General features: G+C 70.8%; 52 protein-coding genes (1 of these 52 only partly in view). 28 read left to right on the top strand and 24 right to left on the bottom strand.

Annotated elements, in window-relative coordinates:
- The 3 genes in view from ACIBK5_RS40100 to ACIBK5_RS40090 are tightly spaced (at most 24 nt apart) and all read right to left on the bottom strand, a layout consistent with a single transcriptional unit that may run on beyond the window.
- Positions 1–414, bottom strand: partial view of an enoyl-CoA hydratase gene (locus ACIBK5_RS40100; protein WP_399027853.1) — the 5' portion only. Its footprint begins 378 nt before the window's first position; the window shows 414 of its 792 coding nt (coding positions 1–414); it begins with the start codon at positions 412–414; the stop codon falls past the left edge of the window.
- A gap of 24 nt (positions 415–438) precedes the next feature.
- On the bottom strand, positions 439–1596 hold the full coding sequence (locus ACIBK5_RS40095) for an acyl-CoA dehydrogenase family protein (protein WP_399027966.1): 1158 nt from the start codon (positions 1594–1596) through the stop codon (positions 439–441).
- Positions 1596–2447: an acyl-CoA dehydrogenase family protein gene (locus ACIBK5_RS40090; protein ID WP_399027851.1), complete on the bottom strand. Its 852-nt coding sequence runs from the start codon at positions 2445–2447 to the stop codon at positions 1596–1598. The genes ACIBK5_RS40095 and ACIBK5_RS40090 overlap by 1 nt, the downstream gene beginning before the upstream one ends.
- Before the next feature lie 167 nt (positions 2448–2614).
- On the opposite strand from ACIBK5_RS40090, the gene ACIBK5_RS40085 reads away from it, so the two are divergent.
- From ACIBK5_RS40085 to ACIBK5_RS40025, 13 genes are all read left to right on the top strand, one after another.
- Entirely contained in the window at positions 2615–3448 is an 834-nt protein-coding gene (locus ACIBK5_RS40085; RefSeq protein WP_399027850.1) for a TetR/AcrR family transcriptional regulator, read from the top strand.
- A gap of 155 nt (positions 3449–3603) precedes the next feature.
- Positions 3604–4770, top strand: a complete 1167-nt coding sequence (locus ACIBK5_RS40080; protein WP_399027848.1) for an acyl-CoA dehydrogenase family protein — start codon at positions 3604–3606, stop codon at positions 4768–4770.
- Positions 4771–4779: 9 nt separating this feature from the next.
- The gene (locus ACIBK5_RS40075; RefSeq protein ID WP_399027846.1) at positions 4780–5547 is read left to right on the top strand and encodes an SDR family NAD(P)-dependent oxidoreductase; all 768 of its coding nucleotides are present in this window, start codon (positions 4780–4782) and stop codon (positions 5545–5547) included.
- Between the two features lie 62 nt (positions 5548–5609).
- Positions 5610–6377, top strand: coding sequence for a FadR/GntR family transcriptional regulator (locus tag ACIBK5_RS40070; RefSeq protein WP_399027844.1), 768 nt, complete (start codon positions 5610–5612; stop codon positions 6375–6377).
- Between the two features lie 89 nt (positions 6378–6466).
- Entirely contained in the window at positions 6467–7270 is an 804-nt protein-coding gene (locus ACIBK5_RS40065) for an enoyl-CoA hydratase/isomerase family protein (RefSeq protein WP_399027842.1), read from the top strand.
- Positions 7271–7272: 2 nt separating this feature from the next.
- Complete coding sequence (locus tag ACIBK5_RS40060) at positions 7273–8253, top strand: acyl-CoA dehydrogenase family protein (protein WP_399027841.1); 981 nt, start codon at positions 7273–7275, stop codon at positions 8251–8253.
- Complete coding sequence (locus tag ACIBK5_RS40055) at positions 8250–9407, top strand: acyl-CoA dehydrogenase family protein (RefSeq protein WP_399027839.1); 1158 nt, start codon at positions 8250–8252, stop codon at positions 9405–9407. Before ACIBK5_RS40060 ends, ACIBK5_RS40055 begins: the two co-directional genes overlap by 4 nt.
- A gap of 15 nt (positions 9408–9422) precedes the next feature.
- Positions 9423–10997, top strand: a complete 1575-nt coding sequence (locus tag ACIBK5_RS40050) for a FadD3 family acyl-CoA ligase (RefSeq protein ID WP_399027837.1) — start codon at positions 9423–9425, stop codon at positions 10995–10997.
- Between the two features lie 4 nt (positions 10998–11001).
- A complete protein-coding gene (locus ACIBK5_RS40045) occupies positions 11002–12180 on the top strand; it encodes a CaiB/BaiF CoA transferase family protein (RefSeq protein WP_399027836.1) in 1179 nt (392 codons plus the stop codon).
- On the top strand, positions 12177–12980 hold the full coding sequence (locus tag ACIBK5_RS40040; RefSeq protein WP_399027834.1) for an enoyl-CoA hydratase/isomerase family protein: 804 nt from the start codon (positions 12177–12179) through the stop codon (positions 12978–12980). The genes ACIBK5_RS40045 and ACIBK5_RS40040 overlap by 4 nt, the downstream gene beginning before the upstream one ends.
- On the top strand, positions 12980–14116 hold the full coding sequence (locus ACIBK5_RS40035; RefSeq protein ID WP_399027964.1) for a thiolase family protein: 1137 nt from the start codon (positions 12980–12982) through the stop codon (positions 14114–14116). Before ACIBK5_RS40040 ends, ACIBK5_RS40035 begins: the two co-directional genes overlap by 1 nt.
- 14 nt (positions 14117–14130) lie before the next feature.
- Positions 14131–15279 (top strand): acyl-CoA dehydrogenase family protein, encoded by a 1149-nt coding sequence (locus tag ACIBK5_RS40030; protein ID WP_399027832.1) that lies wholly within the window; start codon positions 14131–14133, stop codon positions 15277–15279.
- Between the two features lie 3 nt (positions 15280–15282).
- Complete coding sequence (locus tag ACIBK5_RS40025; protein ID WP_399027829.1) at positions 15283–16041, top strand: SDR family NAD(P)-dependent oxidoreductase; 759 nt, start codon at positions 15283–15285, stop codon at positions 16039–16041.
- A 3-nt stretch (positions 16042–16044) separates the two neighbouring features.
- Here ACIBK5_RS40025 and ACIBK5_RS40020 read toward each other — a convergent pair whose 3' ends face one another.
- Genes ACIBK5_RS40020 through ACIBK5_RS40010 form a run of 3 tightly spaced genes read right to left on the bottom strand, consistent with a single transcriptional unit; the run spans position 16045 to position 20518 of the window.
- A complete protein-coding gene (locus tag ACIBK5_RS40020; RefSeq protein ID WP_399027828.1) occupies positions 16045–18033 on the bottom strand; it encodes a PKD domain-containing protein in 1989 nt (662 codons plus the stop codon).
- The gene (locus ACIBK5_RS40015; RefSeq protein WP_399027826.1) at positions 18030–19265 is read right to left on the bottom strand and encodes an amidohydrolase family protein; all 1236 of its coding nucleotides are present in this window, start codon (positions 19263–19265) and stop codon (positions 18030–18032) included. Before ACIBK5_RS40015 ends, ACIBK5_RS40020 begins: the two co-directional genes overlap by 4 nt.
- A gap of 32 nt (positions 19266–19297) precedes the next feature.
- A complete protein-coding gene (locus tag ACIBK5_RS40010) occupies positions 19298–20518 on the bottom strand; it encodes a CoA transferase (protein WP_399027822.1) in 1221 nt (406 codons plus the stop codon).
- A 49-nt stretch (positions 20519–20567) separates the two neighbouring features.
- Between ACIBK5_RS40010 and ACIBK5_RS40005 the strand changes: the two genes are divergently transcribed.
- The 3 genes from ACIBK5_RS40005 to ACIBK5_RS39995 all read left to right on the top strand — a co-directional run bounded on the left by ACIBK5_RS40005 (position 20568) and on the right by ACIBK5_RS39995 (position 23081).
- Positions 20568–21509, top strand: a complete 942-nt coding sequence (locus ACIBK5_RS40005; protein ID WP_399027820.1) for an enoyl-CoA hydratase/isomerase family protein — start codon at positions 20568–20570, stop codon at positions 21507–21509.
- A gap of 76 nt (positions 21510–21585) precedes the next feature.
- The gene (locus tag ACIBK5_RS40000) at positions 21586–22896 is read left to right on the top strand and encodes a cytochrome P450 (protein WP_399027819.1); all 1311 of its coding nucleotides are present in this window, start codon (positions 21586–21588) and stop codon (positions 22894–22896) included.
- The gene (locus ACIBK5_RS39995) at positions 22893–23081 is read left to right on the top strand and encodes a ferredoxin (RefSeq protein ID WP_399027816.1); all 189 of its coding nucleotides are present in this window, start codon (positions 22893–22895) and stop codon (positions 23079–23081) included. The genes ACIBK5_RS40000 and ACIBK5_RS39995 overlap by 4 nt, the downstream gene beginning before the upstream one ends.
- Before the next feature lie 6 nt (positions 23082–23087).
- Here the strand turns inward: ACIBK5_RS39995 and ACIBK5_RS39990 are convergent, their stop codons facing one another.
- Entirely contained in the window at positions 23088–23399 is a 312-nt protein-coding gene (locus ACIBK5_RS39990) for a DUF1330 domain-containing protein (RefSeq protein WP_399027814.1), read from the bottom strand.
- 152 nt (positions 23400–23551) lie between these two features.
- Between ACIBK5_RS39990 and ACIBK5_RS39985 the strand changes: the two genes are divergently transcribed.
- On the top strand, positions 23552–24514 hold the full coding sequence (locus tag ACIBK5_RS39985) for an LLM class flavin-dependent oxidoreductase (RefSeq protein WP_399027813.1): 963 nt from the start codon (positions 23552–23554) through the stop codon (positions 24512–24514).
- 191 nt (positions 24515–24705) lie between these two features.
- Complete coding sequence (locus ACIBK5_RS39980) at positions 24706–25545, top strand: FadR/GntR family transcriptional regulator (protein WP_399027811.1); 840 nt, start codon at positions 24706–24708, stop codon at positions 25543–25545.
- Between the two features lie 97 nt (positions 25546–25642).
- Here ACIBK5_RS39980 and ACIBK5_RS39975 read toward each other — a convergent pair whose 3' ends face one another.
- The 6 genes from ACIBK5_RS39975 to ACIBK5_RS39950 form a co-directional block, all read right to left on the bottom strand.
- Positions 25643–27196, bottom strand: coding sequence for a hypothetical protein (locus ACIBK5_RS39975; RefSeq protein ID WP_399027809.1), 1554 nt, complete (start codon positions 27194–27196; stop codon positions 25643–25645).
- 134 nt (positions 27197–27330) lie between these two features.
- Entirely contained in the window at positions 27331–28347 is a 1017-nt protein-coding gene (locus ACIBK5_RS39970) for an ABC transporter ATP-binding protein (protein ID WP_399027807.1), read from the bottom strand.
- Positions 28334–29335, bottom strand: coding sequence for an ABC transporter ATP-binding protein (locus ACIBK5_RS39965; RefSeq protein ID WP_399027962.1), 1002 nt, complete (start codon positions 29333–29335; stop codon positions 28334–28336). Before ACIBK5_RS39965 ends, ACIBK5_RS39970 begins: the two co-directional genes overlap by 14 nt.
- Positions 29336–29382: 47 nt before the next feature.
- Positions 29383–30345: an ABC transporter permease gene (locus tag ACIBK5_RS39960; RefSeq protein WP_399027805.1), complete on the bottom strand. Its 963-nt coding sequence runs from the start codon at positions 30343–30345 to the stop codon at positions 29383–29385.
- A gap of 12 nt (positions 30346–30357) precedes the next feature.
- On the bottom strand, positions 30358–31275 hold the full coding sequence (locus tag ACIBK5_RS39955; protein WP_399027803.1) for an ABC transporter permease: 918 nt from the start codon (positions 31273–31275) through the stop codon (positions 30358–30360).
- Positions 31276–31317: 42 nt separating this feature from the next.
- Complete coding sequence (locus ACIBK5_RS39950) at positions 31318–32868, bottom strand: ABC transporter substrate-binding protein (protein WP_399027801.1); 1551 nt, start codon at positions 32866–32868, stop codon at positions 31318–31320.
- A 474-nt stretch (positions 32869–33342) separates the two neighbouring features.
- Between ACIBK5_RS39950 and ACIBK5_RS39945 the strand changes: the two genes are divergently transcribed.
- The 6 genes from ACIBK5_RS39945 (at position 33343) to ACIBK5_RS39920 (ending at position 41093) form a co-directional block, all read left to right on the top strand.
- Positions 33343–34281, top strand: coding sequence for a 2-hydroxy-3-oxopropionate reductase (locus ACIBK5_RS39945; RefSeq protein ID WP_399027799.1), 939 nt, complete (start codon positions 33343–33345; stop codon positions 34279–34281).
- Positions 34282–34319: 38 nt separating this feature from the next.
- The gene (locus ACIBK5_RS39940) at positions 34320–35318 is read left to right on the top strand and encodes a D-2-hydroxyacid dehydrogenase (protein WP_399027797.1); all 999 of its coding nucleotides are present in this window, start codon (positions 34320–34322) and stop codon (positions 35316–35318) included.
- A gap of 87 nt (positions 35319–35405) precedes the next feature.
- A complete protein-coding gene (locus ACIBK5_RS39935) occupies positions 35406–37256 on the top strand; it encodes a hypothetical protein (protein WP_399027795.1) in 1851 nt (616 codons plus the stop codon).
- A gap of 17 nt (positions 37257–37273) precedes the next feature.
- Positions 37274–38710 carry an FAD-linked oxidase C-terminal domain-containing protein gene (locus tag ACIBK5_RS39930; protein ID WP_399027793.1) on the top strand — a complete coding sequence of 479 codons (1437 nt, stop codon included), beginning with the start codon at positions 37274–37276 and terminating at the stop codon, positions 38708–38710.
- Between the two features lie 5 nt (positions 38711–38715).
- On the top strand, positions 38716–39795 hold the full coding sequence (locus ACIBK5_RS39925) for an FAD-binding oxidoreductase (RefSeq protein ID WP_399027791.1): 1080 nt from the start codon (positions 38716–38718) through the stop codon (positions 39793–39795).
- The gene (locus ACIBK5_RS39920) at positions 39786–41093 is read left to right on the top strand and encodes a (Fe-S)-binding protein (RefSeq protein ID WP_399027789.1); all 1308 of its coding nucleotides are present in this window, start codon (positions 39786–39788) and stop codon (positions 41091–41093) included. The genes ACIBK5_RS39925 and ACIBK5_RS39920 overlap by 10 nt, the downstream gene beginning before the upstream one ends.
- Before the next feature lie 489 nt (positions 41094–41582).
- Here ACIBK5_RS39920 and ACIBK5_RS39915 read toward each other — a convergent pair whose 3' ends face one another.
- Positions 41583–41786, bottom strand: a complete 204-nt coding sequence (locus ACIBK5_RS39915; protein WP_399027787.1) for an SDR family NAD(P)-dependent oxidoreductase — start codon at positions 41784–41786, stop codon at positions 41583–41585.
- A 34-nt stretch (positions 41787–41820) separates the two neighbouring features.
- On the opposite strand from ACIBK5_RS39915, the gene ACIBK5_RS39910 reads away from it, so the two are divergent.
- Positions 41821–42126 (top strand): hypothetical protein, encoded by a 306-nt coding sequence (locus tag ACIBK5_RS39910; RefSeq protein WP_399027786.1) that lies wholly within the window; start codon positions 41821–41823, stop codon positions 42124–42126.
- Between the two features lie 116 nt (positions 42127–42242).
- Here ACIBK5_RS39910 and ACIBK5_RS39905 read toward each other — a convergent pair whose 3' ends face one another.
- From ACIBK5_RS39905 to ACIBK5_RS39880, 6 genes are all read right to left on the bottom strand, one after another.
- A complete protein-coding gene (locus ACIBK5_RS39905; protein WP_399027784.1) occupies positions 42243–42800 on the bottom strand; it encodes a TetR/AcrR family transcriptional regulator in 558 nt (185 codons plus the stop codon).
- Between the two features lie 483 nt (positions 42801–43283).
- The gene (locus ACIBK5_RS39900; RefSeq protein WP_399027782.1) at positions 43284–43877 is read right to left on the bottom strand and encodes a hypothetical protein; all 594 of its coding nucleotides are present in this window, start codon (positions 43875–43877) and stop codon (positions 43284–43286) included.
- Between the two features lie 120 nt (positions 43878–43997).
- On the bottom strand, positions 43998–44357 hold the full coding sequence (locus ACIBK5_RS39895) for a hypothetical protein (RefSeq protein ID WP_399027960.1): 360 nt from the start codon (positions 44355–44357) through the stop codon (positions 43998–44000).
- A 41-nt stretch (positions 44358–44398) separates the two neighbouring features.
- A complete protein-coding gene (locus ACIBK5_RS39890; RefSeq protein ID WP_399027781.1) occupies positions 44399–45535 on the bottom strand; it encodes a molybdopterin-dependent oxidoreductase in 1137 nt (378 codons plus the stop codon).
- A 1150-nt stretch (positions 45536–46685) separates the two neighbouring features.
- A complete protein-coding gene (locus ACIBK5_RS39885) occupies positions 46686–48296 on the bottom strand; it encodes an alpha/beta hydrolase (protein ID WP_399027779.1) in 1611 nt (536 codons plus the stop codon).
- Between the two features lie 114 nt (positions 48297–48410).
- A complete protein-coding gene (locus ACIBK5_RS39880; RefSeq protein ID WP_399027777.1) occupies positions 48411–48629 on the bottom strand; it encodes a hypothetical protein in 219 nt (72 codons plus the stop codon).
- Positions 48630–48920: 291 nt separating this feature from the next.
- Between ACIBK5_RS39880 and ACIBK5_RS39875 the strand changes: the two genes are divergently transcribed.
- Positions 48921–49532: a TetR/AcrR family transcriptional regulator gene (locus ACIBK5_RS39875; RefSeq protein WP_399027776.1), complete on the top strand. Its 612-nt coding sequence runs from the start codon at positions 48921–48923 to the stop codon at positions 49530–49532.
- A 326-nt stretch (positions 49533–49858) separates the two neighbouring features.
- On the opposite strand, the gene ACIBK5_RS39870 is transcribed toward ACIBK5_RS39875, so the two are convergent.
- Both ACIBK5_RS39870 and ACIBK5_RS39865 read right to left on the bottom strand, forming a co-directional pair.
- Positions 49859–50554, bottom strand: coding sequence for an LppX_LprAFG lipoprotein (locus tag ACIBK5_RS39870; protein WP_399027774.1), 696 nt, complete (start codon positions 50552–50554; stop codon positions 49859–49861).
- Positions 50555–50819: 265 nt separating this feature from the next.
- Positions 50820–52196 carry a molybdopterin dinucleotide binding domain-containing protein gene (locus tag ACIBK5_RS39865; protein WP_399027772.1) on the bottom strand — a complete coding sequence of 459 codons (1377 nt, stop codon included), beginning with the start codon at positions 52194–52196 and terminating at the stop codon, positions 50820–50822.
- A gap of 131 nt (positions 52197–52327) precedes the next feature.
- Here ACIBK5_RS39865 and ACIBK5_RS39860 point away from each other — a divergent pair, with 131 nt between their 5' ends.
- On the top strand, positions 52328–53590 hold the full coding sequence (locus tag ACIBK5_RS39860) for an MFS transporter (protein ID WP_399027958.1): 1263 nt from the start codon (positions 52328–52330) through the stop codon (positions 53588–53590).
- A 158-nt stretch (positions 53591–53748) separates the two neighbouring features.
- Here the strand turns inward: ACIBK5_RS39860 and ACIBK5_RS39855 are convergent, their stop codons facing one another.
- Positions 53749–54867: a fatty acid desaturase family protein gene (locus ACIBK5_RS39855; protein WP_399027770.1), complete on the bottom strand. Its 1119-nt coding sequence runs from the start codon at positions 54865–54867 to the stop codon at positions 53749–53751.
- A gap of 7 nt (positions 54868–54874) precedes the next feature.
- Positions 54875–55930, bottom strand: a complete 1056-nt coding sequence (locus ACIBK5_RS39850) for a ferredoxin reductase (protein WP_399027768.1) — start codon at positions 55928–55930, stop codon at positions 54875–54877.
- A gap of 86 nt (positions 55931–56016) precedes the next feature.
- Here ACIBK5_RS39850 and ACIBK5_RS39845 point away from each other — a divergent pair, with 86 nt between their 5' ends.
- Entirely contained in the window at positions 56017–57156 is a 1140-nt protein-coding gene (locus ACIBK5_RS39845) for a PucR family transcriptional regulator (RefSeq protein ID WP_399027766.1), read from the top strand.
- Positions 57157–57474: the final 318 nt, after the last annotated feature.

The following is a 57474-nucleotide window of genomic DNA, read 5'->3' as shown; positions in this document are numbered from 1 at the left end:
GTGCACCACCGGGTCGGAGAACTCCGCGTTCTCCGCCGCCACGATCAGGTCGCACGGCCAGCACAGCATCAGCCCGGCGGCGATGCACTTGCCCTGGACGGCCGCGATGGTCGGCTTGGGGATGTTGCGCCACTTCAGCGCGTACTCCAGATAGCGGCGGGTCTCGGTGTCGTAGATCCACTCCAGGGTGATCTCGCCGGGGCCGGGCCAGCGGTCCTTGAGGTCGTGCCCGGCGGAGAAGTGCCGCCCGTTCGCCCTGAGGACGACGACCCGGACGTCCGGGTCCCGCGCGGCCCGGGTGTAGGCCGCGTCCAGGTCGTCGAGGAGCGCCATGGTCTGCGCATTGGCCGCCTCGGGCCGGTTGAGGGTGATCGTGGCGATGCCGTCCTCGGCCTCGTACAGGATCTGGTCCATGTCGAGTGTCCTCCTGTCCCTCGTCTAGCGCGGCAGGCCGAGGATGCGCTCGGCGATGATGTTGCGCTGGATCTCGCTGGTGCCGCCCGCGATGGTGCCGGCGAAGCTGCGCGCGTACCGCTCGAACCAGCTGGAGATGAAGTGCTCGTGGTGCATGTGGTGGTACGGGCCCGTGCGCGCCGGATGCTCCAGCCCCTCGGCGCCGTGCGCCTCCAGCGCGTGCAGAGAGGCCGACTGGACGGCCTCGGAGCCGAGCAGTTTGAGCACCGAGATCTCCGCCGGGTCCCGGTCCGGACCGAGTTGGCGGTAGCCGAGGAGCCGCAGCGCGGTCAGGTCCATGCGGAGGGTGGCGTACCACTCCTGGCCGGCTCCCGCGTCGGCGGCGTCGCGCAGCAGGTCCTCCAGGCGTTCGGCGTACGACAGCCACAACAGCGTGCGCTCGTGGCCGAGGGAGCCGTTCGCCACCCGCCAGCCCTCGCCCAGGGGCCCGACTAGGTTCTCGCGTGGCACCCGCACGTCGGTGAGGAACACCTCGTTGAAGTCGAGGTCGTCCTCGGCTGCGATCGAGGCGAAGGGACGGCGGACGACGCCCTCGGTGTCGGTCGGGATCAGCAGGGCGCTGATGCCCTTGTGCTTGGGCGCGTCCGGGTCGGTGCGGACGAAGGTGAGCAGGACGTCGGCGTCGTGGGCGCCGGAGGTCCAGATCTTCTGCCCGTTGACCACGAAGCCGTCCCGGTCCGGCACGGCCCGGGTGCGCAGGGAGGCCAGGTCGGAGCCTGCCTCTGGTTCGCTCATGCCGAGCCCGGCGGTGATCTCGGCCCGCAGGATCGGCACGGCCCAGCGGAGCTTCTGCTCCTCGGTGCCGAAGGCGAGCAGGGAGGCGGCGATGATACCGAGGCCCTGGGGGTTGAAGCTGTGGTAGATCTGGCGGCGTGCCAGCTCCTCCAGATGGGCGAGCTGCTGGGGCAGGGTGGCGTCCCGGCCGCCGTATTCGGGCGGCCGGCCCGGCAGCAGCCAGCCCGCGTCGAACAGGGTGCGCTGCCAGAGGCGTGCCCAGCCGGGCACGTGGGCGCTGGAGCCGGCGCGTTCGCGGGCCTCGGCCTCGTCGGGCAGGTGAGCGTCGAGGAAGGCGGTGAACTCCGCGCGGAACGCCTCCACCTCGGGGTCGTCGGCCAGCTTCATCACGCGAGCAATGCCTTCCTGTGGACGGACGCGACACCGAGGAGCAGGTCGCAGGCCTGGGCGCGCTTGAGGTGGTACTGCACCTCGTTCTCCCAGGTGAAGCCCATGGCGCCGAACAGCTGCAAGCCGTGCCGGAACACCAGGCGCTGGCACTCGCCCGCCGCGGCCTTGGCCATGTGCGCGGCGTCGGTGCGGCGTGGGTCGTCCTCCACGAGGGTCAGGGCGCCGAAGTGGGTCAGGGCACGGGCCCGTTCGATCGCGACGTGCATGTCGGCCGCCTTGTGTTTGACGGCCTGGAAGGAGCCGAGAGGACGGCCGAACTGCACCCGCTGCTTCACATGGTCCAGGACGAGGTCGAGGACGCGCCGGCAGGCGCCGACACCGGTGGCGGCGAGTCCCACCAGGGCGAGGTCCGGCACTCCGGCGGCTAGATCGTCGGCGCCGACGTGCGCGGCGTGCAGGTGCGGATCGAGCACCGGCACCCGTTCCGCGGCCAGCTCCGCCCCCGGGACGACGGTGACACCCCGATGGGTGAGCAGTGCGACCTCGTCGGCCCGGTCGGCATCCAGGACGTAGCGCCCGGCGCCGTCGAACACGGCGGTCCCGCTGCCCTCGGGGAGACGGCCGGTGAGCGGTGCGAACCAGGTGGCGGTGGCCAGGAACGGGGTCGGGTCGGCGGCGTACCCCAGCTCCTCGAGGATGAGGGCGAGCTCGAGCGGGGGCGCCTCCAGCCAGCCGAGGCGGAGGTACGTGTCCCACTGCTGGTCTTCGGGACGGCTGCGCACCTTGGCGACCGTCTCGCGCACCGTGCGTCGCAGCAGCCGCTGCTCCTCGTCGAGTTCGAACTCCACGCCCGGCCCCCTCCGCCTTGTTACCGGCTGCACACCGGGCGCGGGCCCGGACCAAGGGCGAGAATAACATTCTCATTCGAAGCGAGTAAGACTCTTGCTCTTGGCAGAGCGCAATTCGGTAGGTCCCCGGCCCCCTCTTTCCGTCTGCGTGGAGTACCGTTCTTCCCATGAGTGCCGTCCCCGCAGAATCCGTCGAGCCCCCCGAGCCCGCCTGGCGGCAGCGCGCCGTCGAGCGCTCCACCCGGGCGGCGAAGCTGCGCGCCGAGCAGCGCGTGCAGCGCTTCCTGGACGCCGCCCAGGAACTCATCGCCGGCAAGGGCACCACCGACTTCACGGTGCAGGAGGTCGTGGAGCGCTCCCGCCAGTCACTGCGCAGCTTCTACCAGCACTTCGACGGCAAGCACGAGCTACTGCTCGCACTGTTCGAGGACGCGCTGTCGAAATCGGCCGCCGACATCCGCGAGAAGACCGCCACGGGACAGGACCCGCTGGCGCGACTGAAGATCGCGGTCGAGTTGCTCTACGACTCCTCCAAGCCGCGCCCGGGCCGGCAGTCACCCCTCTTCACCGACTTCGCGGTCCAGCTCCTGGTGACCCACCCGGACCAGGTGGCCACCGCGCACCTGCCCCTGCTCGGCTTGTTCACCGAGCTGGTGGAGGAGGCCGTGGAGGCGGGCCAGGCCACCTCCCCGAAGGCCCGGCGCACCGCGTCCCTGATCATGCAGACGGCCATGTTCACGGCCCAGGCCCCCGCCGCCCCGGTCGGAGCCCACCCGTCCCCGATCACCGTCGAAGAGGTGTGGGCGTTCTGCCTCGGCGGGATCACCGGTGGAACGGCGGCGGACACCCAGGCGCCGGCGACGAGGCCGGCGGCGAAGAAGACGGCTCCCGCGAAGAAGGCGGCTCCCCCGAAGAAGGCGACCTCGGGCACCACCGCGAAGAAGTCCACCACCCCGGCCAAGTCCGGCACCCGCAAGGCGGCTTCCCGACCCCGGACATGACCTGACCGCCCACCCACCCGGGCTCCCGCGGCGCACCCGCGGGGGCCCTTTCCTGTAGGAACTCCTTCCCCCGGGCTCTTGACCGATCACTTTGGTCTGACCTTTGATATGTTTCGCACTTTGACTTCAGCCGCCCGGCAGAGGGGTTGCCCACTGTGGACTTCGAGCTGACCGAGGATCAGGAGACGATCCGCAAGGCCGTGGCCGGTCTCCTGCGCGACTTCGACGACCGTTACTGGATGGAGAAGGACCGGGACCACGCGTTCCCCGAGGAGTTCTACGCCGTCGTCGCGGACGGCGGCTGGCTCGGGATCACGATCCCGGAGGAGCACGGCGGCCACGGACTCGGCATCACGGAGGCCACGCTGCTGCTGGAGGAGGTCGCGCGCTCCGGTGGGGGCATGAACGCCGCCAGCGCGATCCACATGTCGATCTTCGGCATGCATCCGGTGGTGGTGCACGGCTCCGACGAGCTGAAGCGACGCACCCTGCCCCGGATCGCGCGCGGCGACCTGCACGTGTGCTTCGGGGTGACCGAGCCGGGCGCGGGGCTGGACACGACGAGCATCACGACGTACGCCCGCCGGGAGGGTGACCACTACATCGTCAGTGGACGCAAGGTGTGGATCTCCAAGGCCCTGGAGTCGGAGAAGATCCTGCTGCTGACCCGCACGACCAGGCGCGACGAGGCCGACAGGCCGACGGACGGCATGACGCTGTTCCTGACCGACCTGGACCGCGACCGGGTGGACATCCGCCCGATCCCGAAGATGGGCCGTAACGCCGTCTCCTCGAACGAGCTGTTCATCGACGAGCTCAGAGTGCCCGTCGAGGACCGGGTCGGTGAAGAGGGCCAGGGATTCCGCTATCTGCTCGACGGTCTCAACCCTGAGCGGATGCTGATCGCCGCCGAGGCGCTCGGCATCGGCCGGGTCGCCCTGGACCGTGCCGTGCGGTACGGCCGTGAGCGGGAGGTGTTCGGCAGACCCATCGGCATGAACCAGGGTGTCCAGTTCCCGCTTGCCGACGCGCTCACCCGCCTCGACGCGGCGGGGCTCGTGCTGCGCAAGGCGACCTGGCTGTACGACCAGGGCCGGCCGTGCGGACGGGAGGCCAACACCGCCAAGTACCTGTGCGCGGACGCCGGGTTCACCGCCGCCGACCGGGCCCTGCAGACGCACGGCGGCATGGGCTACTCCGAGGAGTATCCCGTGGCGCGCTTCTTCCGTGAGGCCCGTCTGATGCGGATCGCGCCGGTCAGCCAGGAGATGGTCCTGAACTATCTGGGGTCCCACACGCTGGGGCTTCCGAGGAGCTACTGAGGAGCTGTGATGGCCGAAGGTACGGGACTGTTCGATCTGACAGGGCGTTCGGCGCTGGTGACCGGCGCCGGCGGCGGCATCGGCTCGGCGGTGGCCGAGGCGCTGGCACGGGCCGGGGCCTCGGTACTCGTCACCGACGTCGACGAGGCGGCGGCCGCGGCCGTGGCCGGGAAGCTGACCGCGGAGGGACTGCGTGCCGAGGACGCCGCCCTGGACGTGGTGGACCGGGCGGCGGCCGACGCCGCGGTGTCCCGGGCCGCCGCGCTCACCGGCGGGACGCTGCACATCCTCGTCAACAACGCCGGGGTCACCGCTCCCGCCATGTTCGAGAAGCTGGAGAAGGAGTCGGTGCGGCGACTGATCGAGATCCATGTGCTGGGAGCGTTCCAGTGCGCCCAGGCCGCGCTGCCCTTCCTGCCGACGGACGGCACCGGGCGGATCATCAACGTCACGTCGTCGGCCGGCCTGACCGGCACCCTGGGCCAGGTGAACTACTCGGCGGCCAAGGCGGCCGTCATCGGGTTCACCAAGTCGCTGGCCCGCGAGCTGGCCAGGAAGAACATCCTGGTCAACGCGCTGGCACCGCTGGCCGCGACCTCGATGACCGAGACCATCCGCACCGACCCGAAGTTCGCGGACCGGATGCTCGCCCGGATCCCGCTGGGCCGGTGGGCGGAGCCGGCGGAGGTCGCGGGCGCGTTCGTCTTCCTCGCCTCCGACGCGGCCTCCTTCGTCACCGGGCAGGTGCTGCCGGTGGACGGCGGGCTGGTCATCTGACGGACGGCACGCGGTGTTGAATGGTTCGTCCGAAACGGATGCCCGACGAGAGGCCTGAACCCGTGCCCAGCGCCCATTCCACCCCCCGCACCCCGCGCTTCGACACGCTCACCGTCCCCAAGGCCTCGGACGTCCTGGCCGCCGAGGTGCGTGAGCGCATCCTGACCGGGGAGTTCGCGGAGGGCACGGCCCTGCCTCCGGAGCGGCAACTGGTGGAGCAGACGGGGCTGAGCCGGGCGACCGTGCGAGAGGCTCTGCGCATCCTGGAGGTCGAGCGGCTGGTGGAGATCCGGCCGGGGCGCGGGGGCGGGGCCTTCGTGCACCGGCCGGGCCGGGAGTCCCTGGCGAACACGGTCCAGTTGGTGATCCGGGGCCAGCAGATCCGGCTGGAGGCCCTGCACGAGACCCGCGAGGCGATCGAACCGGCGTGCGCGGCGCTCGCGGCCGCCCGGCGCACCGAGCAGGACCTGGCCGACCTGGACGCCGCCCACGCCGAGCTGGCCGGGGCCGATGAGGACATCCGGCGTTTCCTGCGGGCCAATGTCCGCTGGCACAACGGGGTGGCGAGGGCCGGCGGCAACGAGCTGCTCATCGGGTTCCTCAGCGCGCTCTCGGAGTCGATCTACGCCGCCACGAACCTGGAACGGTTCATGGACGCCCGTATCCGCGAGGTCACCGCCCAGGCGCACGCGAAGATCACCGAGGCCATCAGGTCGGGTGACGCGGCGGCCGCCCGACGGCGGATGAGCCGCCATGTGTGCGGGTTCGCGCGGGCCGCCGCGGAGGTGGACCGCCGGGAACGGGTGGAACTGACCGAGCCCGAAGGCTGATCCGCCCCCACCGGCAGGCGAGAATCAGATTCTCCATTTTACGCAACACCATTGACACATTCGGTCTGACCTTTAATAACATCGGCGTCATGACCGACGTGAGCCCCGTCCTGACCGTGGCCGACGACGGAGACGTCCGCATCGTCACACTGAACCGCCCCGACCGCCTCAACGGTGTCTCGGCGGAACTCCACCTCCGGCTGTCCCAGGTGTGGCGGGAACTGGCCGAGGACCCCGGAGCGCGGGCTGTCGTCCTCACCGGGGCAGGCCGGGCGTTCAGCGCGGGCGGCGACTTCGACCATCTGCTCCGCCACCACGACGACCCGGAGCTGCGGGAGCGGTCCATCCGGCTCGACCGGACCATCCAGACGGACATGATCCGCTTTCCGCTGCCGGTCGTCGCCGCCGTCAACGGCCCTGCGGTAGGCCTCGGCTGCTCCCTCGCGCTGGGGTGCGACCTCGTCCTCATGGCCGAGGACGCCTACCTCGCCGACCCACACGTCTCCGTGGGCCTGGTGGCGGGCGACGGCGGGGTGACTCTGTGGCCACTGCTGACCAGCCTGCTGCGCGTGAAGGAGTACCTGTTCACCGGGGACCGCATCTCGGCCGCAACCGCCGTCGAACTCGGCCTGGCCAACCGGGCCGTCCCAGGTGCCGACCTGATGGACGAGGCCCTGGCCCTGGCCCACCGGCTCGCGGCCCAGCCCCCGGAGGCGCTGCGGGCAACGAAAGCGGCACTCGCGGCGGTGGTCGAACAGGTCTCGCGCGGCGGCATGGAGGCGGCGCTGCTGGCCGAGCGCTCCACCATGACCAGCCCCGACCACGTCCGCATCGTGGGCGACCTCGCCGCCCGCGCGAGCCGCCGCGCCGCCACCGCCGCTGAGGGGGACTGAGCGTGGAACGCGAGGAGTTCACGCTGGTCCGGGACATGCTGCGGGCGTTCGCGACCCGCTTCCGCACGCGTTCGGCCGACGACACCAAGCCCCGGACCCGCGTGGCCGCGCAGCGGGCCCTCGACGAACTCGGCCTGACGGACCTGCGCCGCGCCTCCCCTCCCGCCGCCACCGTGCAGGAGTGCGCCCTGCTCGCCGAGGAGCACGGTCGGCAGCCGCTGACCACGTCCCTGCTCGGCACCGCGCTGCTCGCCCCCGAGGTGCGGCGTCTCCTCGACGACGGCGAGCGGTCCGGGGCCGTCCGCGGCGCCCGGCCGACCGTCGTCCTCGCCCATGACCTGCGCTTCCCCGGCCCTGGAGGGACCGGACTCCTCGCCTGGGACTGTGAGGGAGCCGACACCGGGCTGTTCATCGACGCCGAAGGCCGCGTCACCGAACACGAGTTGGGGGCACCGGCACCGACCGCGGACCTCCTGCGAAGCGTGCGGCACGCCTCCACCGACGGGCGGCCCGTCGGCCGGCTCACACCCGAGGCGCACCAGCGCTGGCAGGCGTACGCCCTGGTCGTCGTGGCGAGCGAACTCGTGGGCGCGGCATGTTCGTTCGCCGAGCAGAGCGTGGACTACGCCCGCGAGCGCCACCAGTACGGACAGCCGATCGGCTCCTTCCAGGCCGTGCGGCACCTGCTCGCCGACGCCACCGTCCTGGTGGAGGCCGGCACGAGCGCCACTCGCTACGCCGCCTGGTGCCTGGACCATGAACCGCCGGGACCGGCTCTGGCCGCGTCCCGCGTGGCCAAGGCGGAGGTCGACGTCTCGGCCGTCGAGGCGGTGTACGCCGGGATGCAGGTGTTCGGCGGGATCGCCCAGACCTGGGAGCACGTGGCCCACCTGTACCTGCGCCGGGTCCTCGTCGGAAGCACACTGCTGGCGACCACGGCCGATGTGCTGCCCGCGCTGGCCGCACCGGAGGCGACACGATGACCGGCACGACCGGCATGCCCCTGGACTTCGGCGACCCGGCGGACCTGGAACGCCTGCGCCGGGACTTCCGCGCCTGGCTGGCCGACCATCCGCTGCCCGAGCGGCCCGTGGACGAGCCACTCCCCGTCTTCCTGCACCGCTGGCACCGTCGGCTGCACTCCGGCGGCTGGGTGGGCCTCGACGTCCCGGAGGAGTACGGCGGCCGGGGTCTGACCGCGCTGCACCAGGTCGCCGTCAGCGACGAACTGGGAGCACGTGGCGCGCCCGGTGTCCCTCGCATCGGCTATCTCGCCCACGCCCTGCTGGAGTTCGGCTCCGAGGAGCAGCGCCGCCGTCTGCTGCCGCGCATGCTCTCCGGCGACGACGTGTGGTGCCAGGGCTTCAGCGAGCCCGGCGCCGGCTCGGACCTGGCCGGCATGAGCACCTGCGCCGAGCGTCGGCCCGAGGGCCACTACCTGGTCAACGGCCAGAAGCTCTGGACGAGTTACGCCCAGTACTCCGGCCTCTGCCTGCTTCTGGCCCGCACCGACCGCACCGCGCCCGCCCATGCCTCCATCTCGGCCTTCGTCCTGCCTCTGGAACGCGCCGGCGTGACCGTCCGTCCGCTGCGGGCGGCCAACGGCGACGACGAGTTCTGCGAGCTGTTCCTCGACGACGTACGCCTGGAGGAGGCCGAGCGGATCGGCGCCGAGGGCGACGGCTGGCCGCTGGCGATGACGACGGTGGCCTACGAGCGCAACGCCCTGGACACCGGCCACCTGTCGAAGTACGGGCTGGTGATCGAACGGCTGCGCCGCACCGCGCACGAGCGCCGCGACACGCTCCCGGACGGGCTGCTGTCGGACATCGGACGCTGTGTCGTCGACTACCGGGTCCTCGTCGCCCACGCCCGGCGCCGCACCGCCGAACGACTCGCCGGGCAGCCGGCGGGGCCCGAGTCGTCCGTGGACAAGCTGCTCATGACCCGCGCCGAACAGCGCCTGTACGAGACGGCGCTGAAGGTCTTCCCCGAGGAGCTGTACGGGGAGGGCGGCGAGGTCCTGGGCGACTACCTCTACTCGCGGGCCGCGTCGGTGTACGGCGGCACGTCCCAGATCCAGCGGAACATCATCGCCAAGCGGCTGCTGCGCCTGCCCGACGACCGCCGTGCCTGAACGGAGCCCCCGGCCATGCGACACGACCTGGAATTCCTCAGTATCCCGAACGTGGTGAGAGTCGCCGCCCAGCGGTTCGGTGACGCCCCGGCCCTCGTCGACGGCGAACTGCGCCTCACCTTCAGGGAGCTGGAGGCCCGCATGATGTACGCGGTGCGCTCGGCGCTCGCGCTCGGCATCGGGCCGGGCGACCGCGTCGGCCTGTGCGCGCCGAACACGGCGGAGTGGATCGTGACGGCTCTCGGAATCCAGGGCGCGGGAGGTGTCGTAGTTCCGCTCAACACCCGTTTCAAGACGGCCGAGATGTCCTACATCCTGCGCAAGTCCGGCGCGAAGGCACTGTTCGCCGCCGCCTCGTTCCTCGGCACCGACTACATCGCGGAGCTGAGACGCACCGATCCCGAACTGCCCGCGCTGCGCACCACGGTGTCGATGCCGGGCGGAGCGGAAGGCCTCTACTGGAGTCAGTTCCTCGCACATGGCGAGGAGTGTCCCGAGGCGGCCGCCCGGGAGTCCGTCGACCGGCTCACCCCGGATCACGTCTCCGACGTGATGTTCACCTCCGGCACCACCGGCCACCCCAAGGGGGTGATCCTCACCCACGGGCAGACGCTGCGGGCGTACGGCTGGATGTCCACGGAGTACACCTTCGACGCCTCCGACAGCTTCCTGGTCATCCCGCCGTTCTTCCACTGCTTCGGCTACAAGGCGGGCTGGCTCGCCTCCCTGATGCACGGCGTGACCGTGATCCCCATGGCCGTCTTCGACGCCGGGCGGGCGCTGGAAGTCATCCACACGGAGCGGGTGAGCATCATCCTCGGCCCGCCGACCATCTTCCACGATCTGCTGAACCACCCGCGGCGGTCCGCGTACGACCTGTCGTCGCTGCGGGTGTCCATGACGGGCGGCACGACCGTCCCGGAGTCACTGATCCGGGCGATGAAGAAGGACCTGTCATTCGACATCGTGCTGAGCGCCTACGGCCTCACGGAGTCCACGGCGCTGGTCACCACGACCCGGGTCGGAGACACCGAGGAGACGGTGGCCCGCACCACCGGGCGTCCGATCCCGGACGTCGAGGTCCGGATCGCCGACGACACCGGGCAGGAGGTGCCGACGGGCGAGGAGGGTGAGGTCCTGGTCCGCGGCTACAACGTCACGCGCGGCTACTGGGACGACCCCGCGGCCACCGCCGAGACGATCGACTGCGACGGCTGGCTGCACACCGGCGACATCGGCCGCCTCGACCCGGACGGCAACCTGGCGATCGTCGACCGCAAGAAGGAGATGTTCATAGTCGGCGGCTTCAACGCCTACCCGGCCGAGATCGAGAAGCTGCTCCTCGGCTACGAGCCGATAGCGCAGGCGGCGGTGATCGGGGTTCCGGACGAGCGCCTCGGAGAGGTCGGCTGCGCCTTCGTCGTGCCGAGGCCCGGAGCGGAAGTCACGGAGCAGGACGTCATCAGCTGGGCCAGAGCGCACATGGCCAACTTCAAGGTGCCCCGCCAGGTCCGCTTCGTGGACCATCTGCCACGCAACGCCGGCCAGAAGGTGCTCAAGCACGAGCTGCGCGCCCGGCTGGGGAGCTGAGCCGGTGACGCCCGGCGGCCCTCTGGCGGGGATCACGGTGGTGGCGCTGGAGCAGGCCGTTTCGGCCCCCATGTGCACGCGTACGCTCGGCGACTTCGGCGCGCGGGTGATCAAGGTGGAGAACCCGGCGGGCGGCGACTTCGCCCGGCACTACGACGACGTGGTCGGCGGTCTCGCGGCGCACTTCGTATGGGCCAACCGGGGCAAGGAGTCGATGGCCCTGGACCTGAAGTCGGACGCCGGGCAGGCGGTGCTGCACCGGCTGCTGGAACGCGCCGAGGTGCTGGTCTCCAACCTCACCCCCGGCACCACGGCCAAACTGGGCCTCTCCCCCGCCGACCTGGAGGTACGCCACCCGGACCTGATCGCCGTGGAGATCGACGGGTACGGCCCCGGCGGTCCCCTCTCCCACAAACGCGCCTACGACCTGCTGGTCCAGGCGGAGTCCGGGGCCTGCTCGGTGACCGGCCGCCAGGGTGCTCCCGCCAAGCCGGGCCCGCCGGTCGCGGACGTGTGCAGCGGGCTGTACGCGGCGCTGTCGGTCATGGCGCTGCTGTACGCGAGGCGGCCGGGGCAGGTGGCGGTGAGCCTGTTCGACACCATGGCGGAGCTGATGGGCTATCCGCTGACGTACACCCGGCACTCGGGGGTCGAGCAGCAGCCGCTCGGCATGAGTTCGCCCGCGGTGTCCCCGTACGGCGCCTTTGGCACGGCCGACGGGCAGACCGTCGTCCTCGGCACCACGAACGACCGTGAATGGCATCGGCTGGCCACGGAGCTGATCGGCCGACCGGACCTGGCGGACGACGCGCGGTTCCGCACGAACGCCGGCCGGGTGGAGCACCGCGAGGTCCTCGACGCGGCGATCGGCGACTGGTGCGCGCGGCACGACCTGGGGCACGTCCAGGAGCGGGCCGACGCGGCCGGGATCGGGAACTCCCGCTACAACACGGTCACCGACGTCCTCGCGCACCCGCACCTGGCCGCCCGCGACCGCTGGCGGCAGGTCGGCACGCCGTCGGGGCCGGTGCCCGCGCTGCTGCCGCCGCCCGTGGTCGCAGGCTACGAGCCGCCGATGGGCGCGGTCCCCGGGCTGGGTGAGCACACGGACGCCGTCCTGGCCGAACTGGGCTACACCGAAGGGGAGATCACCGCCCTGCGGGCACGGGGAGCGGTCGGGTGAGCGTGCTGCTGACGAGCGACGCCGACGGGGTGCGGACGCTGACCCTGAACCGTCCGCACCGCAGGAACGCCATCGACGCCGAGCTGTGGGAGGCGCTGCGGGAGGCCCTCGCGGCGGCGGGCGGCGACCGGTCCGTCCGGGCACTCGTCCTGACCGGCGCGGGAGGTGCCTTCTGCTCCGGCGCGGACCTCCCCAAGCAGGTCAGCAGCGCCCATCCCCTGTACCGGATGCGGCCCCTGACCGAGGTGACGCTGCTGCTGCACGAACTGCCCGTGCCCACGGTCGCCAAGGTGACCGGGGCGGCGGTGGGGGCCGGCTGGAACCTGGCGCTCGGCTGCGATCTGGTCATCGCCACGCCCGGGGCCCGGTTCTCCCAGATCTTCGCGCGGCGCGGACTGTCCCCGGACTGCGGCGGCACCTGGCTGCTGCCGAGACTGGTCGGGCTGCAGCAGGCCAAGCGGCTCGCGCTGCTCGCGGAGACGATCGACGCGGCGGAGGCCCTGGCCCTGGGCCTGGTGACCTGGGTGGCGGACGCCGACAAGGTGGACGCCTTCGTCGACGATGTATCCGCCCGGCTGGCGGCAGGTCCCCCGGTGGCCCTCGCCCAGACCAAGGCGCTGCTCAACGAGGGCGCCGACCGTACCCTGCGGGACGCGCTGGCGAACGAGGCACGGGCGCAGGCGGTGAACTTCGCGGGCGCGGACGTCCGGGAGGCCTACGCCGCGTTCGCCGCGCGACGCGAACCGCTCTTCACGGGCCGCTGGGCCGTGCCGAGCCGATCGGAGGACGACGACACGTGATACGGGAAGCGGTGATCGCGGCAGCGGTCCGGACCGCCGTGGGCAGACGGAACGGCGGGCTGGCGGGTGTCCATCCGGCCGACCTGTCCGGCGCGGTGCTGAGCGCGCTCGTCGAACGGGCCGGGGTGGACCCGGAGACCGTCGACGACGTGATCTGGGGCTGTGTCTCCCAGATCGGCGACCAGTCGAGCAACATCGGCCGGTACGCGGAGCTGGCGGCGGGCTGGCCCGAGAGCATCCCCGGGACCACGGTCAACCGGGCCTGCGGGTCGAGCCAGCAGGCGCTGGAGTTCGCCGTGCAGGCGGTGCTGTCCGGGCAGCAGGACGTGGTCGTGGCGGGCGGCGTCGAGGTGATGAGCCGGGTGCCGCTGGGCTCGGCCAGGGCGAGCGGAATGCCGTACGGTCCTCAAGTCCTGGGCCGTTACCAGGACTTCTCCTTCAACCAGGGCGTCTCCGCGGAGAAGATCGCCCAGAAGTGGGGCCTCACGCGGGCGCGGCTGGACGCGTACGCGGCGCTGTCGCACGAGCGGGCGGCCGCCGCGCAGGACGGCGGCGCCTTCGAGGAGCAGATCGTGCCGGTGGCGGGGGTGAGGGCCGACGAGGGCATCCGCAGGGGGACCACGGTGGCGACGCTCGCCGGGCTCAAGCCCTCCTTCCTGGAGGAGGACGGTGTGATCCACGCGGGCAACGCCTCCCAGATCTCCGACGGCGCCGCGGCTCTCCTGGTCACCACCCCGGAGCGGGCGGGGGAGCTGGGGCTGGCGCCGATCGTGCGCTTCCGGGCGGGCACGGTGGTCGGTTCGGATCCGGTGCTGATGCTCACCGGGCCGATCCCGGCCACCGCGAAGGTGCTGCGCAAGGCCGGGGTGGCGCTGTCGGAGGTCGGTGTCTTCGAGGTGAACGAGGCCTTCGCGCCGGTGCCGCTCGCCTGGCTGGCCGAGACGGGTGCAGACCCGGAGCTGGTCAACCCGCTCGGCGGGGCCATAGCGCTCGGTCATCCGCTCGGCGCCTCGGGGGCCGTCCTGATGACCCGCATGATCCACCACATGCGGGACCGCGGCATCCGCTACGGACTTCAGACCATGTGCGAGGGCGGCGGCACCGCCAACGCCACACTCGTCGAACTCGCCGGCTGACGAGGAGGCTTGTCGTGCGCCGCGATGTCTTCACCGCCGACCACGAGGCGTTCCGGGAACTGGTCCGGGACGTCGTGGCCAAGGAGGTGGTGCCGCACTACGCCGAGTGGGAGAAGGCCGGGCGGCTGCCCCGGTCGTTCTTCGAACGGCTCGGCTCGCTCGGGCTGCTGGGCATGGCCGTCCCGGAGGAGTACGGCGGGGGCGGGCAGCCCGACTACCGCTACAACGTCGTCCTCCAGGAGGAGGCGGCCCGCGCCCTGGTCACCCTCGGCACGGTCCGCACCCAACTCGACGTCGTCCTGCCGTACTTCCTCACATACGCCGATGAGGAGCAGCGCCGGCGCTGGTTCCCCGGACTGGCCTCCGGCAGCCTGCTCACCGCCATCGCGATGACCGAGCCCGGCACCGGCTCCGACCTCGCCGGGATCCGTACGACCGCCGTGCGCGACGGCGACCACTACGTGGTGAGCGGGGCCAAGACCTTCATCACCGGGGGGCTCCTCGCCGACCTGGTGGTCGTGGTGGCGCGCACGTCGACCGACCCGGGCGACCGCCGGGTGGGGCTCACCCTGCTGGTCGTGGAGGACGGCATGCCGGGCTTCACGCGCGGCCGGGTGCTGGACAAGATGGGCATCAAGGCGCAGGACACCGTCGAGCTGGCCTTCGACGAGGTCCGGGTGCCCGTCGCCAACCGGCTCGGCGAGGAGGGCAGGGCCTTCGCCTACCTCGGGCACAACCTCCCCCAGGAACGGATGACCGTCGCGGTCGGTTCGGTGGCGCAGGCGCGGGCCGCGCTCTACACGACGCTCGCGTATGTCAAGGAGCGCAAGGTGTTCGGGACACCGGTGGCCTCCTTCCAGAACACGAAGTTCGAACTCGCCACCGTCGACGCGGAGATCGAGGCCGCGCAGGCCGTGCTCGACCGGGCCGTGCTGGAACTGGTCGACGGGCGGCTGTCCGGGGCCGACGCCGCGAAGGTCAAACTGTTCTGCACCGAGATGCAGGCCCGCGCCGTCGACCGGTGTCTTCAACTCTTCGGCGGTTACGGCTACATGCTGGAGTACCCGATCGCCCGGCTGTACGCGGACGCCCGCATCACCCGTATCTACGCCGGGACGAGCGAGGTCATGAAGGTCATCATCGCCAAGTCCCTGGGGTTGTGAGACATGGACGACTTCACCCACCGGCCCGGCGCGGCCTTCGTCGCGGGCGGTACCGGTGGCATCGGTGCCGCGATCGTGCGGACGCTGGCCGAGCGCGGCAGCGACATCGTGTTCACCTACCGCGCCAACCAGGAGGCGGCGGAGAGTCTGGTCCGGGAGGTGAAGGGTCTCGGTCGCCAGGTCACCGCGGTGCGGCTGGATCTGACCGACGAGGCGGAGACGGCTCGGGCCGTGCGCGGATACGGTGGCGTGCACACGCTGGTGTACGCGGCCGGTCCGCATGTGCCCATGACCCACCTGAGCAAGGTCACGCCCAGCCAGTACCGCGCCCAACTGGAGGCCGACGCGGTGGCGTTCTTCAACCTCGTCCATCCCGCGCTGCCGGTGCTGCGGGAGAGCCGGGGCAGCATCGTCGCCGTGACGACCGTCGCCACCCGCCGCTTCCCGGTCCGCGACGGCCTGTCCTCGGGCGCCAAGGGAGCGGTCGAGGCGGTCGCCCGCGCGCTGGCCGCCGAGGAAGGCCGCTACGGGGTCCGCGTCAACTGCGTGGCCCCGGGCATGCTCACGGACGGCATCGCGGGCCGGCTGATCGACACGGGCGAACTCGACGACGACGCCCTTGCCACTACTCGCCGCAACACTCCCCTGCGCCGGTTCGGACAGGCCCAGGACATCGCGGAGGCGGTCGCCTTCCTCGCCTCGGACCGGGCCGGGTTCGTCACAGGGCAGGCTCTGGGGGTGGACGGCGGGTACAGCGTCTGAGCGTCAATCGTCGGCCACGACCACCCGTACCCGGGCGATGTTGTCCACCCCCGTGAACAGGGCCGAGGCGTCTCCGTCGCGCTCGGAGCGGACGCGCACGGTCACGAAGTGGGTGCCGGGTGCGGAGAAGGCGTGGCGCCGCTCCACACGGACCCGTCCGGCCGGTGCGGCGTCCTCGGTCACCGGGAACGTACCGTCGCCGTCGAGGTCCCACTGGACCGCGACGACCTGTCCGGCGCCGGGCGGGACCTCGGCGAGGGCGCTCAGGGTGACCTGCTCCCCGGGCCGCACGTCGGCGCGGTCGGCGCCGTCCACGGTCAGCCGGACGACCGGCTGAAGCCCCCGTCGGGCGGCGGCGGACGACGGCACCACGACCTGCCCGTCGTCGATCACGCAGTCGGTCGAGGCGGCCGGTGGCGTGCCCTGTTCCACCCAGGCGCTCAGGTCACGCAGCGCCTGGTGCAGGACGCCCAGATAGCTCACGGACCGGGTGGGGTCCTCCTGGGGCGCGTTGTCGCCGTGGAGGGCGTTGTCCACGTACCAGAGGCGGAAGTGCTCGTCGGTGGCGTCGCCGAGGTGCTGCCGGACCGCCGACCGGTACCAGTCCGCCTGCCAGGGGAACGCCTCCCGGTCCAGGAGACAGGCGACCACGATCATCTTTCCGGCGAACCTCCCCGTCTGCACGGATCCGCCGGCGCCGAGGGAGAAGAGCGGGCCCAGCAATTGCGGGCGCTGCGGCGGCACCGGCTTCCCCGCCTCGTCACGGAACCGGTCCCAGACCGGGAACCCCTCGGGCGGCACCTGGTGGCGGTGGTAGGTCTGGGCGGCGAGGAAGGTGCCGTTGTCGACGTCCACGACGTCCCCGGCGCACAGGGCGGCGATCGTGGCGGGGTCGTTCCGCTCGTCCAGCACCGCCAGGTCGCCGCGCACCTCCCGCAGGACGAGGGACCGTCCCTCGGCCTGCCCGGTCCGGACCGTCAGTTCCGCGCCCTGCGCGTCGCGGGGTGCGGGCACCGCGAGCCGCAGGGCGACAACGGAGTCCTCGTCGGCTCCCGGCCCCCGGAAGGCATGGTCCACGCCGCCCGGAACGTCCGCCGCCTGCGGGGCGCCGAGGCCGAGCCGCGCCGCCTCCCGCGCCGTGATCAGGGCGGAGATCCCGGAGCCGTGCCGAAGGCGATCGCGGTGGACCGAGGCCCCGGGGTCGGCCCCGAGATAGCCGGGCAGCGTCCAGAAGTCGTCGAAGTAGCCGGGGTCGACCAGGCGCATGCCCCCGTAGAGGGCGGTGAAGGCGTGCATGCCCATCGTGCGGTGGCCGAACCAGGCGCGCGGCGGGAAGCCCATGGCCGTGACCTCGGCGAGCGCCGCCCCTTCCTCGGCGTCGAGCCCCTCGTACGGGTCGCCGGTGCCGCCGGGTTCCAGTGCGTCGACGATCCGGTCGAGGCGGTGCCGGAGCACCCGCTGGGCGTGCATGCGCACAGTGAAGACGTTCGGCATCGCCATGGGGCTGCCGATGACGTACGGCACCACCCCGTCCCAGACGTCGTCGGTGTTCTCGGCGCCGGCGATGGTCCGGTACCCGCCGCCGCTGCCGCCGTAGGCGTATCCGTGAACTCGGTGGGGCCCGTGGAACCGCTGGGCGATGACGCGGGAGTGGCGGGCCGCCGCCGCGTTGGCGCGGAAACCGGCGATGGTCAGGTCGCCCGGGTCGGGCCCGCCGCCGTTGGTCTCCAGGAGGTACGCGCCGCTCGCTACGGCGAAGGAGATTCTGTCCTCCTGCCCTCGGGCGCTCTGGGCCTGGTTCTCACTGCCGGGGACGGGGGTGATGTGCTGGAAGAAGCGTCCCTGGTAGGCGTCGTCCGGCGGGAAGTAGACCGAGAACCGTGTGCCGTTGTCGGCGAAGCCACCGTGGACGTAACGGTGCCGCACCGGGGTGTCGCGCCACTCGTCCACGTCCACGTAGGGCTCGCGGAAGTCCTCGTCCGTGTCGTTCACTGCGCTCCCTCGGTGTTCGGCTCGGTCTCGGTGATCGGCCGGCCCTGTACGTACGCGGCCCGCACGGTGTCGGCGGTCAGCGCGTCGAGCGCCTCCCGCAGGGGGACATGGAGCAGACAGAGGTCGGCCGGAGCGCCGGCCGTCACCCGCCGTGGGCGCTCCGGCCGGCGCGGGTCGCCCAGGAACAGACCCAGCGCCGCACGCGGGGTGAGGCTCTCCCTCTCGCCGCGTGCGAAGGCGGCCCGCATGACGGCCCAGGGGTCGTGGGTGCCGTACGGCGCGTCGGTTCCGGCGGCGACGGGGATGCCGGCCTCGGTGAGGCTGCGGCAGCGGTAGAGATGGGGCCGGTCGTCGGGGTGCACCTCGGTGGCGTACGCCTCGGCCCGTTCGACCGGGAAGTGCGGCTGCGTCACCACGGTCACGCCGAGCGCCCGCAGCCGGGGAAGGGTCTCCACCGGGATCACGGACCCGTGCTCGATCCGGTCGCCGTCGGCCGGGCCCGCGTCCTCCAGGGCGAGGAGCGTCACGAGCAACTGGACGCGGGTGACGCAGTGCACGGCGACCGGCCGGGGCCGTATCGCCCGCACCGTGGCGGCCAGGGCGGCGGGGGTGGGCAGGGTCGGGTCGTCGAGGACGAGCTTCACCGGCGGGTCGACGCCCATGACGACGAGCCGCTGGGGCAGGACGGAGAGCGTGCGCGTGAGGCCGTCGGCGGGGTGCGGGTCTGCGTTGGTGAAGCCGGTGACGCCGAGCCGTGCGGCCCGCCGGCCGACGCCGGCCAAGTCGAGCCGTACGGGCGGGAGTAGGGCGCGCAGGCGTTCGTCCTCTCGCCACAGACGCCCGTCGGGTCTCTCCAGACCGGCCGCGCTCAGTGCGGCGCTGTTCAGGATCCACAGGGCGCCGCTGCGGTGCTGCACCCGGACCGGCCGGTCCGGGGTGAGGGCGTCCAGAGCCGGCCGGTCCAGATCCCCGGCGACGCTCTCGTGGTAGCCGACGGCCCGCACCCACTCTCCCGGGGCCCCGGCACGCAGGGCCGCCGCGAGCCCGGTGCGTCCGCGCACCTCGCCGGGGCCGACCCGCACCGACGCCGTCTCGGCCGCCAGCGCGGTGAGGTGGATGTGGTGGTCGTGGAGCCCGGGGAGCAGCGCGCCGCCGCGTCCGTCGACATCGGCGGCTCCGGGCAGCCGGCGCCCGATCGCGGCGATCCTGCCGCCCTCTACCCGCACGTCCACCCGACCCCGGCCTTCGACCTCCACGTCCCGGATCAGCACGTCGTCGCCGGGGCCCTGCGCTGTACGGCTCCGGTGGGTGCTGGAGCCGCTGCCCCGGTGACCGCCGGATCTGCTTCCCTGCGGGCCGGAGGCTCTGGTGTCCGGGTGGTCTCCGGAACCGCAGTTCCGGAGACCACCGAGTCCGCTGCCCGGACGGCCTCCGGAACTGCGGCTCCGGTAACCGCCGAATTTGCAGCCCCTATGACCGCCGAGGCGTGTGCCTGTGCGGCCGTGCATGCCGCCATGGACACGCCCAGCAGCTCGCCGCCGCCGCGTGCCAGGGAACAGGCCGCGGCGTGGGCCGCGTACACACCCGTGACGGGGTCGCCTAGCGCGTCGCCGAGGAACACCGGGTCGCCGTGCCGGTCGAGCCCCGTCAGGCCGCCGGAGACCGCCGCGTCGTCGCCGAAGGCGATCCGGTCGACGTCACGGCCGTACCCGGTGATGCTCACCCACACCCGGCCCGGGCGCGCGGCGAGGAACTCCTCCGCGCGCACCCCGAGCCGCCTGAGCGCGCGCGGCCGGGAGGCCTCGATGACGAGGTCGGCCTCCGCGACCACCTCGGCGAGCGCGCCGGAGTCGAAGTCGAGCACCAGGCTCTCGTGCCCTTGGTGCAGGCGGCGGTAGAAGTCCGGAGAGCCGAAGCGGGCCCCGTCCGGCCGGGAGACGCTCTCCACCTTCACGACGCGGGCCCCGGCCCGCCCCAGCAGTCGTGCGCACAAGGGCCCCGCCCAGAGCGCGGACAGGTCGACGACGCGCAGGCCGGCGAGGTCGCGCGGGCGGGCCGGCCCGTGCCGTTCGACGCGTACCGGAGGCCGTTCGCCGCGCTGTGAACCGAGTTCCGCTGCGGCCATGCCCAACATCTGTGCGGATACCGCCAGTTCGGCCGCGCCGACCCCGCGCGCGGCGGTCCGCAGGTCGGCCCGGGGTGCGCCGAGGAGGGCGAGAAGGGCCGGGAGGGCAGCATGGTCGTCGGGGCGGGCCAGGTTGACCGTGGCCCAGCCGTCAGAGGTGGCCAGGAGATGACAGGAGCCACCCGCCGAGACCCTGCCGGGGAGGCGGGACCCGGCCAGTACGGCTCGCTCGAAGAGGGTCGGGCCGACGTCGACCGGGACGCCGGTCAGAGCCGTGAAGTCGTCCGCGACAGCGGTCAGGGGCCCGAGTCTGCCCTCCACCGTGGCCATCCAACGGGCGAGAGTGGCATTCCTTCTCATGCGAACACCCTTCTCGTACGAGGTGAGGCAAGATTACACTGCCGTCGCCATGGAGCCACCCTTCCAACTGATCGACCTCGACCGCGCGACCCCGCCTCCTCCGCCGGGGACGCCGGGTGTGCGCGTGGCCGTCGCAGCCCGCCCCGGGGAGGCGGGCGGGGAGTTCGACGTCCTGCTGACCGCGTCGCCCGACCCGCCCCGGCCGTGGGTCGGATGCGCCGACCCCTACGCCACCGCGCTGCGGCTTCGGGACATCGTCGCGGCCCGGCCCGACGCCTGCCTCGCTCTCGTGCAGGTGCTGCGCGTGGGTCCGGCACTGGCGCCGGCCGACCGGCTGGTCGTGGAGTCCCTGGCCTACTCCACCCTTCAGGCCGGCGCGGACTTCCGGGCGTGGCTCGCCGCGAAGCGCCCGCACGCCGCCCGCCCGGCCGCCGAGCCCGTCCGGCTCGACCGGCACGGGGACCGTCTGACCATCACCCTGAACCGTCCCTCGGTGCGCAACGCCTTCGACGCCGCCACCCGGGACGCCCTGTGCGAGGCTCTGGAGGTAGCCGTGGCGGACCCGACGGTCACCCGCGTCGATCTCCGCGGCGACGGCCCCGCCTTCTGCAGCGGCGGCGACCTCGCCGAGTTCGGCACCTCGCGTGACCCTGCGCGGGCCCATCGGGTGCGGGTACACCGCAGCCCGGCCGCGCTGCTCCAACGGTGCGCGGCCAAGGTGACCGCCCGGCTGCACGGCGCCTGCGTCGGCGCGGGCATCGAACTGGCCGCGTTCGCGGGCCGCGTGGTCGCGGCACCGGACACGGTGGTCCGACTGCCCGAGATCGGCATGGGGCTCATCCCGGGGGCGGGCGGCACGGCGAGCCTGCCGGCGCGGATCGGCAGGGAGCGCACCGCCTATCTGGCGTTGACCGGTGACGCGATGAGCTTGCCGGAGGTCCGGCACTGGGGCCTTGTCGACGAAGCCGGAACCGCCGTCCGCGACTGGTAATCCGCAGATCTGAGAATTAGATTCTCCCATACGAGAATCCCCCTCACGTACCTCCGCACCAGAAGGAGACAGGCCAGTGGCGCACGATGAGCCGTCCGAGGACATCGACACGATCGACTTCTTCCGGGACGACACCACGGTGGCGGATCCGTACCCCTACTTCGACGCCCTGCGCGCCCGCTGCCCCGTCACCCGGGAACCCCACCACGGCGTGATGATGGTGACCGGGTACGACGAGGCGGTCCAGGTGGCCCAGGACTCGCAGACCTTCTCGTCATGCCTGTCGGTGACGGGCCCCTTCCCGGGTTTCCCGGTCCCGCTGGAAGGCGACGACGTCAGCGAGCTCATCCAGCGGCACCGCGACGAACTGCCGATGAGCGACCAGCTGCCGACCCTCGATCCGCCCGTGCACACCGCTCATCGCGGGCTGCTGATGCGGCTGATCACGCCGAAGCGGCTCAAGGAGAACGAGGCGGCCGTGCGGGAGATCGCCGACCGCATGCTGGACACCTTCCTGACGCGCCCGGAAGGCGAGTTCATCAGCGAGTTCGCCGGTCCCTTCACCCTGCTCGTCATCGCGGACCTGCTCGGTGTGCCCGAGGAGGACCGGGAGCAGTTCCTCGACGTACTCCAGCGCCGCCCGCGGGCGGGAGGCGGCATCGGCAGCACGGACGAGGACACGCTCGCCCACTCACCGCTGGAATTCCTCTACGGGCGGTTCTCGGACTACATCAAGGACCGGCGCCGGGAACCGCGCGAGGACGTCCTGACCGGCCTCGCCACCGCCACGTTCCCCGACGGTTCCCTGCCCGAGGTCGCCGACGCGGTCCGGGTCGCCGCCAACCTGTTCTCGGCCGGGCAGGAGACCACCGTCCACCTGCTCAGCTCCGCGTTCAAGGTGATCGCCGAACGCCCCGACATCCAGGCGATGTTGCGCTCGGAACCGGACCGCATCCCGAACTTCGTCGAGGAGTCGCTGCGCATGGAGAGCCCCGTGAAGGGGGACTTCCGGCTCTCCAAGGTCCCAGCCACGGTCGGAGGCGTCGACATCCCGGCGGGCACCACGCTGATGGTGGTCAACGGAGCGGCCAACCGCGACCCCCGCCACTTCGAGGCCCCCTCGACGTTCGACCCCGCCCGTCCGAACGCCCGCCACCACATCTCCTTCGGCCGTGGCGTCCACACCTGCCCCGGCGCACCGCTCGCGCGGGCCGAGGCACGGGTCGGCATCGAGCGCCTGCTGGCACGCACCCGCGACATCCGGATCTCCGAGCGCGTGCACGGACGGGCGGGCGCGCGCCGCTACCAGTACCTGCCGACGTACATCCTGCGCGGGCTGACCCACCTCAACCTGGAGTTCACGCCCACCGAGGAGACCACCCGATGAGGATCACCATCGACGAGGACCGCTGCCGCGGGCACGGCGTCTGCTGCACCGTCAGCCCCGAGGTGTTCGACATCGGCGACGACGGTTACGCCGTGACCGAACAGCCCGATGTGCCACGGGAGTTCCAGCAGGCGGCGCGCACCGCCGCGATGAGCTGCCCGGAGCGCGCCATCTCCTGTCACTGACGGGGCTCAGGCCCGCCGCGGCGGCATCTCGAACCCGGCGACCAGCACGGCGTTCGTCTCCGCCGCGGCCTGCCGCAGCGGCTTGGCCTTCGCGTACTCGGCCGACTCGTACCATTCCCGCGCCGCCTCGACGGACTCAAACTCGAGGACGACCGTCCGGTCGCCGTGCCACCGGCCCTCCAGCACCTCGGGCCCCGTGTCGACGGCCAGCACCGAGGCATCGGCCTCGATCATCGACGGGGTGGCAGCCCGGCTGTAGGCGTCCATACCGGCCTGGTCCCGGATGGCCTCGGTCAGGATCACGTACCCCTTGGGCATGACGCGCCTCCATTACACGATGAATCACGACTGATGGGCGGTATACGACTTATGCGGTATATGCGTTATAGCACGGGCCGGACCAACTCGACTCCCGCGCAACCGAGTTGCAGATCCACACCCCTCGTCCCCGGCGGCCCGGCGGTCGTCCGGTGAGCACCCCCGAGCTGTCGTGCGGTCTGCCACCCGGCCCCGACTTCGCGGACCTGGCCGTCCTCGCCGAGGAATCGGGCTACGCCCGGGTGTGGATCTACGACTCCGCGCCCCTGTGGGAGGACCCCTTCGTCCATCTGGCCCTGGCGGCTCGCCGGACGACCCGCATCGGTCTGGCCACGTCGGTGCTCGTGCCGGACCAGCGCTCCGTGATGACCATGGCGTCCGGGATCTCCACCCTGGCCCGGCTGGCCCCCGGCCGCTTCCGGGCCTGCTTCGGCACCGGCTTCACGGCCCGGCTGGCCCTGGGACAACCCCCGATGCGGCTCGACGACTTCGCCGCCTACGTCCGCGCCGTGCGCGGGCTCCTGGCGGGTGACACCGTCCTGCTGGACGGCGAGCCCGCGCGCATGCTGCACGCCCCCGGGCTGACGGCGGACCGCCCGGTGGACGTGCCGGTGTGGCTCAGCGTCTTCGGCCCCCGGGGTACCGCGCTGGCCGACGGCCTGGCCGACGGGATCATCGGGCGGCCCCACCCCGCGCTCCCCACGGCGACCATCGTGTCCGGCACGGTCCTCGACGACGGTGAGGACGCCGGCTGCGCACGGGTGCGGGAGGCCGTCGGGCCCTGGCGGGTCGTCGAATGGCACGACGCCTACGCGCGGGGCGGGGCCGAGGCGGTGGACGCCAAGCCCGGAGGCCGTGCCTGGCGGGAGGCCCTGGAGAAGGCCGCCGAGGCCGGAGAACGCCGTCTGCTCACCTTCGAGGGTCATGTGACCCATCTGACGGACCGCGGTCGTCTGTTGCTGGAGCACATCGACACCACGACCATGGTCGGCGACGCAGCCCGCCTCGCCCGCAAGCTCGCGCGGCTCGGCGAGATCGGCTTCCAGGAGATCATCTACACTCCGACGGGCCCCGACGTCCGCCGGGAGCTGCGTGCCTTCGCCGGGACCAGGTGACAGCGCCGTAGCCGCCCCGGCGCGCGGTGGCCGGGGCGATCCCGCCCCGGCCGCCGGTCGGACCGGTGCCGCCGGCACCCGCCGTACCGGGGCGACATGGGGTGGGATCAGGCCGTGATACTCAACCCGGTAGCCGCTCCCTCGGCCTGCTCGGTAGCCTGGTGAGCGCGATTGGTCCAGCCGCATGACCAATGCCTGAGCGTCTGCCGAGCCCGAGAGACCGGAGGGCCAGCACTGTGGTTCAACCAGATGAGGCGTTCCAGGCTGTCGGACGGCCGAAGTTGTACGCCTCGGTCGTGGAGCAGATCCTGGCCAGTATTCGGTCCGGCCTCTTCCCTCCGGGCAGCGCGCTGCCCGCGGAGCGGACACTGGCGAGCCGGTTGCAGGTCAGCCGTGGCTCCCTCCGGGAGGCGCTGCGCGTGCTGGAGCACGCCGGGGTTCTGGACATCCGGACCGGCAGCGGCACCTATGTCGCCACGGAGGGCGGTTCGAGCGCCACGTTCCTGCGCGCCCAGGCCGCGGCCCTCGGCGAACACAGCCCTCTCGACGTGATCGTCGCGCGGACGGCGATCGAGCCTGTCTGCGCGGAGCAGGCCGCGCTGTCGCACCACGACACCGATCTCGCCACTCTGGAGGAGGCCTTCGAGGAGCAGGCCCGCGCGACCCGCGCGGACGAGGACGTCTCGGAGTCCGACCTCGCCTTCCACCTGGCCGTCGCCGCCGCGTCCCGCAACAGTGTGCTGCTGGCGCTGGAGAGGACGCTCATCGACCTGATGCACGAGCAGACGTGGAGCGAGCTGAAGTACCGCTCCCGAAGCCGTGAACACGCCGCGGTGGAGTACCTGGAACACCACCGGCTGGTGTTGGAGGCCATCAGACAGCGCGACGCGCGACGCGCACAGCAGTTGATGGCGATGCACATGAGCGCCGTCGAGACGGCGCTGGTCGAGGAGCTGGAACACCGTGCGGACAGCGGCTTGATCCTAGGACCGGAGGGCGAACGGGGCGCGGGATCGGCGTCCTCCGGGTAAGCACGCCGACGGGAGGCCCCGGGACGTCCCGCCCCGTCCTCCTGGGAATGCGGTGCCGCCCCGCGGACGTCACCACGGGGCGGCACGCCGGTGTGCGTCAGACGCGTTCCAGGAGAACCAGGTAGATCGCGTTGGGCTCGAGATCGACGGTGGCGGTGTGGGTCCGGCCGGGCCTGACGATCTTCTTGTCGACCAGTTGGAGACCCGCCTTGGCGGGGTCGGAGAAGTAGTTGCTGGTGTTCTGGTCGATGCGGTACACGAGCTGACGGACCGGCCGGTGCCTGAGCTCGGACGGCATCCGGGACATGTCGATCGTGGCCCGGTAGTCGCGGTCGCCCACGTGCTGCCAGTTCCAGACCATCAGCGAGGCGCCGGTCCGGTCCTTCGACGCCATCGCGTAGACGCCGTTGTCACCTTCGAGCGCGTTGCCCGAGACGGCGGCGGACACCCGGGTGTCCTTCATCCTGGACTGCATGAGCAGCATGTTGCCGTAGGGCGTGAAGGTGTCCTTGACGGGCCCGTTCGGGGTGCGGGTCACCAGTTGGTCCTTGCGCTCCTCGACCCGGTGCCGGACGCACCAGTTGAACATGTAGGTGTCCGCCTGGTTCGCGAAGTAGTAGGCGTAGGTGGCCATGCCGGCCGCCTGTTTGACGTAGTCCTTCTTGGGGTCGGTGTCGTCGTAGGCCGGACCGGGGTAGATGCCCGTCTCGGTGACGTAGCTCGGGATGCGCTGGTGGATACGGCGCTCCCTCAGCCAGCCGCGCAGGGTCTTCCGCTGTGCGGCCACCACCCTCAGGTCCGTGTTGTACATCGTCGGTGTCTGGTAGTTGTCGTCCCAGGCCAGGTAGGCGTGGTAGGAGAGGAAGTCCAGACGCTTGTGCGGGTTCCGGTCGGCCGCGTAGTCGTCGAGGAAGGGCTTCAGCCACTTGGGGTCCATCCACATCAGCGCCGGCCCGCCGAGTTCGAGCCGGTCCGCGCGTTTGATGCCCTTGTTGACCTTGTTGACCGCCTGGTAGTACGGCTCGTAGAAGCGGTACAGGTCACCGGGGCGCAGTGTCGTCCTGTCCGGCGGGATTCCCTGCTTGCGCTGCTGGCCGTAGAACTGCCAGTCCGGCTCGTTGAAGGCCTCCACATACTTGACGCGGGGGTACTTCGCCTTGATGCTGCGCATGATCAGTTCGAGCATCGGCTCGAGGTCTTCGAACGGGCGCTTGCCCTCGACGAAGTCCGTCGGGTTGAGGTTGATGAGCACCGAGTCGGAGACGGTGCCGGCCTCGGCGAGGTAGGCGTCCAGCTTGGACAGGTCGCACCGCTTGGTCTTCAGGTCGCACAGGTTGAACACGTCCAGGTTGTCAGCCGCGTTCGGGCTGCTGAGCCATATGCGGTAGATGTCGCCGTGCAGACCCTGCTTGTTCAGGAACCTCGCGTCGCCGGCGCGCTGGTCGGGCCAGGCGGTCACGTTGCCGAAGTTGTTCAGCCGTTCGGGGCGCGGGAGTTGACCCTCGCGGGAGCCGAAGTCGACCGAGACCTCGGCCGGGGAGGGCGACGGTTCGGCCGCCTGGGCCGCGACGGACTGCACCGAGGTCACGGCCAGCAGTGAGGCGACCGCTCCGGCCAGCAGCCCGCGCCGGGTGGGAATTCTCGTGCTCATGCGCATGGGGAGAACCTCGCTTCCAAGAGGCGATGACGGCCGCTTGTCGCGGTTTCTGTGGGGGGAGGGTTCAGCATAGGGATCCTCACACTGACTGAGAACCCTCGTACCAATTTTGGAGAAGGTTATTCTTCTCAGCCGGGAAAATGACAGGCGCTCGGGTGCACTCCGGTTCCCAGCTCGGGCCTGTCGGTGGCGCAGATGTCACGCGCCTTGGGGCACCGCGAACGGTAGGGGCAGCCCTCCGCGGTCCCGAGGGGGCCCTGGAGCTCGCCCGCGACGGCGCCGGACAGGACGTCCTCGCCGGGATCCAGGGTCGCGGCACGGCCCGGGGAGGCGCTCAGCAGTGCCTGCGTGTAGGGGTGTGCCGGGTGTCCGTACAACTCCTCGGTGGTCCCGGTCTCCACCACACGCCCCATGTACATCACGGCCACCCGGTCGGCGACGAGCCGCACCAGGTTCAGGTCGTGCGAGATGAAGATGTAGGCGAGCCCGAGTTCCGCGCGCAGCTCCATCAGGACGCGGATGACCTGCGCCTGGATCGACACGTCGAGGGCCGACACCGGCTCGTCCAGCACCAGCAGCTCCGGCCGCAGAGCGAGCGCGCGTGCGATGGCGACCCGCTGCCGTTCACCGCCGGAGAGCCGGCTGGGGTAGAGGGACGCGTACGCCTCGGGCAGTCCCACCTGACGCAGCAACTCGGCGACGCGGGCCTGCTGTTGCGCTGTGGGCACGAGGTCCTTGTGCACCCGCCAGGCCTCGCGCACGACGTCGCCGACGGTGCGCCGCGGATGGAGGGAGGCGTAGGGGTCCTGGAAGACCATCTGGATGTCGCGGCGCTCCGCACGCATCTCCCGGCCGGAGAGCGCCAGCAGGTCGCGGCCCTTGTAGTACACCGATCCGCCGGTCGGCTCGACGAGCCGCATCAGCGCCCGGGCCAGGGTGGACTTGCCCGAGCCCGACTCGCCGACCACGGCGAGGCACTCCCCCGCGCGGACCTCGAAGGTGACGCCGTCCACCGCGCGCAGCACCTTCCGGTTCCGCGGGGACCCCGTGACGAAGTGCCGTCGCAGGTTCTCGACGCGCAGCAGGGGCGGGGCGGACCCGTCCGCCGCCCCCGTGGGGCGCGTGTCCGGCTCAGTGCGCGGCATCGAGGACCTCCTCGGCGTGGTGGCAGCGGCTTTGCCGGTCCGCGCCGAGGGCGCGCAGGTCCGGTTCGTCGGTGGCGCACCGGTCGGTGGCGATCGGGCACCGCGGGTGGAAGGCGCAGCCCGGCACGGTGTCGGCCTTGTCCGGCGGACTGCCGGCCACCGGGCGCAGGTCGCTCCAGCTGCGGGCGGTGTCGGGTTGCGAGGCGAGCAGCGCCCGGGTGTACGGGTGCGCCGGGCGCCGGTAGATGTCGTCGACGCGGCCTCGCTCGACGACCCTGCCCGCGTACATCACGGCCACCTCGGAGGCCACCAGCCGCGCGACGGCGAGGTCGTGCGTCACGAAGATCAGCGCCATGCCGGTCTCCTGCCGCAACTGCCGGATGAGCCTCAGGATCCCGGCCTGGACGGTGACGTCGAGTGCCGTGGTGGGTTCGTCCGCGATGAGCAGCCGGGGACGGAGGGCGATGGCGAGCGCGATGCACATGCGCTGCCGCATGCCGCCGGAGAACTGGTGGGGGTAGTCCTTCAGGCGTTCCGCGGCGGCCGGGATGCCGACCTGCCGCATCAGCGACACCGCTCGTTCCCGGGCGGCGCGCCGGTTCATTCCCTGGCGTACCCGCAGCAGTTCGGTGACCTGCGAGCCCACGGAGTAGACGGGGTTGAGGCTGTCGAGGGAGTCCTGGAACACCATCGAGACGCCAGGGCCGCGCACGGCGTTCAGCCGGTCCTCGTCCCATCCGACGATGTTCTCGCCCTCGAACTCGATGGCGCCGCGCACCCGGCCGGGCGGGTCGATCAGGCCGAGCAGGGCCTTGCCGGTGACGCTCTTGCCGGAGCCGCTCTCCCCGAGGATCGCCAGGCTCTGGCCGGCCTGGAGGGTGAAGCTGACGCCCCGGACCGCCGCGACCCTGCCGCGGTCGGTCGCGAAGTCGACGGCGAGGTCGCGCACGGCGAGCAGTGGTACGGATCCGGAGGCCGTCGGGTCCACCGTGCCCTCGTCGTCCGGGGCCGGTCGCGACCGGTTCTTCAGCGGATTCACCGGGACTCCTCCTCGCGCAGGGACGTGCGGGAGACGAAGAGAGCGCTCTGTCCGGGATCGTCGACCGCCCGCAGCCAGTTCGACAGGATGTTGGCGGCCAGGGCGATGATCACGACCAGCAGGCCGGGGAAGAACGTGACGAACCAGGCCTCGCTCAGGTACTCGCGCCCGGAGGCGACCATGATGCCGAGGTCGACGTCGGGGCGCTGGAGGCCGACACCCAGGAAGCTGAGCCCGGCGGCCTGGAGGATCACGTTCGCCACTTCGAGCATCGCGACCGTCATGACGGTCGGTGCGACCATCGGCCGGATGTCACGCAGCATGATCCGCCATGGTCTGCTGCCGAGAGCCTTCGACGCCTCGACGAAGACGCGCTCGCGGATCTCCAGCGCCTGCGCCCTGGCGACCCTCATGTAGATCGGGAGGCGGGTGAGCGCCAGCACGACGATCAGGTTCGTGATGCTCGGGGAGAGCACATAGAGGATCACCAGGGCGAGCAGCAGCGAGGGCAGGGTGTGGATGATGTCGCTCAGGCGCATGATCAGCGCGTCGACCCAGCCGCCGGTGTAGCCGCTGATCAGCCCGATCGCCGAGCCGACGATCGCGGACAGGGCGACCGAGATCGCCGCGATGAACAGTGAGGTCTTCGTGGCGACGAACAGCTGGTACAGCATCGGCCGTCCCAGGGTGTCCCCGCCGAGCACGAAGGCGAATCCGTCCGACAGGTGGAACGGGGGTGAGAGCCGCTGGGTGAGGTCCTGGCGCTGCGCGGTGTCCGAGACGAACGCCGGCGCGATGAGCGACACCAGCACGATGGTGACGAGGACGATCGCCGCGGTCAGCGGCAGCGGCGAGCGCAGCAGCAGTCGTATGCGGGACCGTCGTCCGGAGGCGAGCCTGCCGGGGTCGACGGGCGGCGCGGTGGTCGCGCCGGCCACCAGCTCTTGGGCCATGTTCATCCACCCCTGTTCCTACGACACTCGGACTCGGGGGTCGGCCACCGCGTAGGTGAGGTCGACCAGGACGTTGAGCAGGACGATTCCCAGCCCGATCACGAAGACTCCGGCCTGGATGACGGCGAAGTCCCGGTTGAGGACCGCGTCCACCATCACGGTGCCGATGCCGGGCCAGGCGAAGACGGTGCCGACGATGACGGCGCCGTTGACGAGGCCGGCCGCGCGGTCGCCGGCGACGCTGATGATGGGCAGGGCGGCGTTGCGCAGCGCGTGCCGGTAGACCAGGCGGCGGTGGGCGAGGCCACGGGCCCGCGCGCTCTGGACGTAGCCGGAGCCGAGGGCCTCGATCATCGCGCCGCGGACGACCTGGGTGAGGACTCCGACGGGCGTCAGCATCAGCGTCGCGACGGGCAGGATCCACGAGGACAGATCGGACTGCCCGGACGTGGGCACGACACCGAGGTGGACGGCGAGGAACAGCACGCCGACCAGGGCGAACCAGAAGTCCGGGATGCTGGCGCAGGCCAGCGAGCCGAACGTGATGAGCTTGTCGACCGGCCCGAAACGCCGTGCGGCGGCCAGGCAGCCGAGCAGGGCCGCCACCGCGATGGACAGGGACATCGCGACGACCGCGAGCAGCAGCGTCTGGGGGAACACGGAGGTGACGGCGGTGAGGGCCGGTCGTTGCTGCCAGATCGACTGGCCGAAGTCGAGCTGGGCCACGTCGCCGACGAAGCGGACGAACTGCTGCCAGAGCGGATCGTTGAAGCCGTGGGTCCTGTTGAAGTTGTCGACCATCTCCTGGCTGGCGCCCTGCGGCAGGTACAGATGGGCCGGACTGCCGGTGAGCCGGCCCAGGAAGAACACCACCACGACGACGCCGACCAGTGCGATGACGCTCGACACCAGACGTCGCGACAGGAAGGTCAGCACGGGTTGCCTTTCTTCTCCGCGTGGGTGAGGACCGGGGCACGCTCAGCGTCCGAGCTTGACCTGGGAGGCCTGGAGCTCGATGCCGGTCAGGCCGTTCGGCTTGTACTCCACGCCCCGGTTGAGCAGGAGGAGGCTGAACTGCTCGGCGACCGGCACGATCGCCCCGTTGCGCTCGTACGCCCAGCGCGCGGCCTGCTGGTAGAGCGAGGCCCGCTCGGCGCCCTCCGCGACATCGGCCTGTCGCAGCAGCGAATCCAGATGGGACTCGCGGATCGTCGACACGGTGCCGCTGCTGGAGAGGTACTTGGGGAAGGAGAAGCTCGCGTCGGCGAAGGCGTTGTCGTGCGAGACCGCCGTGATCGACACCGGCTGGCCGCTGCGGTTCGTGGCGTGGATCTTGTCGCGGTAGGCGTTCTCGTCCAGCTCGGTCAGCTTGATGTCGAGGCCGACGTCCTTCAGGTTCTGGATGATGGCCTGGAGCACGTCGCCGGAACCCGGGAACAGGGTGTTGCGGCTGATCAGCTCTATCCGCCGCCCGGTGTCGACGCCGGCGCCCTCAGCCTGGCCGATCAGCGCCTTGGCCTTGGCCGGGTCGTGACCCGGGCCCTTGTAGCCGGGGATGTAGCCATTGACCGTGGGCGCGACCATCTGGTCCGTCGGTTTGCCTGTCTTGCCCATCAGCGCCTTCACGATGTTCTTCTTGTCTATGGCGTACCCGATGGCCTGACGGACCTTCAGGTCGTTGAGCGGCGGCTTGTCGGTGTCCAGGCGCAGGAAGAAGACCCGGGACTGGGTGTAGGAGCGGGTGCGGTCGTTCTCGGTGGCGTCCTGGAGGGCGATCGGCACCGCGATGTCCGCCTCTCCCGTCTTGCCGGTGGCGGCCCGGACGGAGGCCTCGCTGCGGAACACGTACCGGACCTCGCGTGCCTGCGCTTTGGTGCCCCAGTAGCGGTCGAACCGCTTGAACCGCATGTCCGTGCCCGGTGTGCGGCGCACGAACGTGTACGGGCCGGTGCCGACCGGGTGTGCGGTCTTGGCCGTCATGGACGTCTTGGGCGACACCATGTCGATCCAGCCGATGCGCAGGGGCAGGATGGGGTCGGGGCCCTTGGTGACCACCTTCAGGGTGGTCGCGTCCACGGCGGTGGCCGTGAAGGGCTCAGGGATGTTGCCCAGGTTGAGGCAGCCCAGGTCGGGCTGCATGGTGCGCTTGATGTTGAACGCCGCCGCCTTCGCGTCGAAGGCCGTGCCGTCCTGGAACTTCACGCCGGGGCGCAGCTTGAACGTCCAGGTGGTGGGGTCGTCCTGCCGCCAGGACAGGGCGAGCAGCGGGACGACCTTTCCGGTGGCGGCGTCGACGTCGGTGAGCGACTCGGTGACGTTCCGGCGGAGTGTGCCGACGCCGTCGGCGGCCTGGCTGTCGCACGGGTCGAGCGAGGTCGGATCGGTGGGGATGGCGATGGTGAGGGTCTGCGCGTTCCCGCCAGGCCGGCCTGCCTGGGCGTCACCGCCGGGAGAGCATGCGGCGGCCAGCAGAACCGACACGATTCCTCCGGCCGCGACGGCTAGGTGCCGTCGAGTTCTGGTGAGCATCCTCATTCACTCCTCGTTCTAGAGCGATGACGCAGAAGCGGTCTTGCCGGACGGTCTTCCGACCGTGCCGGAGATCGAAGTCGAGGGGCGCCGGCACGGGAGATCGGGGGTCACCGTGCCGCGTACGGCGCCTGACGGCAGGAAATTGGTCCGACCGCATGGTCAATATCCGCAGCGTATGAGAAGCACATTTCCGCGTCAAGAGAAGTGTCATGCCGCTGCTTGCATCGGAATTTCTGGGTGAGCAGGGCCAGCCAAGAGGCCGTCGCATCTGTTGACAACGCGAACGAAGCGCACTTACGGTCCCCTCAATTGGACGGGTGGTCGTACCAGTTGGCCGAACCACCCGTTGACCCCGGTGCGCCGGACAGCCGCCCGGGCCATTCCGACTCCCCTTCCCCCACAGCCGCTCGGACGGCTGCCCCGGCACGCCGGACGGTGACACGGGCGGGAGGCACACCCGCCCCCTTCCCCGTGGGTCAAGCCGCCGGTCAGAAAGGTCGTGAAGCGAACATGGAGACGGTCGGTGTCATCGGACTCGGTGTCATGGGTGCTCCCATGGCGGCGAATCTGGTCAAGGCCGGGTACGACGTCATCGGGTACTGCCGCTCCCCCGGCCCGGTGGAGCGGCTGGCGGCGGCCGGCGGGCGGGCGGCCACCAGCGTCGCGGACGTGACCGCGCGGGCCGACGCTGTTCTCACCGTGCTGCCGGACTCCCCCGACGTGGAGGAGGTCGTGCTCGGCGCGGACGGCGTCCTGCGGCACGCGCGCGACGGGCTCCTCCTGATCGACTTCAGCACGGTCCGGCCCGAGACCTCCGCGGCCGTGGCCGAGGCAGCGCGCAAAGCCGGGGTCCGTCCCCTCGACGCGCCGGTCAGCGGCGGCGAACGCGGGGCGATCGACGGCACGTTGTCGATCATGGCCGGGGGGCGGGAGGAGGACTTCGCCGCGGCCCGGCCCCTGTTCGAGGCCGTGGGCCGGACGGTGGTCCACGTGGGCGGTGACGGCGCGGGGCAGACCGTCAAGGCGGCGAACCAGATGATCGTCGGCGGGGTCATCGCCCTTGTCTCGGAGGCGCTGGTCCTGCTGGAGGCGAGTGGTGTGCCCGCGGATTCGGCCCTCACCGTGCTCAAGGGAGGCCTGGCCGGCAACCAGGTCATGAACGTCAAGGGCGAGAGCATGCTGGCCCGCTCCTTCGAACCGGGGTTCCGCATCGACCTGCACCACAAGGACCTCGGCATCGCCCTGTCCGTGGCGCGCTCAAAGGGGGTCGCCACGCCGCTGACCGGCGTCGTCGCACAACTGCTGACCGCCGCCCGCGCACGAGGGCTCGGTTCCCTGGACCACAGCGCGCTCCTGCTTCTCGTGGAAGAACTCGCCGGCCGCGCGCCGGTGCGTGAGGGACACGCGTAGGCACCGCAGACCGGCGAGCCGGGAGAGGAGACCGATTCATGGCGCGGGAACGGGAGATCAGGAGGGTGCTGGCGACGGTGCCCTACAGCGAGGCCGAACTCGACCGGCTGCGGGCAGCGTTCGGGCCCGCGCGGTTCGACGTGGTGCCCCCGGGGGACGACGCGGCGATCGCGCGGGCCCTCGAACACGTCGACGTCGCCGTCATCAAGGGCGACCTGGACCGCCGCTATGTGACGGCGCCGAATCTGCGGTGGGTCCACTGCGACCACGCCGGACTGACGCGTTCGGCGATGCCGGAGGTGTTCGAGAAGGGACTGATGGTCACCGGGTCGGCCGGGCGCTCGGCCGCGGCACTCGCCCAGCACGTCTTCTTCTTCGCGCTGTCGCTCACCTTCGACGCCTACGGCCTGCACGACCAGCACCGCGGGCACGTCTGGCGCGGGCTGGAGAACTACGAGGAACGGCTGGGCCTGTCGGGCCGGACGATGGGGATCATCGGCCTCGGCCACACCGGCGCCGAGGTCGCGAAGCTCGCCCGGGCGTTCGGCATGCGGGTCCTGGCCTACCGGCGGCGGGACGCGCCGGTCCCCGACACCGTGGACCGGCAGTACTGCGCGGACCTCGGTGACACGGTGGAACCACTGCTGCGGGACAGCGACGTGGTGGTGCTCGCGGCGCACCTCAGCGACGAGACGTACCACCTCATCGGCGGGCCCGAGCTGAAGCTGATGAAGCCGACCGCCTACCTGATCAACATCGCCCGCGGGGCGGTCGTCGACGAACCGGCACTGGTGGCCGCGCTGGAAGCCGGAGTCATCGCGGGCGCGGCGTCGGACGTGTTCGAGACCGAACCGCTGCCGCCCGACGCGCCGGTCTGGGACGCGCCCCGCATGGTCATCACGCCCCACATGACGCCGCGGCTGCCCGACCGGACGCAGCGCTCCATCGACATCATCACCGAGAACGCCCGCCGCTACCGCGCGGGAGAACCCATGCTCAACGCGCTCGAACCCCACCACGTGTTCAGTCGCGGCTGAGGCGGCGGACCGCGAAGGGCCGAACGCGACGCCGGCACCGACCGATTGGGAATGAGAGTCATGACCCACTGGTGGCAGGAACGTCCGATGCGTCTCGTGCAGACCAACCTGCGCGAGACGGACGTAACGATCGATCCGGAACGCTTCGTCGAGTCACTGCTGGAGTTCTCGGCGAACGTGGTGCTGTTCAACGCCGGCGGCATCGTCGCCAACTACCCCACCGAGCTGCCCTTCCAGTACCGCAACCCCCTGCTGCGGGGCGACTTCCTCGGCGAGGTGCTGTCGCGGGCCCACGCGGCCGGCATCCGGCTCATCGCGCGGTTCGACTTCAGCAAGGTCAACGAGGTCATCGCGGCGGACCGGCCGGACTGGCACTACAAGAGCCTCGCGGGCGAGTCGGTCACCTACAACGGGCAGATCCACACCTGCCTCAACAGCCGGTACCAGCAGGAGCACTCGCTGGAGATCATGGCCGAGGTGGCGTCGCGGTACCCCATCGACGGGGTCTTCATCAACATGCACGGCTACCAGGTGCGCGATTACAGCGGCACCTGTCACGGCATCTGCCAGTGCGCCAACTGCGCCCGGCGCTTCGAGGCGGGCCCGTTGCCCCGCTCCGAGGACGATCCGCTGTACTCCGCCTACGAGGAGTTCAAGACCCGCACCGTCTCCGAGCTGTTCGAGCGCCGGGCCACCACGGTGAAGGCCATCCGGCCGTCCATCGCGACCTGCAACTACACCCCGGCGGGCACGGACATCTACCGGCTGGAGTCCGGGACGCACATGGTGGACGGGCAGCCCGACTTCACCTACTCGGCCAGCCAGCAGGTCCGCCTCGTCAACGACAGCTGGCCGGGCATGGCGGTGAGCAACGCCGCGGTCCACTTCGTGGACTTCCCGATGCGCAACGCCGCGGTGTCCGAGCATCTGACGGCTCTCAGGCTGGCCCAGGACACGGTGCACGGGGGCTGGCTGGACTTCTACGTGCTGGGCACCCTGGACGGGCAGGACGACCGACGCTGTTACGACCAGGTCCGTGACCTGTACGCGTTCCACGCCGCGCACGAGCGGCACTACACGGGCACCACGTCGCTCGCTGACGTGTGCCTGATCCGGCCGACGCCGAAGGACCCCGGCCCCGAGTTCCTCGGGCTGTACCGGATGCTCGCCGAGCACCACGTGCAGTTCGACGTGCTCCGCGAGGACGTGGCGGACCGGGAGCGGCTGAGCCGCTACGCGGCCGTCGTCGTGCCCGACCCCCGCTTCACCGTCGACACCGACCGCCCCGTCCTCACCACCGGAACCACCGGCGGGGAGCATGTGCGGGGCGCGTACTTCGCGATCCGGCCCGACGACAAGAAGACGCTCTCCGGTCTGGACGACCTGGACCTGGTGTACCTCTACGGCACGTTCGAACCCTACGAGGGCGAAGGCGAGGGCTTCCTCGCCTACATCCCGCCCCACATGTTCGGCCCCCCGGAGAAGTGCTACTACACGGAGGTCTCCGACACCCCCGGGCTGGTGCGGACACCCTCCGGCGGCGTGGTCATCCCCTGGGACATCGGGACCCACTACCAGAGTTACGCGCACGACGGCCACGCCCGCCTGGTGATGGCGGCCCTGCGCGACCTGCTCGGCCTGAAGCCGCGGCTCACCACCGACGCACCCACCGTCGTCGAGGTCGTGGCACGCGACAATCCCGGTGCCGACGCCCTCCTGGTCAGCTTCGTCAACCTGACCGGCCAGCTGGGCACGGCCTTCCACGCGCCCGTCCCGGTCCGGGACATCGGCGTGAGTCTCGCCACCGACCGCACACCACTGCGCGCCCACGCGTTGCGGGCCGGCGTCGACATACCGCTGTCCCCGCACGACGGCACGATCTCGCTGACCCTGCCCGAACTGTCTCTCTTCGAGACCGTCGTCATCGAGTACCGGTAACAGCCGTGGACGCCTCAGTGACAGGCGACTTCGTCGCCGTCCTCGGCGAGGAGAACGTCCTCACCGAGCCCACCGAGCTACGGACCTACGAGTGCGACGGGCTGACGGGCTATCGGGTGGTTCCCGCGCTGGTGGCGCTGCCGGGTTCGGCCGCCGAGGTGGCGGCCGTCATCGGGGTGTGCGCCCGCCACGGCATCCCCTTCGTGGCGCGGGGCGCCGGCACAGGCCTGTCGGGCGGCGCCCTGCCGGTCGCCGACGGTGTGGTCGTCTCCGTGCAGCGTCTGCGCCGGGTGATCGAGGTCGACCCGGTGAACCGGCGGGCCGTCGTCGAACCCGGTGTCACCAACCGCGAGATCAGCCGGGCCGCGGCGCCCTACGGGCTGTACTACGCGCCGGATCCCTCCAGCCAGCAGGTGTGCACGATCGGCGGCAACGTGGCGGAGAACTCCGGCGGCGCCCACTGCCTCAAGTACGGCTTCACCGTCCACCACGTCCTCGCCGCCGACGTCGTGCTCGCGGACGGCTCGGTCACCACACTGGGCGGGGACTCCCCGCAGCAGCCCGGCTACGACCTGCTCGGCGCGTTCATCGGCTCCGAGGGCACCCTGGGCGTGGTCACGAAGGTGGTGGTCCGGCTGCTGCCGAAGCCGGCCACCGTCTCCACGGTGGTGGCCGACTTCGCCACCGTGGCCGCGGCCGGCGACACCGTCACCGCCGTCATCGGCGCCGGGATCGTCCCGGCCGCCATCGAGATGCTGGACAACCTCACCATCCAGGCGGTCGAGGCGGCCGTCTCCGCGGGGTACACCTCCGACGCCGCGGCGGCGCTCGTCGTCGAACTGGACGGCCCGGCCGACGAGGTCACCGAGCAGTTCGACCAGGTGCTCGAACTCTGCCGGCGGCACGGCAGCACCAAGCTGCGGGTGGCCGACGACCCGGCCGAGCGGGAACTGATCTGGCGGGGCCGCAAGGCGGCGTTCGCCGCGGCCGGACGGCTCAGCCCGGACTACATCGTCCAGGACGGCGTGGTCCCGCGCGGCCGGCTGGGCGAGGTGCTGGTGCGGATCGCCCGGATGGCCGAGGCGGCGGGCCTGCGGGTGGCGAACGTGTTCCACGCCGGGGACGGCAATCTGCACCCCCTGGTCCTGTACAGCGGGGCGGCCGGTGAGCTGGAGCGGGCCGAGCGGCTCTCCACGGCCATCGCCGAACTGTGTGTGGAACTCGGCGGTTCACTGTCCGGGGAGCACGGCATCGGCACCGACAAGGCATGCTCCATGCCCGCGATGTTCAGCGAGGACGACCTGGGCACGATGAAACGGCTGCGCGCCGCGTTCGACCCGGACGGGCTGTGCAATCCGGGGAAGATCTTTCCCACCCCACGGCTGTGCGGTGAGCGCCCGGGCCCCTACCGGCCGCATCCCCTGGAGGCCGCGGGGGTGATCGACCGGTGGTGACCCGCATGCGCCCGGCCACGCTCGCCGAGCTGCGGGACGCGGTCCGCGAGGGCCCGCCCCGCCTGCTGATCGCCGGAGCGGGTACGGCGGCCGAGTGGGGCGGCGCGCCGTCCCCCGCCGACGCCGTCCTGGACGTCACCGGGCTGAACGACGTGCTGGCGTACCAGCCGTCGGATCTGACCGTCACGGTCCAGGCCGGTCTGCCGCTCACCGCGCTCCAGGAGACTCTCGCGGCCAAGGGACAGCGGGTGGCGCTCGACGCGGGCCGGACCGCCCACGGCGCCACGATCGGCGGGCTGCTCGCCACCGGCGACGCCGGACCGTCACGGCACGCCTACGGCACACTGCGCGACTGCGTCATCGGGGTCACCGTCGTCCTCGGCGACGGGACCGTCGCACGCTCGGGCGGACGCGTCATCAAGAACGTCGCCGGGTACGACCTGGCCAAGCTGTTCCACGGCTCGCTGGGCACGCTCGGCGTGGTCGCCGAAGTGACCCTGCGGCTGCACCCGTTGGCCGAGGCGTCGTGCACCGTCGCCGCCCACTGCACCCCGGAGCGGAGCCTGGGGCCGGCGGACCGGTTGGTGCGGGACGGTCTGGAGCCGGTGGCGCTGGAGTGGTACGACGGCCGTCTGCTGGCCCGCTTCGAGGGCACCTCGGCGGGTGCGGCCCGGCGGGCCCGTGCCACGGGTTTCGAGGAGGCCGACCCCTCGGTCTGGGACGAGGTGGCGCGGGTGTCGCTGGGTGACCCCGGTGACACGGTGTTCCGGATCGGCGCGCTGCCCGGCCTGTGGCCCTGGGTGGCCGAGCGCGTGGGGACGGCGGCCGGCTCGGCGCCCGTTCTCAGCGGCGGTCTCGGGACGGGTGTGCACACCGTACGGCTGCCGGACGTCACGGCCGCCGCGTTCGGCCGGCTTCGGGAGGACATCGCCGGCCGGGGCGGCAGCACGGTCGTCCTGCGCCGTGGGATCGACGTGCCGGCGTGGGGCCCGCCGCCGGCATCCGTGGCTGTGATGCGGGCCGTCAAGCAGCGGTTCGATCCGTCGGACCGATTCGGTGCCGGAAGGTTCACCCCATGGTTCTGAACTCGTTCGACGAGACGAATCCACCTCGCCGGGAGTTGCTGGACGACTGCGTCCACTGCGGCTTCTGCCTGCCCACGTGCCCCACCTATCTGCTGGACGGGAAGGAGATGGACTCGCCCCGCGGCCGCATCCACCTGATGGATCTGGCCGACCGCGGCGAGGTGCCCCTGGACGCCACGTTCGCCCGGCACATCGACGGGTGCCTCGGCTGCATGGCCTGTGTCACCGCGTGCCCGTCCGGGGTCAAGTACGACCGGCTGCTGGAGGCGACCCGGCCACAGGTCGAGCGGAACGTGCCGCGCGCGCCCGCGGACGCCCTCTTCCGCCGGCTGATCTTCAGCCTGTTCCCCTACCCGAACCGGCTGCGCGCTGCCACCGTGTTCGGGCTGCTCTACCAGCGCACCGGCCTTCAGCGCCTCCTCAGCCGGCTGCTCCCGCCCCGGCTGCGCGCGCTCGACGGTCTGTTGCCGCCCGTGCGCCTGCGCGCCCTGTTCTCCCGCACCCCGGGCTTCGTCCCCGCGCGGACCGAACGACGGCTGCGGGTCGCGCTGTTGGCCGGATGCGCGCAGCGGGTCTACTTCGGTCATGTCAACGCGGCGACCGTACGGGTGCTGTCCGCCGAGGGCTGCGATGTCGTCGTCCCGCCCGGCCAGCCGTGCTGCGGCGCGCTGAGCATGCACGCGGGCCTGGACTCCGACGCGGCGCGCCGGGCCCGCGCGACGATCGACGCCCTCGGCGACCTGGACGTGGACGCGATCGTGGTCAATGTCGCCGGCTGCGGGTCCACGCTCAAGGAGTACGGCGAGCTGCTGCGCGACGATCCCGACTATGCCGAGCAGGCCGAGGTGTTCGCGTCGAAGGTCCGCGACGTGAGCGAACTGCTCGCCTCACTCACGCCGGTGGCCCCACGCCATCCGCTGCCGACCCGGGTGGCCTACCACGACGCCTGCCACCTGGCCAACGCCCAGCGAATCACGGCCGAGCCCCGGCAGCTCCTCTCTACCATCCCCTCTCTGACTCTGGTCGACGTCGCCGAGCCGGAGATCTGCTGCGGCTCCGCCGGCATCTACAACCTGGTGCAGCCGGAGCCCGCCGAGCGGCTCGGCCGACGCAAGGCGGAGAACCTCCTCTCCGGCCGGCCCGACGTGATCGCCACCGGCAACGCGGGCTGTCTGCTGCAGATCAGCCGTCACACGGGTGACGCCGATGTCCCCGTCGTCCATCCGGTCGAACTCCTCGACGCCTCCTTGCGCGGCGACACGTCGATCCTGCGGACCGCCCGCAGGACGCAGCCCTGACCGTCCGCTCCCCGGTCTACTTCATTCCTGTGGTGGCGATGCCCTTGACGAGGTAGTGCCGGCCGACGAGGAAGACCACGAAGACCATCAGACGGGCACCTCCTCAGACTTGTGCCGACTGCTGGCACCTGGTGGCGGGGAGCGATCGAGAACCGCCGCTCATGAGGGCGGCCTCCCCGTCCTCCAAGGCCTTCAGCCCGGCATCCTGATCCTCAAGGCCGGGGACGCAGACGGTCTCGCCCAGGCGCAGACTCGCCATGCCGGGCCGAGGCCACGTCCTCCGGGGACATCGCCGAGGGAACGCCGTGTCCGAGACCGCCGTTCCATTCCGTGGCCACGCTGCCAGGGCACACGACCCCCGCGCGCACCGCGGAGTCCGCGAGCTCGCCTGCCGGAGCGCGGGTGAAAGGCGACGGTGTCGGCCTTTGCGGCCGCGTAGAGGGTGCGGCGCGGCAGCTGAGCGTTCCGGCCCCGGCTGATCGCCAGCAGCTACGCCACGGTGACGACGGCGCCCTCGCCGGCGGCGAGCATGCCGGGCAGGGCGGCGCGGGCACGTTGGATCGGGGCGACGGCGTTGAGGGTGGGCAGACGGTCCACCTCGTCCGAGGCCACGTCCGTGAGCAGGGCGTAGCCACCGACCCCCGCGTTGCTGATCAGCAACCGGACGGCTCCGGCGGCCAGGCGGCCGGTCACCCTGGCGAGCTCGTCGTGTGAGCAGAGGTCGACCTTGGACCCGTCCGGTATAAACCGCGGCGGCCTGCTGCTGACACCGGGCGCGCTGGGCTCGGGCGCTGTGCGGGGTGTCTCCGGGCAGCTCTACCTCGGGCTCGACCAGAAGCTGGCCGACTCGCCCGACTACGCGTGGAACATGGCCCACCGTCTCGGCCTGTCGCTGGTGGCCTTCGGTACCCGGCGCCGCACGCTGAGCCTGTCCATACTGTGGCAGATGGCGATCCCGATCGGCCTCGGCCCTGGCGCTGGCCACAGCGGTCGGGCTGACCCTGGGCGCGGTGGGCGATGGAGCGAGTCGTGATGATTCTCCGCAACGCTGCCCCGCCGCTGGACCGGCACTGCTCACGTCCTGGGCCGTCCCTGCCGCTTCAGCGTCCCGTCCCCACAGGTTTGGCGAAACCCATGGAGAACGCCCCGTCAGCCCGCGACGACCTCGCGCAACCGCCTGCAGGTCGTGAGATAGGCCTCGGCGAGAGCGGTCGTCCCGCCCGGTTCTCCCTGGGTCGCCCACTCGTCGAACGTCGCACGCAGGGTGATGCTCATGGTCTCGAGCAGGAGACGGGCCCGAGGGTCCACCACGGTTTCACCGGCCGCCTCAGCCACCGTCTGGAGGAACCGCTCACACTGTTCGGCCTCCCACCGCAGCGCCGCGCTGCGGAACGCATCGTCTCGTATCAACAGACGGCGTACCCGCACCATGCGTCCCACGACGTCCGGCCGGCTCGATCCGAGTTCACCCAGCACGTCAGCCACGGCCGCCTCGACGTCTTTCAGGGTCGACGTGCCCGCCACTTGTCCGTCGAGGCGTGCGGTGAGCATCGCTTCGAAGACGCGGCTCGGCCCCAGCGCCGCGTCCTCCTTGGTCGGGAAGTAGCGGTAGAAGGTGCGCTGCGACATGCGTACCTCCGCAGCGATGTCCTCGACCTTCGTGCTCTCGAAACCGTGTTTCTCGAACAGGCTGAGCGTGGCGTCCACGATCTCGGCCTCTGTGGCAAGCCGCATGCGCTCGCGGAGTGCTGGCTTGTCAGTCACGAACAGGACGTTAGCAGTGCCGGTCCGGCGGCGAGGCAGCGTTGCGGAGACTCAGCACGACTCGCGCCATCGCCCAGCACATGACGGCCATCGGGGGTACCGAGGTGCCCGACTCAGCGGAGCGACATCGAACCAAGGACACCGCGGGGGCGCTTCGGGCTGATGCGGTGTTCGGCGCCGAACGTGCCACAGCGTTCGCGGACGGCGATGTCGTCGCGAACATGCGCGGCTCGTCGACGCCGACTCGTTGGCGGCGATGCGTCGGCGGCGATGCGTTCGAGCAGCAGGATGAGAACGTGGAAATCGCGTCACCCGTGGGCGGTCGAGGCCAAGCGCCTCGGCCGACTCTCGGCCGTCACCAGGATCAACATGACACCGACCGTAGGGCAAGGCATCTGGGGGGGGCAGACCGCTCGGCGCGAGGCCTCAGGAGTTCGCCCTCCCCGGCTCCCGCGCCTCCTCGGCGGGCCGGGACGCCGCCACCGTCAGCAGAGCGAACGCCACAGCGAAACCGAGCATGGTGAACACGCCCTTGGGCCAGAAGATGTGGCTGTCGACGAACGACCAGCAGGCTGCGAACAGGACCACGGCACCCGGCAGTACCCGCGCGCCGTGCCGCCGCCAGAGCACCGCACAGGTGGCCAGCGAGGCCACGGCCAGCCCGTACACCCCGGTCCGGCCCAATGCGTCGCCCGTGGCGAACAGCCGTCCGGCCACCCCGTGGACACCGTGGTCCACGACGGTGCCGGCGGATATGCCGGCCACGGCGTCGAGGCCGGAGTAGTAAGCGGCAAAGCAGAGACATCCGGCCCAGGAGCACATCGTCAAGGCGCCCTCCGCGTCGCGACGCGGTCGGCCCCACACGGGGACCACCAAGCCGAGGACAAGGAGGGGAAAGACGGGCAGCAAGACGATGTGCAGCCCGGCCCAGTGCCCTGCCGTCGCCGCCGTCAGATGCCGGGGGTGCACCACGCCGGCGGCCGCCAGCAGCAGCGGAGCGGCGGTCACCAGGGCCGTCACTCGAACAGTGTGGAAGGATCGCATCCGGTCACGCTAGGCGGCACCCCGATGCTGCGCCGCGCCCGCGCGCGACGCGTAAGACACCCGTAAGACGCGCGCCCTGGGTCCGGACGAGGAACGTCACTCATCCGTCGCCCGGCGGCGGCGCCCGAATGCCCGCACAGCCAGGACGAGCGCGGTCACCGTGGCCACAACCATCAGTGCGATCAACCAGTTGCGTGGGTAGTCCAGCGGCAGGACCGACGAGTTGGCCGTCCGCCCGGGCCGGAGCAGCACGGGCAGCGCCACCACCGTCAACGCTCCCCCGACCAGCAGGGCGCCCCGGACCGGCCCGCGCACCCCATCGCGCACCAGCAGCAGCCCGGCCAGCAGCACTATGGGTGCGATCACCACGTCGTGCAGGACGACTGCCCCGCCCAGCCACACCAGCACATCTGTCAGGTCTCGAACGTCCAACAGCAGGGACACCCCGACGCACATCAGCACCACACCGGCCGCCCCGGCCGTCACACGCACCGCCTTCACACCAGCACCTCCAGCCGGCCGACCCACTTGGTCTGCAGCACGCCCGGCCTGTTGGGAGCGATCAGGCGCACCGGGTAGCCGTGGTCGGGATCGAGTTCCTCTCCGTTCAGGCGCAGAGCCAGCAGGGTCAGCGGGTCACGGGCGTGCTCATGCCCCAGCTCGGACACCCGGTAGCCGCCCCTCAGCTGCAACGACACCACGCGTACCCGCGCATGCGCCGGCGCCCCCGCCCGCTCCAGCAGATCCACGACCCGTACGCCGGTCCAGTACGCCGACTTGCTCCAGCCCTCCACGCAGGCGATCGGCAGCTCTGCCTCATGCTGGGGCAGACCACGCAGGTCCTTCAGGGCCAGACTGTACGGCCGCGGCCCGGCCACTGTCAGGCGGTACTCCTCGGCGGCGATCCGGCCGACCCCGGCCGCAGCGGCGGTCCGGTTGACGGGCAGCCCATGCGGGCCCCGGTCCGGGTGCCGGGGTGCGAACAGGAGGAAGTCCTTCAGCGGAGTGAACGACTGGCCCACAGTGGTGAGCGTTACGGCCCCGACGGCCGCGCCCACCGCCGCCAACAGCGAGCGACGGTCAGGGCCGTCCTGCGCGGGAAGGACGAGCGTCCCGGGCGACCGACGGGTCCAATGCGCCTTGATCTCAGGCATCTTGACCGCGATGTGCAGCACCAGCGCCCCGACGACCAGCCACGCCACCGCGTAGTGCACGGGCACGAAGGAGAACGGCCACGGGTACCACTGGGCGGTGTTCAGCAGCCCGGTTGCCAGCTCGAACACGGCACCGGCCACCAGCACCGCGACCGAGAGCCGCTCCAGAGCATGCTTGACCGACCGCACCGGCGGCCACTCGAACAACCGCGGGTACACGGTCCACAGCTTCGCCAGCAGCAGCGGGATCGCCGCGATACCGGAAGCAACGTGCAGGCCTTGAGTGAGCCGGTAACCCCAAGTCGGGCGGCTCGGGATGTGATCGGCCAACCAGCCCGGTGGATGTTGCATGAAGTGGCTGACCAGCCCAGTGACGAAGCACACGGCGAACGCCGGGCCCAGCCAGCGGCCGATCGAGGTCGCCGTACGGGCATCATGCAGTCCGCCCTTGAACACCGGTGGAGAGACACTGAGTTTCATGCCTTCATCCCACTCGGCGCCCGGCCGCAACGGAACATTTGAACTCTTACGGAACACAGACGCCGCTACGCGGAGCACGCGATTGCTCGCGAACGGATGATGACCCCCCACGTACTGTTCCCGCGAGGACTACTCCGCCGGACGAGGCACGGCACTCGGCTCGCTGCCCCAGTGGGAGCGGCAGGCTGTTCCAACCTCTCTCCGATCAGCCCCAGATGGCGGAGTTCAACGCAGCACAGTCAGCACCAAGTCAGCACAGGAGTCAGCACGGCGGCGCCGAAACACATCGAATGACGCAACCCGGACACCGCCGCATCTGCTGCTGATCAAGCCCTCAGTACGGCCCTCGAAGCACCGACATGGGGGAGACACGCACACCCGGCCCCCGAACTTTGCAGGCCCACCACATGTGCCTCTGACCTGCGGATTCCTGCCGTGTGCGAACCCCCACCCGTCCCCACCCCACACCAGGAAGTGGCGCACATGGCCTCCAAACCCACCGCTCCCCCACCCCCCGCCAGCCCTACCGCAACTACCCGCGCCAGTACGGACAGCCGGGCATGGAGGAGAAGCTACGGGAGCGCTCGTTCACTCGGATGTTCATCCCGGCCCATGTTCTCCGTTGCTTCCTTCCTGGACACGGGACTCGGTGGGGCAGCCGAGGCTGCGACGTCGAAGATTGCTGAACCGTGCGATGGTGCCCTTTCGATGCAGGTCAGAGCGTACCCTCGTCTGCCGCAGCTAACTTTCCTGTGCCGGATGGGTACGAGAACGAACGGAAGATGACGGCGCTTCCATTGGTACTCACGGAGCTGGACAGGGCACCGCGTGAAGTGTGGCGAGCGCCGCTGAGCCTCCGCCAACTTGAAGTACCAGGTCAAAGCGCTGGTGTGACCGGCCTCCGGGGTGCTCACGCTGTAGGGGGCGCATGCTTGAGGAGTAGATCCTCTGTTGGGCCAGTCCGCGCGATGAGGTACGCAGTTCGGTTGGGTGTGTCCTTTTCCTTGCAGCAGCAGCGGGATCGCCGCGTTGCCCCGAACTTGCCGTCCCAGCCGTTGCCTTGCATGTCACGAAGCCCGCGAGCGTGTCTTTCTGCACGCTCAACGGTCATGCCATGGGTACGCGTACGCGGGTGAGGAGCGGCTGTGACTCAACGGTTCGCGGCGACGAGGGGGCGGGTGGTGGCTGGCGTGTCTGTCTTACATACGGTGCCGTCGGCGGGGAGGGTGCCGTGGATGAGGGCGGTGTCAACTGCGCTGTCGATGCACGAGTTGGTGCCGTAGGAGCCGTGTCCGACTCCTTCACGCGTGAGCAGGACCGCAGAGTCCAGGGTTCGGGTCATGTTCTCGGCCCAGTGGTGGGGGGTGACGGGGTCCAGCCGGCCTGCCACCACCAGTGCCGGCGGCGTACCGGCGCCCGTGAGCGGCTTGGTGACGCGGTCCTTGTTCGGCGCGGGCCACCGAGCGCAGTTCAGGGCGGAGTAGGCGGCTCGGGTTCCGATCCGCTTGGCCTCGGTCACAGCTTTGGTGGCTGCGGCTTTGTGCGCGGCGACGCCGGCCGGGGTCTGCCAGTCGGCGCAGCGAACCGCGGTGTGGGCTTCGAACATCGCGGTGGGGACAGGGAAGGGGGATACCGTGACGCTGCTCCACAGGGTGTGCAGGGGCGCGCCGTTGCCGTCTTGCGCGGCCAGCAGCGCCGAGGTCAGCAACGGCCAGGCGTTCTGGTCGCCGGCCAGGGCTCGGGTGGCCTCGAGGGCCATGGCGCCGTCGAGTTCACCGCCCGGGGTGACGCCCTTGGCGGGTGCGATCTTCAGCGGTTTCGCTTCCAGTGTGGCGATCAGTGTGTCGAACGCTTCCTGCGGGTCTCCCGCGCCGAACGGGCACACTGCGACCCCTTCCTTGCGGCAGGTCTCGAACCAGGCGTTGAGTGTCCGTTCGCTTGCCACGGCGACGTCGTTCTGGAAGGGGAGGGAGTTGCCGAACCACAGGTTGGTGTCGACGGGCGCGTCGAGCACCATCTGGCGGACGCGGTGAGGGAACAGGGTGGCGTACATCGGTCCGACCACGGTGCCGTAGGACAGGCCGTAGTACGTGATCTTGTCCTCGCCGAGCGCGGAGCGGACCTGGTCGATGTCGCGGGCCACGTTGTCGGTGGACAGGCTGGCCAGGAACTTCTTGCTCTGGTGTTTGACGCAGCCGTCGGTGAACACGGCGGCATCGGCCAGCAGCCGCGGCAGGGGTTTGCCCCCGGGGACGGCCGGGTCGAACGCGGTGCCGGCGGCGTCGGCTCGCTGCTTGTCGGTCAGGCAGCGAACGGCGTGCGATCCGCCGACGCCGCGTGGGTCCATCGCGATGATGTCGAATCTGGCGAGCACCGTAGGCGAGAAGGCGCCCGGAGTGCCTGCTGTCTTGGGCAGATTACGCAGTGTCTCGGTGGCGGGAACCCCGGGTCCGCCCGGGTTGAAGATCAGGCTGCCGATGCGCTGGTCGGGATCAGTGGCCCGGTGCCGCATGACCGCGAGCGGGATCTGCGCGCCGTCAGGCTCGGTGTACTCCTGCGGCACCTTGATCGTGGCGCATTCGAGGTTCTTCCCGCACGTGCTCCAGGCGGGCGGATCCAGGGACGGGACGGAGGCCGATGCGCCCGCCGCGGATATGCCGCGCGCCCCCGAGGTGCCGGGCGAACACCCGGTCAGGGCCATGAGGGCTGCGGCGAACGCCACCCCGTACCGGGCGGCGGGCCTTGACCTCGGCTGGATCATGATGATCTTCCTTTCGTCGGACTCGTGTCATTCGATGCGACCGGGCCGTGCCGGTCGCGCAAGAAGCCAGCCGAAGAGGGCTGACGTGGTCGTGCCTCCTCGCTTCGAGGGGTGTCAGTGACCGGCCGCGTCGAGCAGAGAGGAGTACCGCAGGCGGAGCGCGCGCTCCATCCTCGCCAGAACGGCCCCGCACCCCAGTGCGAGGTTCAGCCAGATCGGCAGGTGTATCGGCGACTCGAACGATCCGACCCGATGCGCGACGGGAGGAATGTGAGAGACCGGTTCAGCGAGCTGCAACAGGTTCAGGCCCACACCGATGACAAGCAGCAACACCGATCCGATGCTGATCGCCCGGCGGCGTGCACGCGGGCGTGCCCGCCGACGCCGAGAAGCCGTAGCCAGAACAGGGAGTGCAGGGGGGAGCCGCCACCAGCGGAACCGCTGCAGTTCCCTGCCGTCTCCTGAGGCGCTTCGATGGCGCCCACTGCTTCCAGGCCATGCTCCGCCCCTCCTGCGGACATCAGCCGCGGCATCACTAGTACAGCGTGTTAGAAGAACGCTAGCACACCGTACCAGTACAGCGTGCTAGTACAGTGGGCTGGGAGAAGTGAGGGAGAGCGGAGCATGGAAACACGCGAGAAGATCCTCCAGGCCGCTGCGGAGATGATCGCCGAGGACATGACCGCGAAGCTGAGCGTGCGCGCGGTCGCCGCGCGTGCGGGAGTGAGCACTGGCTCGCTGAGGTTCCACTTCCCCACCCAGCGCGCCCTGCTGGACAGCTTGCTGGCGCGGATCTACGAGGACCTGCTGCCCGGCGACCCGATCCGGGACCGGACACTGCCGCCCCGCGAACGGCTGCTGAACTGTCTACGGCAGGTTCTCGCACCGCTCGGCACCAACGAGGACGCGCGGACCGCATGGGGCACGATCTATCTGACCTTCATCGAACCCGAGCCGACCGAACAGGTACGCGCCGCGTACCTCGCCCATGAGCGGGAGGCGGAGCGTCTGGTCGAGCACTGGCTGGCCGTGCTCGCCGAGGAAGGCGCACTGCCCCCGGGAGACCACACCCGCAAGGTCAGGTTCCTTCTCACCGTCCTCAACGGACTCTCGGTCGAACGCGCCCTGCCCACCCGCGAATCCGTCCTCGTCGCCGAGATCGAGACCCTCAACGCCGCCGTCGACCACGTCCTCTCCACTGGCCCCGCACCACCCGCCGGGCCGACTGGACCGTGAACCGCCCCCCCTCTGCACCGGTTCCACCCGACGGTTAGGGGCGCGAGAGCACAGCGAATCAGCGAGTCCACCGCCAACGCCTGTACTAGTACTCCAGTTGCAGTTCGCTCGCTGTCGGCAGCTCCTGCCTCGTCCTGCTCGGGTACGCCCTCACGTCGCTCCGCGGCTTCGACTGACGTACGACGCCCCTCCCTGGATCTCGCCGGCAGGACAGGGGGCGTCGCTCCGCACCTGCCCCAGGAAGACTGAGCTTGTCGTCGGCGTCCTCCCCGTCGCCGCCCCTTGGTCTGACGTCTCCCGGGGGCCCGTGCCAGGTCCGCCCCCGCTCAGGCCAGCAGGACATCCTCGCCCGCTGTCACGGGGACGACCTGCTCGGCCGACGGCGCCTTGGCCTTCACCGGCGTACCGAAGTCCGACAGCGTCAACGTCGTCATGGCCTTCACACCGCCGAAGCAGGACAGCCGGACCCGGACGGCGCGCCCCTTCCCGTCGACCCACACATCCGCGTAGACGGGCATGTCGTCGCCCAGCTTCTCGCGCAGGTCGTTCAGCCCTCGCTTCGTCTCCGCCGTCATCCGGAGCGTCGCGGTGGCGTGGTCGATCGTGCCCCTGTAGTGCACCGCAGGGGCGCCGTTCACCTTCTCCTTGCCCTCGTTCGACACCTGCCGCATCGCCTTCACCTGGCGCAGCAGATGCTCGGGGTCGTTCAGCGGCGCCCGCAGGAAGTAGCGGGTCAGTGCCTCGCTCCGGACGGCCGAGGCCCACTTGTCCTCGCCCACCGCCCGCGAGCCGCGCACATAGACGGTGTCGCCGACGAAGACCTCCTCGACGGGGTCCATGCCGCTGTCCTCGAACTCCACCGTGAGCCGGCCCTTGTCACCAGCCAGGTCGAAGGCCCCGGCGATGGCGAACACGTACGTCGTGGGGCTGTCGGCGGACCTCAGCTCGATCTTCTCGTCCACGCGGGCGCTGTCCGCGCTCGTCCTCTCGATCGCGGCGCGCACGGCCGCCCCGTGATCCACAGCCTTCTCCGCACTCTCCCTCGAGTCACCGTCCGCAGCACTGGAACAGGCGGTGCACAGCAGAAGGACAGCAGCGGATACAAGACGGGCGCGGTGCATGACTCTCCGAGAATCGCAACTGCGGCAGGGTGAAGCCCGACAGGGCCTGTAGATCTTCGCACGAAACCGGTGACAGGGCCCGAGAGTTTCGAGACCACACCGGCGGCCGCCCGGCAGCTCCACTCCGCGGGAAACACCGGGACCGGAACAGCCACAGGTGGGAGTGTCAGGCCGGGAGTGGCTCGATGCGTGCCGGGACGTGTTTGTGCCAGGGGGTGCCGGCGATGGGGTCGCGCCAGTGCAGGTCGGTGAGGGTGTTGAGGGCGACGCCGGTGCGCTCGGTGCCGCCGTCCCCGGTGGGCAGGTCGAGGCCGAATCCGTTGGGCAGGGCGGCGTGACCGGCTTGCATGCGGTCGTCGATCTCCACGGTGGCCTCGGCTGTTCCTCGCGCCGTGGTGATCCGGGCGGGGGCACCGTCGGTGAGGCCCAAGCGCTCGGCGTCATGCGGGCTGATCCGCAGGGTGCCGTGCGGGTCCCGTTTGCGCCAGGTGGTGTCGCGGAAGATGGTGTTCGCGGTGAAGGCGCGGCGCTGTCCGGCGGCCAGGACGATGGGGAACTCGGGCGTGGTGTGGTGAGCCGGGGTGCTGTCCAAAGCGGTGACGAGGTCGAGCAGTTCGGGGATGGGCAGGGGGATGCGGTGGCCGGGGTGGGGTACGTAGTTCCAGGCGTCGGCGTGCTCGTCCTGGGTGAAGGTGACGCCGGAGCGCTGGGTGAGCATGGCGTCGAAGAGCGCGTCGGCGTCGGTGTGACCGGCGCGGCGCATGGCGGCGGGGTAGCTTGCGGCGATGCGCTGGGCGAGGGCCCAGAGCACTGAGGCGGAGCGGGCGCTGCCTGGCAGGGTCGGCCCCAGGGTCTCGTAGAGCAGGTAGGGCGCCATCCCGAGGAGTTTCTTGTCGAGGGCGGCGAGGGCGGCGAAGGCCAGTTTGAAGGGAGTGCGGCCGAGGCGGGCCGCGGTACGCAGCACCGTCAGCGGGACGCGCGGGGCGCCGCCGAGTTCCCGGATGAGGCGGGCGTGGATCTCGGGTTCGGGCAGCGTGCCGGGCAGCGGGTCGAGGAGCGGGGCTCGCAGGTGGAAGGTGTTGCGGGGGAACTCGACGGAGAAGAAGGTGGCTTCCCACTTCTCGAACTGGGAGGCGGCCGGCAGGACGTAGTCGGCTTGGCGGCCGGTCTCGGTCAGCGCGATGTCGATGACGACGATCAGGTCGAGGGCGGCCAGTGCCTTGCTGAAGGCGGCGGAGTCGGCCAGTGAGTGGGCCGGGTTGGACGACTCGATGATCATCGCCCGGAAGCGGTCGGGATGGTCGGTGAGGATCTCCTCGGCGATGACGTTGCACGGCACCAGGCCGCCTGGCATGCGTGCACCGGTGACCGGTGTGCGGCGCGGGTTCGTGTCGTAGTGGGCGAGCGGGACGACCCAGGAGTGCGGGTGCATCGCGCCGGGCTTCGCGAAGTTCCCGGTCAGCAGCCAGATCAGCTTGTTGAGATAGGAGACGAGCGTGCTGTTGGGGCCCTGCTGGACGCCCAGGTCCTCGTACGTCGACACGCTGGAGGCCGCGGCGATCCGTCGCGCGGTGCTGCGCAGCAGTTCTTCCTCCAGCCCGGAGACCTCGGCGCACCGGGCGATGTCGATGGTCCTCAGGTGGTCGAGGACCGTGTCGGCGCCGGTGGTGCGGGCTGCGAGGAAGGTGTGGTCGAGGAGGTCTTCCTGGAGGAGCGGTCTTCTTCCCCGAGAGCGACCGGTTCGTCGGGACCCTGCTCTCCTTCGCCACCCTCGCCGTCGGCTTCGTCATGCGCCCGCTCGGAGGGGCGATCGGCGGCTACTTCGCCGACAAGGTCGGCCGCAAGCCCGTCCTCGTCACGGCGATGCTCGTCATGGGAGCCGCCACCTTCCTCATCGGCGCGCTGCCGACCTATGAACAGGTCGGAGTGCTCGCACCGATCCTGCTCGTCGCCCTCCGTATGCTTCAGGGCCTTGCGTTCGGTGCCGAATCGGGCGGTGCGATCACCATGGCCTACGAGCACGCGCCCTGGCACCGCCGCGGCATGTTCGCCGCGATCCCCCAGTCCGGCAACCCTCTGGGCATTGCTCTGGCCAGCGGCGTGTTCGCGTGGAGTGACACCCTCGGCGGCAGCTGGCAGTGGAGGACCCCCTTCCTGCTCAGCGCCGTCCTGGTGATCGTCGCGCTGATCGTACGTTCCCGTCTCTCGGAGTCCCCCGAGTTCGAGGCGGCCCAGGCCGGCGGCAAGACCGAGAAGAACCCGCTCCTCGCGACCCTGGCCGGCGATTGGCGCGCCATCCTGCGCGTCATCGCCTTGCGCGTCGTGGAATCCTTCGCCTACTACTCCACCGCCACCTATCTGCTCAACTACATCACCGAACGCCACCCCGACCTCCGGCCCCTGGCCCTCGGCGCGATCACCGCCGCCAGCGTCCTCGCCATCGCGGTCACCTTCCTCGCCGGCGCCCTCACCGACCGCATCGGACGCCGCCCCGTCTACATAGCGGGCTGTACGGCGGCGATCCTCTTCGCCTTCCCGATGTATCTGCTCACCAACTCCGCCCAACCCGCCCTGGTGGTGACGGTGTTCATCATCGGCATCGGTCTCATCCACGCATCGCTCACGGGGACCCAGGGCTCTCTGCTCACCGAGCAGTTCCGCACCGCCACTCGCACCTCGGGCGCTTCGCTCGGCTACCAGATCGCCGCGGCTGTCGGCGGCTTCGCGCCGCTGCTCGCCGCCGCCCTGGTAGGCGCCTTCGGTTGGCCGGGCGCGGCGCTGCTCTATCTCGGCGCGGCCCTCATCGGCCTCGTCGGCATCCTGGCAACCAAGGAGACCTGGGGCCGCCATGAGCGGGAGCGCGTGCTCCGCCTCGTTGCAGAAGCCAGGTCCGGTCCGGCGGACCGATGCCTGCGGCAGGTGAGCCCCGGGCAGTGATCCGCAAGCACACGGCCAGGAAGGCGGCGTAGTCGTCCTGTCCGGGCAGCACGGCCGAGATCGGCGACATACTCGGGCCCTTCCAACGGATCTCACCGGAGCCGGCGGGGCCGCCCGTACTGCCGAATGAGCCGAATGATCTGAACCCATGCCGGGAATCAGGCCGCGACGAGCTCCTGCTCGCGGTCCGGCGTCTTGACCTTGGGCTTCTTGTTCGGCAGCGAGAGCCGGAAGACCTTGCGCCAAGCGGAGAACACCTGCTTGGGCAGCGGCCCGGTGACGTACTCCAGCTCGTACTTCTCGAACAGCGCGCGCACCTTCACCGCGACCTCGGCGTACCGGTTGCTCGGCAGGTCCGGGAACAGGTGGTGCTCGATCTGGTGCGACAGGTTGCCGGTCATGAAGTGCATAGCCTTGCTGCCGCTGATGTTCGCCGAGCCCATCATCTGGCGCAGGTACCACTGGCCGCGCGTCTCGCCCTTGATCGACCGGCGTTCGAAGACCTGCACGCCCTCGGGGAAGTGACCGCACATGATCACCGAGTGGGTCCAGAGGTTGCGGACCAGGTTCGCGGTGAACGTGGCGGCGAGCGTGGTGAGGAACGACGGGCCCGACAGCAGCGGGTGGACCACGTAGTCCTTCAGCACCTGCTTGCGGATCTTGCGGCCCACGTCCTTGGCACGCGCGCGGAACTCCGGGTTGTTGCGGCGGCGCTTGTGCAGGTTCTTGCCGAGTTCCAGGTCGTACGCCGCGATGCCGTACTCGAAGAAGCAGGCGTTGATGAAGTTCCACAGCGGCTGGCCGAGGTGGAACGGGTGCCACTTCTGGTCCTCGTCGACGCGCATGATGCCGTAGCCGAGGTCGTTGTCCTTGCCGATCACGTTGGTGTACGTGTGGTGCAGCTCGTTGTGGGAGTGCTTCCACTGGTCGGCCGGCGAGACGTGATCCCATTCCCAGGTGGTGGAGTGGATCTTCGGGTCCCGCATCCAGTCCCACTGGCCGTGCAGGATGTTGTGGCCGATCTCCATGTTGTCCATGATCTTCGCCACGGACAGACCGGCGGTGCCGAGGATCCACGCGGGCGGGAAGAACGAGAACAGCAGCACGCCCCGGCTGACCAGTTCGAGCTTGCGCTGCGCCGAGATGACCTTGCGGATGTAGGCGGCGTCCTTCTCGCCGCGGTCCGCGATCACCTCGTCGCGGATCGCGTCCAGCTCGCGGCCGAGCTCCTCGATCTGCTCCGCGGTCAGGTGGGCGGTGGGGTCGATGGCGGTCAAGGTGTTCCTACCGTTCGATGTCGCAGGGGCCCGCCGCGGCGGACACGCAGGTCTGGATGAGGACGCCCGGCCCGGCCTCGGTGATCTCGCCGGTGCGCAGGTCGCGGACGGCGCCCGCCTTCAGCGGAGTGACGCAGCCGAAGCAGATGCCCATGCGGCAGCCGGACGGCATGAGCACGCCGGCCTCCTCGCCGACGTCCAGCAACGGCGTGGCGCCGTCCGCGTCGACGGTCTTGCCGGTGGTGCTGAACGTGACCTCGCCACCGTCGCCGGCGGCGACGACGGTGGGGCGGAAGCGTTCAGTGTGCAGACGCTCCGGGACGCCGTGCTCGCTCCAGTGCTTCTCGGCGGCGTCGAGCAGGCCCGCGGGCCCGCAGGCCCAGGTCTCGCGCTCGGCCCAGTCGGGCACGAGTTCGTCGAGACGGGCGATGTCGAGCATGCCGTCCGTGTCGGTGTGCAGCTCGGTGAGACGCAGCTTCTTGTCCGCGACCAGGTCGTGCAGATCGTCACGGAAGATCACGTCGTGCGGCTGTGGCGCGGAGTGGACCATGACGGCGTCGTCGAACTCGGTGTCGCGCAGCATGCCCATCACGGGCGTGATGCCGCTGCCGGCCGTCAGGTACAGCACCTTGGCGGGCTTGGCCTTCGGCAGCACGAAGTCACCGGTCGCCTGGTCGAGCTGGATCAGCGTGCCCGGTTTCGCCCTGCGGACCAGGTGGTTGCTGACCTTGCCGTCCGGGATCGCCTTCACGGTGATCGTGACGCGGCCGTCCTGGCGGTCTGTCGGCGAGGTGAGCGAGTAGGCACGCCACAGGCGCACGCCGTCGACGTCGACCCCGATCCGCACGTACTGCCCGGCCGTGTGGCCGCGCCAGCCCCGTCCCGGCCTGATCACGATGGTCGCGGCGTCACGTGTCTCGGGGTGCACGGCCTCGATGCGCCCCCGCAGGTCCGCGCCCGCGCGCAGCGGGCTGACCAGGTCGAGGTAGTCCGACGGCAGCAGCGGCGTCGTGACCATCTCCAGTAGTTTCCACGCCCTGCTGCGGAGGGCTGCACTCGTCATGGCTCCAGCTTGATGCGCCTCAGGGCGTAAAGTCCTGTCCGTAAGACGTGAATCTGGTCGGCTGAATTGTTCGCAGGGAACAAAATATGAGCCATGTAATCCGGAGGGCCACCGAGCTGGCCCTGGATGAGACGACGGTCACCGCGCTGCGGGCCGCACTGAAGACCACCGCCGACGAGGTCGTCCAGGCGATCATCGACGAGGTCCCTCCCTACGCCAACGCCCTGTCGGGCCGCATGGGCGGCACCATCCGCCGAGCCGTCCGCACCGCCCTGGGGCACTACCTGGACGTGGCGAGCGGGAACGCCACGGGCGGCGACGCCGGTGACGCGGCTTACGAGCTGGGCCGTGGCGAGGTGCGTGACGGCCGTTCGATGGACGCACTGCTCAGCGCCTACCGCGTCGGTGCCCGCGTGGCCTGGCGAGGCCTGGCCGCGGGTGCCGTACCCGCGGGTCTGCCCGCCGCCGAGGTCGCCAAGTTCGCCGAGCTGACCTTCGCCTACATCGACGAGCTCTCCGCCGCGAGCGCCGCGGGCCACGCCGACGAGCTGGCCGCCCGGGGCCGGGTTCATGAGCGCCACCTGGAACAGCTGGCCCGCGACCTCCTCACCGGCGCGAGCCCGGACGTGCTGCTGGCCTCTGTTCAACGGGCCGGATGGCAGCCTCCGGTTTCGCTGACCGCGGTCCTGCTGCCCGCCGCCCAGGCCCGGCCCGCCCATCGTGTGCTCGATCCGAGCACCCTCGTCCTCGACGATCTGCCGGACGCCCTGGGCGTGCTGCTCGTCCCCGATGCCGACCGATCACATCTGCTGAGGCAGCTGGCCGACCGCACCGCCGTGGTCGGCCCGGCCCGGCCATGGACGCGTGCGTCCGCCTCCTACGAACGAGCCGTACGCGCGCGCTCCCTCTCCTCCGATATCCGCGACACCGAGGACCACCTGCCCGAGCTGGTGCTGAGCGCCGACGCGGACGCGTATGCGGACCTGCGTGCCCGAGCCCTCGCACCGTTGCGGGCCCTGCCCGACGCGACCGCGCGTCGGCTGGAGGAGACGTTGCGGGCGTGGCTGCTGCACCAGGGCAGGCGGGAGGAGGTGGCGGCGGCGCTGTTCGTCCATCCCCAGACCGTCCGGTACCGGATGTCGCAGCTGCGGGAGCTGTTTCCGGACCTCGCGTCGCCGCACCGGGTCCTCGAACTGACGCTGGCGGTCGGTCTTCGGGACGGCTGACGCGTTCTTCGACCGTCCACGACCGCGTCCCCGAGCGGTCCAGGAATCGTGGTGCGAGGAGCTGGTCCAGCCTCCTCGATCCCAGCACCGGCTGACGTCGTCACGGAACCGTCGCGCCGCCACCGGGCCCGACCGACTGACCTACGGCCGGGCTCAGGAGACTGCCCCTCGGGTACCCATCTGCTGCCTTTTATTGCACACTACTTGCAATAACATATGGGGGGCAGGAGAGGTGGGCGATGGGTTCTCCGGTCGTGCTCGGCATCGAGTCGTCCTGCGACGAGACGGGTGCGGGCCTGGTCCGAGACGGGCGGCTGC

This window comes from Streptomyces sp. NPDC050546 (assembly GCF_044457425.1).
Classification (GTDB): domain Bacteria; phylum Actinomycetota; class Actinomycetes; order Streptomycetales; family Streptomycetaceae; genus Streptomyces.
Note: the sequence above shows the minus strand (reverse complement) of the source record. Positions and strands in the feature narration are given on the sequence as shown.

Bases quoted from the DNA above. Each gene is read 5' to 3' on its own strand.
- ACIBK5_RS40095 (WP_399027966.1), bottom strand. From the start codon at position 1,596: ATGAAGCTGGCCGACGACCCCGAGGTGGAGGCGTTCCGCGCGGAGTTC.
- ACIBK5_RS40085 (WP_399027850.1), top strand. From the start codon at position 2,615: ATGAGTGCCGTCCCCGCAGAATCCGTCGAGCCCCCCGAGCCCGCCTGG.
- ACIBK5_RS40075 (WP_399027846.1), top strand. From the start codon at position 4,780: ATGGCCGAAGGTACGGGACTGTTCGATCTGACAGGGCGTTCGGCGCTG.
- ACIBK5_RS40065 (WP_399027842.1), top strand. From the start codon at position 6,467: ATGACCGACGTGAGCCCCGTCCTGACCGTGGCCGACGACGGAGACGTC.
- ACIBK5_RS40055 (WP_399027839.1), top strand. From the start codon at position 8,250: ATGACCGGCACGACCGGCATGCCCCTGGACTTCGGCGACCCGGCGGAC.
- ACIBK5_RS40050 (WP_399027837.1), top strand. From the start codon at position 9,423: ATGCGACACGACCTGGAATTCCTCAGTATCCCGAACGTGGTGAGAGTC.
- ACIBK5_RS40025 (WP_399027829.1), top strand. From the start codon at position 15,283: ATGGACGACTTCACCCACCGGCCCGGCGCGGCCTTCGTCGCGGGCGGT.
- ACIBK5_RS40010 (WP_399027822.1), bottom strand. From the start codon at position 20,518: ATGAGAAGGAATGCCACTCTCGCCCGTTGGATGGCCACGGTGGAGGGC.
- ACIBK5_RS40005 (WP_399027820.1), top strand. From the start codon at position 20,568: ATGGAGCCACCCTTCCAACTGATCGACCTCGACCGCGCGACCCCGCCT.
- ACIBK5_RS39995 (WP_399027816.1), top strand. From the start codon at position 22,893: ATGAGGATCACCATCGACGAGGACCGCTGCCGCGGGCACGGCGTCTGC.
- ACIBK5_RS39990 (WP_399027814.1), bottom strand. From the start codon at position 23,399: ATGCCCAAGGGGTACGTGATCCTGACCGAGGCCATCCGGGACCAGGCC.
- ACIBK5_RS39980 (WP_399027811.1), top strand. From the start codon at position 24,706: ATGCCTGAGCGTCTGCCGAGCCCGAGAGACCGGAGGGCCAGCACTGTG.
- ACIBK5_RS39975 (WP_399027809.1), bottom strand. From the start codon at position 27,196: ATGAGCACGAGAATTCCCACCCGGCGCGGGCTGCTGGCCGGAGCGGTC.
- ACIBK5_RS39970 (WP_399027807.1), bottom strand. From the start codon at position 28,347: ATGCCGCGCACTGAGCCGGACACGCGCCCCACGGGGGCGGCGGACGGG.
- ACIBK5_RS39960 (WP_399027805.1), bottom strand. From the start codon at position 30,345: ATGAACATGGCCCAAGAGCTGGTGGCCGGCGCGACCACCGCGCCGCCC.
- ACIBK5_RS39950 (WP_399027801.1), bottom strand. From the start codon at position 32,868: ATGCTCACCAGAACTCGACGGCACCTAGCCGTCGCGGCCGGAGGAATC.
- ACIBK5_RS39940 (WP_399027797.1), top strand. From the start codon at position 34,320: ATGGCGCGGGAACGGGAGATCAGGAGGGTGCTGGCGACGGTGCCCTAC.
- ACIBK5_RS39935 (WP_399027795.1), top strand. From the start codon at position 35,406: ATGCGTCTCGTGCAGACCAACCTGCGCGAGACGGACGTAACGATCGAT.
- ACIBK5_RS39925 (WP_399027791.1), top strand. From the start codon at position 38,716: ATGCGCCCGGCCACGCTCGCCGAGCTGCGGGACGCGGTCCGCGAGGGC.
- ACIBK5_RS39920 (WP_399027789.1), top strand. From the start codon at position 39,786: ATGGTTCTGAACTCGTTCGACGAGACGAATCCACCTCGCCGGGAGTTG.
- ACIBK5_RS39895 (WP_399027960.1), bottom strand. From the start codon at position 44,357: ATGTGCGTCGGGGTGTCCCTGCTGTTGGACGTTCGAGACCTGACAGAT.
- ACIBK5_RS39890 (WP_399027781.1), bottom strand. From the start codon at position 45,535: ATGAAACTCAGTGTCTCTCCACCGGTGTTCAAGGGCGGACTGCATGAT.
- ACIBK5_RS39885 (WP_399027779.1), bottom strand. From the start codon at position 48,296: ATGATCCAGCCGAGGTCAAGGCCCGCCGCCCGGTACGGGGTGGCGTTC.
- ACIBK5_RS39875 (WP_399027776.1), top strand. From the start codon at position 48,921: ATGGAAACACGCGAGAAGATCCTCCAGGCCGCTGCGGAGATGATCGCC.
- ACIBK5_RS39850 (WP_399027768.1), bottom strand. From the start codon at position 55,930: ATGACGAGTGCAGCCCTCCGCAGCAGGGCGTGGAAACTACTGGAGATG.
- ACIBK5_RS39845 (WP_399027766.1), top strand. From the start codon at position 56,017: ATGAGCCATGTAATCCGGAGGGCCACCGAGCTGGCCCTGGATGAGACG.